At 71.2% G+C, this 54264-nt stretch carries 34 protein-coding genes; 10 read left to right on the top strand and 24 right to left on the bottom strand.

Translation table 11 applies throughout. The features are described from left to right. Both LL648_RS37120 and LL648_RS37115 read right to left on the bottom strand, forming a co-directional pair. Positions 1–568 (bottom strand): DUF222 domain-containing protein (locus LL648_RS37120; protein WP_232667548.1); only part of this gene is annotated, 568 nt, incomplete at its 3' end. An 816-nt stretch (positions 569–1384) separates the two neighbouring features. Next, a complete protein-coding gene (locus LL648_RS37115; protein WP_232667547.1) occupies positions 1385–1837 on the bottom strand; it encodes a MarR family winged helix-turn-helix transcriptional regulator in 453 nt (150 codons plus the stop codon). 55 nt (positions 1838–1892) lie between these two features. Between LL648_RS37115 and LL648_RS37110 the strand changes: the two genes are divergently transcribed. The 3 genes from LL648_RS37110 to LL648_RS37100 all read left to right on the top strand — a co-directional run bounded on the left by LL648_RS37110 (position 1893) and on the right by LL648_RS37100 (position 2940). Beyond that, a complete protein-coding gene (locus LL648_RS37110; protein WP_232667545.1) occupies positions 1893–2237 on the top strand; it encodes a VOC family protein in 345 nt (114 codons plus the stop codon). Continuing rightward, positions 2218–2664, top strand: coding sequence for a hypothetical protein (locus LL648_RS37105; protein ID WP_232667543.1), 447 nt, complete (start codon positions 2218–2220; stop codon positions 2662–2664). The genes LL648_RS37110 and LL648_RS37105 overlap by 20 nt, the downstream gene beginning before the upstream one ends. A 75-nt stretch (positions 2665–2739) precedes the next feature. Beyond that, positions 2740–2940 carry a hypothetical protein gene (locus LL648_RS37100; RefSeq protein ID WP_232667542.1) on the top strand — a complete coding sequence of 67 codons (201 nt, stop codon included), beginning with the start codon at positions 2740–2742 and terminating at the stop codon, positions 2938–2940. A 22-nt stretch (positions 2941–2962) separates the two neighbouring features. On the opposite strand, the gene LL648_RS37095 is transcribed toward LL648_RS37100, so the two are convergent. Both LL648_RS37095 and LL648_RS37090 read right to left on the bottom strand, forming a co-directional pair. Beyond that, complete coding sequence (locus LL648_RS37095; protein WP_232667541.1) at positions 2963–4546, bottom strand: amino acid permease; 1584 nt, start codon at positions 4544–4546, stop codon at positions 2963–2965. A gap of 38 nt (positions 4547–4584) precedes the next feature. Then, on the bottom strand, positions 4585–5214 hold the full coding sequence (locus LL648_RS37090; RefSeq protein WP_232667540.1) for a tetratricopeptide repeat protein: 630 nt from the start codon (positions 5212–5214) through the stop codon (positions 4585–4587). Positions 5215–5584: 370 nt separating this feature from the next. Here LL648_RS37090 and LL648_RS37085 point away from each other — a divergent pair, with 370 nt between their 5' ends. Together LL648_RS37085 and LL648_RS37080 are read left to right on the top strand one after the other, a co-directional pair. Next, on the top strand, positions 5585–6973 hold the full coding sequence (locus tag LL648_RS37085) for an APC family permease (RefSeq protein ID WP_232667539.1): 1389 nt from the start codon (positions 5585–5587) through the stop codon (positions 6971–6973). Then, positions 6970–7980: an acetamidase/formamidase family protein gene (locus tag LL648_RS37080; protein ID WP_232667538.1), complete on the top strand. Its 1011-nt coding sequence runs from the start codon at positions 6970–6972 to the stop codon at positions 7978–7980. Before LL648_RS37085 ends, LL648_RS37080 begins: the two co-directional genes overlap by 4 nt. Positions 7981–8022: 42 nt before the next feature. Here the strand turns inward: LL648_RS37080 and LL648_RS37075 are convergent, their stop codons facing one another. The 17 genes from LL648_RS37075 to LL648_RS36995 all read right to left on the bottom strand — a co-directional run bounded on the left by LL648_RS37075 (position 8023) and on the right by LL648_RS36995 (position 43531). Then, positions 8023–9006, bottom strand: a complete 984-nt coding sequence (locus tag LL648_RS37075) for a glutathione S-transferase family protein (RefSeq protein ID WP_232667536.1) — start codon at positions 9004–9006, stop codon at positions 8023–8025. Continuing rightward, positions 9003–10055 (bottom strand): LLM class flavin-dependent oxidoreductase, encoded by a 1053-nt coding sequence (locus LL648_RS37070; RefSeq protein WP_232667535.1) that lies wholly within the window; start codon positions 10053–10055, stop codon positions 9003–9005. The genes LL648_RS37075 and LL648_RS37070 overlap by 4 nt, the downstream gene beginning before the upstream one ends. An 84-nt stretch (positions 10056–10139) precedes the next feature. Then, positions 10140–10508 (bottom strand): PDGLE domain-containing protein, encoded by a 369-nt coding sequence (locus LL648_RS37065; RefSeq protein ID WP_232667533.1) that lies wholly within the window; start codon positions 10506–10508, stop codon positions 10140–10142. An 810-nt stretch (positions 10509–11318) separates the two neighbouring features. Continuing rightward, positions 11319–12635: an aquaporin gene (locus tag LL648_RS37060; RefSeq protein ID WP_232667532.1), complete on the bottom strand. Its 1317-nt coding sequence runs from the start codon at positions 12633–12635 to the stop codon at positions 11319–11321. Positions 12636–12657: 22 nt separating this feature from the next. Beyond that, positions 12658–13914, bottom strand: coding sequence for an MFS transporter (locus LL648_RS37055; RefSeq protein WP_232667531.1), 1257 nt, complete (start codon positions 13912–13914; stop codon positions 12658–12660). Positions 13915–13917: 3 nt separating this feature from the next. After that, positions 13918–14145, bottom strand: a complete 228-nt coding sequence (locus LL648_RS37050) for a hypothetical protein (protein WP_232667530.1) — start codon at positions 14143–14145, stop codon at positions 13918–13920. A gap of 10 nt (positions 14146–14155) precedes the next feature. Further along, positions 14156–14389 (bottom strand): MbtH family protein, encoded by a 234-nt coding sequence (locus LL648_RS37045; RefSeq protein ID WP_232667529.1) that lies wholly within the window; start codon positions 14387–14389, stop codon positions 14156–14158. Continuing rightward, a complete protein-coding gene (locus LL648_RS37040) occupies positions 14382–14759 on the bottom strand; it encodes a hypothetical protein (protein ID WP_232667528.1) in 378 nt (125 codons plus the stop codon). The genes LL648_RS37045 and LL648_RS37040 overlap by 8 nt, the downstream gene beginning before the upstream one ends. Continuing rightward, on the bottom strand, positions 14756–17395 hold the full coding sequence (locus LL648_RS37035; protein ID WP_232667527.1) for a penicillin acylase family protein: 2640 nt from the start codon (positions 17393–17395) through the stop codon (positions 14756–14758). The genes LL648_RS37040 and LL648_RS37035 overlap by 4 nt, the downstream gene beginning before the upstream one ends. Then, positions 17392–21744 (bottom strand): non-ribosomal peptide synthetase, encoded by a 4353-nt coding sequence (locus tag LL648_RS37030; protein WP_232667526.1) that lies wholly within the window; start codon positions 21742–21744, stop codon positions 17392–17394. Before LL648_RS37030 ends, LL648_RS37035 begins: the two co-directional genes overlap by 4 nt. After that, positions 21741–31268: a non-ribosomal peptide synthetase gene (locus LL648_RS37025; protein WP_232667525.1), complete on the bottom strand. Its 9528-nt coding sequence runs from the start codon at positions 31266–31268 to the stop codon at positions 21741–21743. The genes LL648_RS37030 and LL648_RS37025 overlap by 4 nt, the downstream gene beginning before the upstream one ends. Beyond that, positions 31265–36520, bottom strand: a complete 5256-nt coding sequence (locus LL648_RS37020; RefSeq protein ID WP_232667523.1) for a non-ribosomal peptide synthetase — start codon at positions 36518–36520, stop codon at positions 31265–31267. Before LL648_RS37020 ends, LL648_RS37025 begins: the two co-directional genes overlap by 4 nt. After that, complete coding sequence (locus LL648_RS37015) at positions 36517–37500, bottom strand: hypothetical protein (RefSeq protein WP_232667522.1); 984 nt, start codon at positions 37498–37500, stop codon at positions 36517–36519. Before LL648_RS37015 ends, LL648_RS37020 begins: the two co-directional genes overlap by 4 nt. Positions 37501–37530: 30 nt before the next feature. After that, positions 37531–40596 (bottom strand): non-ribosomal peptide synthetase family protein, encoded by a 3066-nt coding sequence (locus LL648_RS37010; RefSeq protein WP_232667520.1) that lies wholly within the window; start codon positions 40594–40596, stop codon positions 37531–37533. Positions 40597–40600: 4 nt separating this feature from the next. Further along, complete coding sequence (locus LL648_RS37005) at positions 40601–41404, bottom strand: YqcI/YcgG family protein (protein WP_232667519.1); 804 nt, start codon at positions 41402–41404, stop codon at positions 40601–40603. Next, positions 41401–42825, bottom strand: a complete 1425-nt coding sequence (locus tag LL648_RS37000) for a hypothetical protein (RefSeq protein WP_232667518.1) — start codon at positions 42823–42825, stop codon at positions 41401–41403. The genes LL648_RS37005 and LL648_RS37000 overlap by 4 nt, the downstream gene beginning before the upstream one ends. 196 nt (positions 42826–43021) lie before the next feature. Continuing rightward, on the bottom strand, positions 43022–43531 hold the full coding sequence (locus tag LL648_RS36995) for a pyridoxamine 5'-phosphate oxidase family protein (RefSeq protein WP_232667517.1): 510 nt from the start codon (positions 43529–43531) through the stop codon (positions 43022–43024). A gap of 194 nt (positions 43532–43725) precedes the next feature. Between LL648_RS36995 and LL648_RS36990 the strand changes: the two genes are divergently transcribed. From LL648_RS36990 to LL648_RS36980, 3 genes are read left to right on the top strand one after another with little or no spacing between them, the layout of a single operon-like run. Then, positions 43726–47313: an AfsR/SARP family transcriptional regulator gene (locus LL648_RS36990; RefSeq protein WP_232667516.1), complete on the top strand. Its 3588-nt coding sequence runs from the start codon at positions 43726–43728 to the stop codon at positions 47311–47313. Between the two features lie 8 nt (positions 47314–47321). After that, on the top strand, positions 47322–47549 hold the full coding sequence (locus LL648_RS36985; protein ID WP_232667515.1) for a hypothetical protein: 228 nt from the start codon (positions 47322–47324) through the stop codon (positions 47547–47549). 55 nt (positions 47550–47604) lie between these two features. Continuing rightward, complete coding sequence (locus tag LL648_RS36980) at positions 47605–48864, top strand: APC family permease (protein ID WP_232667514.1); 1260 nt, start codon at positions 47605–47607, stop codon at positions 48862–48864. 175 nt (positions 48865–49039) lie between these two features. Here LL648_RS36980 and LL648_RS36975 read toward each other — a convergent pair whose 3' ends face one another. Continuing rightward, positions 49040–49717: a hypothetical protein gene (locus LL648_RS36975; RefSeq protein WP_232667513.1), complete on the bottom strand. Its 678-nt coding sequence runs from the start codon at positions 49715–49717 to the stop codon at positions 49040–49042. A gap of 478 nt (positions 49718–50195) precedes the next feature. Between LL648_RS36975 and LL648_RS36970 the strand changes: the two genes are divergently transcribed. Then, on the top strand, positions 50196–51185 hold the full coding sequence (locus tag LL648_RS36970; RefSeq protein WP_232667512.1) for an LLM class flavin-dependent oxidoreductase: 990 nt from the start codon (positions 50196–50198) through the stop codon (positions 51183–51185). Positions 51186–51201: 16 nt separating this feature from the next. Here LL648_RS36970 and LL648_RS36965 read toward each other — a convergent pair whose 3' ends face one another. After that, positions 51202–51693, bottom strand: coding sequence for a MarR family winged helix-turn-helix transcriptional regulator (locus tag LL648_RS36965; RefSeq protein WP_232667511.1), 492 nt, complete (start codon positions 51691–51693; stop codon positions 51202–51204). A gap of 107 nt (positions 51694–51800) precedes the next feature. On the opposite strand from LL648_RS36965, the gene LL648_RS36960 reads away from it, so the two are divergent. Then, the gene (locus LL648_RS36960) at positions 51801–52898 is read left to right on the top strand and encodes an epoxide hydrolase family protein (protein ID WP_232667510.1); all 1098 of its coding nucleotides are present in this window, start codon (positions 51801–51803) and stop codon (positions 52896–52898) included. A gap of 502 nt (positions 52899–53400) precedes the next feature. Here LL648_RS36960 and LL648_RS36955 read toward each other — a convergent pair. Beyond that, positions 53401–54093 carry a hypothetical protein gene (locus tag LL648_RS36955; RefSeq protein WP_232667509.1) on the bottom strand — a complete coding sequence of 231 codons (693 nt, stop codon included), beginning with the start codon at positions 54091–54093 and terminating at the stop codon, positions 53401–53403. Positions 54094–54264 lie beyond the last annotated feature (171 nt).

The following is a 54264-nucleotide window of genomic DNA, read 5'->3' as shown; positions in this document are numbered from 1 at the left end:
CGTTGACCTCGGACTCCGGTCCGTCGTCGGGTTCGGGTCCGTCCTGGTCCAGACCGCGCACGACGTCCATCCCGAACTTGTGGACTTCTGTCGGCCGGTTGTGGAGGGCGTAGGCGACGGCCTGTTCCTCGACAAAGGCGCAGCCTGCGTCGGTGAGCCGGGACGCCTCCCCAGACTCCATCACTCGCCGGATCACATCGACGTGCCCCAGGCCGATCGACCCGGTAGCGAACGCCGCCGCACAGACCGGCATGCGGGGCTCCAGCACGGTGCCGTTCAACGCCACCTGCGGGCACAGGTTCTCCGCCGCCTTCACGTACCGCCGGGCGTCACACGGGTCGATGTTCCAGCAATCGGCGATGGCGTTGGTCGGCGATTTGTGCCCGAGCGACCCGAACCCGCCCTCGCGCAGAAAGGAGGCGATGAACTGAACCCGTGCGAGGTCGAGCTCCCGAACCACCCGTTCCATATCCCGGGACGCAAGAAGGCGATCGGAGAACGTTCCCGTGGCGGTCTCGACTTGTAACTCGGCGATACCGTCGAGTGTGGTGTCGAGACCCGGGGACATAACTCAATTCTAGGCGAGGTGAAGATCGTCGGCCAGTGAATGAGGGGCTGAGACGCGAAGAGTGTACTTATGTACACCCCCAAGTCTGGACAAAGGTGTCGCACCTGTAATGCCGTTTCCGACCGCGCAGACCTGGGTGCGACGTCGCAGACCGCACAACCTCTGCGAGAACACAACGGGCTCTGCGAGGTCCCGCCAAAGGCGTGCCGCCACCCACAGGTGGAGCTGAGAGTGCCATCCCGTCGACCTGGCAAAACCCCCACCACACGGCCGCCCGTGGGCGGCCCCTCAACAAACGGCAACACAACCGACGAAGCTCCGCCCACGGGCGGCCGTGTGGTATCCCCAAGGAGGTCGACGGGATGGCACGACCCAACCCATCCCGGAGACTTGCCCGCCCGGCGAGGGCGCCCTTAAAAAACGCGCGACCACCAAGACCAACAGAACCACCACCGCGAGACCATCCGCCACGAACCCACCCAACGAACCACGTCGAGAACCCACCCCACCCACCGAAACGCGCGACTCGCCGCTCCGAAACGCGGGACTCGCCCGCTGGGACGCGGGACTCGCCGTGCCGGAGGTCGACTCACCGAGCCGAGGAGCCCGAGCACCACCGCACAGACCCGGGTGTGACTGCACAGACCGCACAACCTCTGCGAGGACACAGCTGGCTCTGCGAGGTCGCGCCAACGGCGTGCCCGCCACCCACCGGTGAGGCAAGAGTGCCACCCCGGAGATCTGCCTCCCTGGCGAGGGCGCCCTTGAAACCGCGATAAGTGCCCCCTTGCGCGCAGACGAAGCGGCGCATCGGCACTACGCCTGCCGACTTGCGGCGAAGACGGTCGCGCACGCGGTGAGGTCCTCGTGCAGCCGGCGCTGCTGCTGCCGGGACAGCGGGGAGAGCAGCTCCTTCTCGACGGCGCGGACGGTGACGCTGGCCTCGCGCAGCACTGCCTGCCCGTCCTCGGTGAGCTCTGTCGGCAGCACCCGCCCGTGGGGTGCCCGCTCAGGTCGCGTGAGCAGGCCGCGTTCTTGCAGCCGTTGGACGACGAGATTCATGGATTGGCGGGTGACGAAGGCGCGGCGGGCGAGTTCGGAGTTGGACAGCCCGGGGTGCTGGCCGAGCAGCTCGAGGCATGCGTACTGGGGAACGGTCAGATCCAGCGGTCGCAGGACCTCGTCCATCGCGGCGCGCAAGGAGGCGTGCACCTGCTTGAGGACGTAACCCACAGACAGCTCCAGGTCACCGACCGTCTCTTGCTCCATGTCAGCAGTCTGACATATGCTGAGTGTCAGGACATTGACATAGAGAGGCATGGCCATGAACGGAAACATCACGTACTTCGAGGTTCCGAGCGGCGACATCGGAGCCACTCAGCGATTCTGGGGCTCTCTGTTCGGCTGGACGTTCCACAAGGGGAACTTCCCGGGCTACTCGATGATCCAGGGCCCCCAGCCGATGGGCGGCGCCCCGCACGACGATGCCTCGCGGCACCCGCGGATCTTCTTCGCCGTGGACGACATCGAGGGTGCCGTCGCCCGGGTTCGCGAACTCGGCGGTACGGCAGCGAATCCGGTCACCATCCCGTCCGGCGCCTACGCCCACTGCACCGATGATCAGGGTGTGGAGTTCAGCCTGTCCCAAGATGCCGGAAGCCACGCTTGAACCGCACGGTCTGCCTGCGATCGGCGGCGGCAAGATCTACTTCGTCGCCCGGACGATCACGGCCACCGCCTCGAACGTTGCTGTCGCGATCACACCCGAACAACGACGAGGCCGTTCGATGGCCTTGGTCATCGGTGGGTTGACCCTGTCCACCGCGCTGGGAATGCCGTTGGGCAACCTGATCGGCGCCGTCGATCGGCGCCTGACGCTGTGGGCCGTCGCCGGCCTGGGCATCCTCGCCGCGATCGGCATCTCGATGTCGTTTCCGCAGGTGACGCTGCCGACGACAACCCTGGCCGCCCGACTGGCGCCGTTGCGCCCGACCACGGTGCTCAGCATCTTGGTGGCGACGCTGCTGGTGATGGCCGGCCACTACACCGTGTACACCTACATCGGCGCCATTACCGCCGACGCCACGACCGGATAGTTCCCACAGGCCCTCACCACGATCCCGTTCACCTGGGGTGTCGGGGTCCTGGCCTCGGTGGTGCAACAACGACTGATGTTGATCGCCCCTGCCTCAGCACCATTGCTGTTCGGCCTGAACTCCTCCGCGATCTACCTCGGCGTCGCGGCCGGTGGCGTAATCGGCGGACTGTCGCAGGATTGGCTGTCGATCACCTTGCTCGGTGTTCCCGCCGCCATCGTGGCGCTGCTCGCAACCACGATCACGCGCGCCGAGACGGCAGCGACGCCGAAGTGAGGTCCGAGAACCGACAGGTCGATCAGATGCTCAGGCTCGATCTCGCGGATGCGAATGGAACGTCACGTTCGATGGAGGCGATCTCCTCGTCGACCTCGCGCACCGGCCCCTTGAACCAGTGCCGGGCGGAGACGAGGTACCAGCCGCCGAAGAGCACGAGCGCGCCGGCAACGGTGATAGGCGCGTAGTTCACCACCGTCCAGTCGAAATCCGGTGCACCCGGCACGCCCTTAGGGCTCACCGGCATCAGGAACAGCACGCACATGACGACGATCCAGGCCACGGACAGCGGCGTGATCCACTTGTAGTGCCAGCCGAGCGACCACACCCCTGGCTCGAAGCGGGCGCCCATCCTGATCCGCAATATCAGCGGCATCGCAATGGCGATGTAGAGCCCGATCACCGCGATCGAACTGCCCACCAGATAGCCGATCGCCCCGTTGGCGAGAGTGGGGACCATCAACGCCCAGGCCGCGGTCGACTCCGCGATCACCGCGTTCACCGGCACCCGGTTGTCCGACACCTTCCGCAGCACGCGCGAACCCGGAACCGTGCCGTCGCGCGAGAACGCGAACAGCATCCGCGACCCGGAGGTCACCGAGGCGATGCCCCAGAAGATCTGCGCGATCACGACGAGGAGCAGCAGGAACTCCGCCCACGCCTCGTTCATCGAGGCTTGCCAGATGTAGACGACCGCGTTCGCGCCGGCGTCCAGCGTGCCCTGGACATCCGGCACCGCAAAGGTGATGGCGACGAGCAGGACGAACCCGTAGACGACCGAGACCGCCACCGACATCACGAGGCCCCACGGCGTCATCCGGGCGGCGGATCGGGTCTCCTCGCTCAGGTGGGCCGAAGCGTCGTACCCGGTGAACGTGTACTGAGCCATCAGCAGCCCGAGGCCGAAGACGAACCAGAAGGCGATGCCATCGCCGCCGAACCCGGAGTTGTTGATCGTCTCGGTGAACACGAAGGAGACGGACTGCCGCTCCCGCGGCACCACCGTCAGCACCACCACGATCATCATCGTGGCGGCGAGGTGCCACCACGCGGAAACCGTGTTGAGCTTGGCCAGCAGGTTCACGTTCAGCATGTTCATGCCGAGGTAGAAGAGCATCAGCGCGGTGAACGTGACGAATATCGTCGTCGAATCGGTGCCGACCACACTCGGGAACCACAGATGCAACAATGCGGTCAGGAACGTGCCGGCCCCATAGGCACCCGCCGCGGTGGCACCGATCATTCCGATCAGGTTGAACCAGCCGGTGAACCAGCCCCAAGCGGGACCGCCGAGCTTGGCTGCCCAGTAGTACAAGGCACCGGCCGTCGGCATGGTCGAGGCGATCTCCCCCATCGCCATTGCGATGAGCACGCAGAACACGCCGACAAGCAGCCAACCCCACGTGATGGCGATCGGTCCGCCGTAGTGGAACGCCATGTAGTAGGACGTGAGCGAGGAAGCCAGCGCGGAGATGATGGTGAACGAGATGGCGAAGTTGGAGAATCCACCGAACTCGCGGTCGAGGCGCTGCGCATACCCGAGCCGGTGCAGCAACGCCTCGTCGTTGCGGGTCGTCGAACCGACGTCCCGAACCTTGACTCGCATGACTTCCTTTCAGGGTGGAATGACGTTCCGAGGCGGGGTCAACGACCGGGTGGGGTCAGCCCGATCACGCGGCCGCATTCGAACAAGGCAAGGGTGTGGGGATGGTGCGGGCCGAGCGCCTCTTCGGCGGCTTCGATGGCGGCCGAGAGCACGATGACGGCGGAGTCGAGTGCGCCGGCGGCGGCCTGCGCCCTGGCCAAACCCATCCGGGACGTCAGCGTGTCGGGATGATCGGCGCCGAGCACCCTCCGGCGCTGCGCGGTGACCATTCCCGACATCTCCACGGCCTCGTCCACCCGGCCGACCAGGCGAAATGCCACTGCGAGCGCATCACGGGCGGTGAGCGTGCGCGGATCCTCGTCGCCGAGCGCGCGCGAGCGGTCCGCCACGTTCCTGATCAGTAGGTTGACCCCCTCCCGCCGTCGCCCCGCCACGATGCACGCCACGGCGAGGTTGCCGGCGACGGTCAGCGTGCCGACGTGGTCGACGCCCAGAACCACCCGACATTCCGAGAGCGCCCCCGCCAGCAGCGGGATCGCCTCCGCGTGCCGATCGGCGGCGCACAGCGCGGCAGCCGTCTCGTTGACTTTGGACAGCTCGTGGGCATCAGCCGTCGAATAGCCATGCGTAGGCGGCCGCCGATTAGCCGGCCACGGCGTCCTGTCCATTCTCGCTTTCACCCACTGGCTCTAGACGCGCCCCGGCTGCCCGTGCGAGCCAGCATTTGATCAGACCACGTCCACACCCGTCAAGCAAGACTTTCGGACCACCCACCTTGTCAGATCTGCTGACCTGAGCCAATCAATGCGTCAGTACTCCTCGACACATCCGACTAGCTGGTGGCCGGCTTGACCGCCGACCAACTCCGGGCATCTCGGAAAGAGGAACATCGCCGCAGGTCAGTCGGTTTTCGGAGGATCGGAGGAGCAGCTGACCGGACATATCGGGACGGTTCATCCGACGTTTCCTGGCCCCTGCGCGCAGCACCGCCGGATCGACAGCTAGCTTGTCGCACGACAACGGGGTAGGGAGCTTCTGATGACGTCATCCTCCGAGGCCGCGCCAGGAATCGAACAGTTCGGCTACCGCCAGGAGCTCCAGCGCTCACTGACGTTCGCCGACCTCCTGATCTACGGCCTGGTCTTCATGGTGCCGATCGCGCCGTTCGGCATATTCGGCAGTGTGTTCCAGGCCTCGGGCGGCATGGTGGCGCTGGCCTACGTCATCGCGTTGGTGGCGATGGCCTTCACGGCGCTGTCGTACGCCCAGATGGCCAGGGCCTTCCCGATCGCCGGATCCGTCTACACCTATGCAGGACGCGGGATCGCCGCACCGGCCGGCTTCCTGGCCGGCTGGGTGATCCTCCTGGACTACATCCTCATCCCCGGGCTGCTCTACCTCATCGCGAGCGTCGCGATGAACTCGTTCGTGCCTGCCATCCCGGTGTGGGGGTGGATCATCCTGTTCGTCCTGCTCAACACTGCCATCAACTACCTCGGCATCGAGATGACCGCCCGCATCACCCGCATCATGCTCGTCGCCGAGCTTGTTGTGCTCGCCGTCTTCCTGGTCATCGGCATCATTGCGTTGGCCCAGGGCAAGGGCACGGCCGGCGCGTTCGACCCGCTCTTCACCGCCAGCACCTTCACGTGGCCGGTCGTGCTCGGGGCCGCGTCGGTGGCCGTGCTCTCGTTCCTGGGCTTCGACGCCATTTCCACGCTCGCCGAGGAGAGCCAGGAGTCGGCGCGCCGCCTCGGCCGGTCGATGATCGCCGCGTTGGTGGTGGCGGCGACGCTGTTCGTCGTGCAGACCTGGGTGGCGGCACTGCTCGTCCCGAACCGGGACGAGCTGCTCGCCAACGGCGACCCGTCCGGGAACGCCTTCTACGCCACCGCCACCTACGCCGGCGGCGCCTGGCTCGGCGTGCTCACCGCCATCGCCACCGCTGTCGCGTGGGGCTTCGCGAACTCCCTCGTCGCGCAGGCCGCGACGTCGCGCCTCCTCTACGCCATGGCCCGCGACCGCCGGCTGCCGGCGTTCCTCGCCACGATCGACCCCCGCCACAAGGTGCCCGTCAACGCGACGTTCGTCGTCGCCGGGATCTCGCTCGTGCTCGGCATCTACATGAGCACCCGCGCCGACGGGATCACCCAGCTCACCTCGCTCGTCAACTTCGGCGCGATGACCGCGTTCCTCCTGCTGCACGTCGCCGTCGTCGTGCACTACCTGGTCCGTCAGCGCAGCCGCAACTGGTGGGCCCACCTCGTCGCCCCCGCGCTCGGGTTCGGCGTGCTGCTGTTCGTCGTGATCAACGCCAACATCGCCGCCCAGGTGATCGGCTTCATCTGGATCGGCATCGGCCTGCTCATCGTCCTCGGGCTGCACCTCGCCGGCCGCCGCGCGGAGCTCCCCGAGGAGGCGCTGTGAACGTCCTGTCCTACCGGCCCGCCCCGGACGAGGTCAGCTACACCTTCGGTGGCCGCCCGGCGGTGCGGAAGGTGGCGCCGGGCACGATCCTGGAGATCTACACGGAGGACTGCTTCGGCGGACGGGTCCGCACGCTCGACGACCTGCCGTCCGCGGTCTGCCACCTGAGCAGCCTCAACCCCGTCACCGGGCCCTTCCACGTTGAGGGGGCCCAGCCCGGCGACACCATCGCGTTGCACTTCGTCTCCATCACCCCGGCCCGCGACTGGGCGGTCTCCACCACGTTCCCGCACTTCGGAGCCCTTACCCGGACGCAGAGCACGGCCTTGCTGCACCCACCCCTCGAAGAGCGCGTCTGGCGCTACGACATCGACCTCGCCCGCGGCGTCGCTGTCTTCGAGGCCCGGCGCAGCGAGTTCCGGATGGAGCTGCCGCTCGACCCGATGCACGGCACCGTCGGCGTCGCCCCGGCCGCGGGCGAGGCCCGGATGACGATCACCCCCGACGCGCACGGCGGGAACATGGACACCCCCGAGCTCCGCGCCGGCACCACCATCTACCTCGGCGTCAACGTCGAGGGCGGCCTGTTCGCCATCGGCGACGGACACGCCCGCCAAGGCCACGGTGAGGTCTGCGGGACCGCCGTCGAGTCGGCCATGAACACCGTCGTGGCGGTCGAGCTGATCAAGAACGTCGCCACCCCGTGGCCACGTCTGGAGAACGACCACTCGCTGATGTCGAGCGGCTCGGCCCGGCCGCTGGAGGACGCCTACCGCATCAGCCAGCACGACCTCGTCACGTGGTCGGCCACCCTCACCGGCCTGGACGAGCTCGACGCGTACCAGTTGGTGAGCCAGGCAGGCGTCGCACCCGTCGGCAACGTGTGCGACCCGAACTACACGATGGTCGCCGCCATCCCCAAGACCTACCTGAACTCACCGCAGGTGTACGAGGGAGCCCACGCCCGACTGCGGGCACTGGGGCAGCTGTACCTCGGATCGGCCTGATCCCGACCGTCCACGAACAGCGCCGCAGGCGCCGGAATCGCTTCACCCGATGTCGGGTCGGGCTCGGTCGGTCGGCGCGTCCCAATCGAGCTCAGGGCCGAGCGGCACCAGGTTGGACGGGTTGATCCAGGTGTGGGTCAAGAAGTAGTGCCGCTTGATCTGGTCGAAATCCGTGGTGGAGCGGAACTCCGGACGCGCGTACAGGTCCCGCGCGTATCCCCAGAGGTTCGGGTGGTCCACGAGCCGCCGGAGATTGGCCTTGAAGTGCGTGACGTACACCGAGTCGAACCGGGCCAGCGTCACCCACAGCCGGATGTCCGATTCGGTGAGGTGGTCGCCGTGGAGGTACCGGCGCGAGGCCAGCCGCTCCTCGATCTCGTCCAGCGCGGCGAACAGCGAACGCACCTCCCGTTCGTGATCCGCCTGCGACGGCGCGAACCCGCAACGGTAGGGCCCGTTGTGGATCCGATCGAACAGGAACTCGTTCAGCTCATCGATCTCCGCGCGCAACGATTGCGGATACAGGTCGACGTCATTCGTCGCCCATTGGTCGAAGGCGGTGCCGACATCGATGCTCATGTTGCGGAAGTCGTTGCTCGCGATGCGGTTCTCCGCCTTGTCCCACAGCACCGGCACCGACCAGTGCCCCTCGAAGCCCGGCTCCGTGGCCGTGTAGGCCTCGCTGAGCAACGCGAACCCGTTCACCTCGTCCAGGCCGTGCCCGTCACCCTCGCGGAACGCCCAACCGCGGCCGTCGCGCATCGGGTCCAGCACGGAGACGGAGATGACGTCCTCCAAACCCTTGAGCGCCCGGACGATCGTCACCCGCTGGCAGAACGGGCAGGCATTGCTCACGTAGAGGTGGTAGCGCCCCGCCTCGGCCCTGAACCCGCTCGACCCGTCGACGGTGATCCGGCCGGGGAACGCCGGACCTGGGCGCCCGGTCGCGCCCGGTTTCGGCTTCGGCGCGTACGGGCCGTACGCGGCGAGGTCCACCGGGCTGGCAGCGCGCGGCGTCGTGGTCATCCGAGTTCCCTTCGGTGGATGAGTTCGGCGATCACTGCCATCTCCTCGAGCGGGTCGACCACCGGCTGGATGAGGAGCTCGTCGACGCCGGCGCCGGCCAGGGCGGCGAGGCGGGCGCGGAGGTCGTCCGGGGTTCCGACCAGGGTCAGCGCATGCATCAGCGTCGGTGTGATCAGGTCGCGGTCCGCCGGTGTGATCGGTCCGAGGTAGTTGGAGTACAGCATCGTGTGCCGGTCCGGCGCGGTGGCCGTGGTACCGCGCCGGTCGAGCAGGCGGTGCAGGGCCGCGCGTTCCTCGGCTCCGAGCCCCGCGGCGACCGAGGGGATCTCGGCGGCGTAGGCCAGCAGGGCGAGCACGACGTGACCCACCGCATCGCGAGCCGCGTCGCCGTGCGGGTCCTCGCCTTCGTGCAGGACGTGCAACGCGGTGACCAGGTAGGACCCACCCGCGCCGGAAATGTCGGAGGCCCCCTGGCGGGCGGCGTGCAACGCCCGCCAGGCCACGGGATCCAGGAGCCCGAAGGACATGAGCCCCGCGTCGCGGCGCCCGGCCACGGCGGCGGCCTTCGGCCCCTGCGCGGCCACCACGAACTCGATCGGATCAGCTGTGTTCACCTGGTGGCCGGTGTGCAGGAACCGGATTTCGCGGTCCCGGTCACCCTCGTGGTAGCTGGTGCCGCGCCCCGCGCACAGCCCCTGCAGGGCGGCGGTGAACACCTCCAGCTCCGCCGTCGTCGTCGGCGCCGAACCCAGCGTGCGCCGGGCGGTGTTCCCGGTGCCGACACCGCAGACGATCCGGCCCGGGGCCAATGCGTTGAGGCTGGCGAACGCGCTCGCGGCGGCCGGCGCCGACCGCAACGCCGGCGACGTCACCCCGACTCCGAGCTTGATCCGGCTGGTCGCCCGCGCACATGAACTCAGCGCCACGAACGGATCACCGTGGACCATCGGCGTGTCGTACACCCAGAAGCTGTTGAAACCCAGTTCCTCCGCCTGCACCGCCAGCTCCGAAACACCGCTGTGGGCCGCGACCACGATGCCGGTACGCACAGCTACCTCCACACGGGAACATGCCAGCGGCGGTCAGGCAGGTGGCATCCCGATGTTAGTGGCGTCGAGATCGGCCGGGCGAGCTCACGACTCCGGATCCGCGTCGGCGCCGCGACGTCGGAGCAGCCAGAACAGCCCGCCCGCGACGACCAGCGTGACGAGCACCCCGATCACCCCGGCGAGCCCGACGGTGCCCTCACCGCCTCCGACCGCGTAGTCGGCCAACGGGCTCCCGGCGGTGGCGTGCTCGGTCGCGTGCTGCGCGATGCACGTGCCTTCGAGCTGCTCGCCCGCTACGGTCTCGATCACCTCGCAGCCGTCGAGCGCAACGGCGTCCAAGCCGTCGGGCGCCGAACTGGCCAGGTACGACAACCCGCCCGCGACGACGAGCGCGACCAGCAGGAACCCGAGGAAGAACGCAGCCGTCCGGCGGCCGACGGCAGGGGTGCTCACGCGGGACCTCCGACCACCACGACCACGGTCTCCATGCCGCACCTCCTTCGACCCGTTCGCTAGACGCAAGTCCAGCTCACTTGCCAAAGATGCGCAACAGTGTGAGTGCGCTCAGCTGCCCCAGCAGCTCACACCTGCTCCCACTGCATCTTGGCCACGTGCGGCCACCGCTCGCGCATGCCGAAGGCGTTCCGGGGATGGGTGAATCCGTCCTCGACGGGGATCTCCGGAAGGTATGGCACCACGTGCCAGGTAGCTCCGGCGGCCCCGCTCGACGTTCGTCTTGTTGCCGTCGACGAGCAACCCGGTCCAACCGTGGTGGAGGATGAGGTTCGAGCTGTTGCTCGCCTCGACGATCGCCGGTCCGAAGTCGATGAGCTGCTTACGGCCGGAGCCGACGACGCTGATGAGATAGAGCAGAATCCCGTCTTCATCTGCGTCGCAGAACAGTCCGAAACCGACATCGCGACAGCTCGGGAGCGAGTACGTCCCGGCCGCCAGCGCTCATCGCGCCGGACGGCCGCCCCGAGTCGCGGCTGCGGGCCGAGGCGGCGCTCGGGATCCTCACCACCATGCACCGCCGGATCGCCGGCGGGTCCGCGGAGCTGGGCGCCCACCTGCTGGTCGCGGCGTACGGCGCGTTGATGTACTCAGCAGACGACTGACAAGACAGCCGACACCGCTCCGGAACGCGCGACTCACCGTGCCGGAAGTGTCGACTCACCGTGCCGGAAGTGTCGACTCACCGTGCCGGAAGTGTCGACTCACCGTGCCGGAAGTGTCGACTCACCCACCCGAGGCGTCCGCAGCTCAGCGCCGGCGGGCGATCGTGATCCCGTCGGCGATCGGCAGCATGATCACATCGACCCGCTCGTCGGCGACGGCCTTCTCGTTGAACCCGCGGATCGCGACGACGTCTTCGTCGTCGCTGTCCGGGTCGAGCACCTGCCCGCCGAGCAGGACGTTGTCCAGGACGATCACCCCACCGGGCCGCATGCGCGGCACGATCTCGGCCCAGTAGGTCGGGTAGCCGTCACGGTCGGCGTCGATGAACGCAAGATCGAGGTGCGGGTCCGTTGGCAGCGACCGGAGCGACTCGGCCGCATCCCCGAGCCGCAGCTCGATCTGGTCGGTGACACCGGCCCGCTCCCAGTAGCGCCGTGCGACGGAGGTGAACCGGTCGGACAGATCCAGGCAGACCAGCCGCCCGTCCGGGCCCATCCCGTTCAGGATGGCGAGCGAGGACAACCCGGTGAACGTGCCGATCTCGAGGGCCGAGCGGGCGCCGACCATGCGGGCGATCATCGACAGGAGTCCCGCCTGGCCCGGGGTGATCTGCCAACGAGCCTGGTCGGGAAGGGACGCTTGCGTCTCGTGGACCAGATCCGCGATCAGCGGGTCGCCCGCCGTCGAGTGCTCCTGCACGTAGGTGTGGAGATCATCGGTGTCCGGCAGGGACTTCGGGCTCGACCCGCTGAGCGACGGATGGACGAGCCAGGCCAGCGCAGCGCCGACCAACGGCCCCACCAAGTAGACCCAGATCCCGCCCCCCGCGGGGGCGCCGGCGAACGTTGCGGTGAACTCCGCGCCCAGCGCGCGGGCGGGGTTCATCACTCCCCCACCGAGGCTCCCGGCGGCCAGGGCCCCGACGCCGTAGGCCAGCCCGTAGCCGAGCCCGTGGAGCGCACCGCTGCCCGCGAGCCGGTACACGGCCATCAGCAGCACGAACGTCACCAGCACTTCCGCGACCAGCGCCACGACGATCCCACCGCCGGCCGGAGGCCGGACGGCGGCGAAGGTCACCCGGTCGCCGACCAGTACCCAGGCCAGCACCGCACCACCGAACCCGCCGACGAGTTGAGCACCGATCTGGCCGGGAACCGCGGCCCAGCTGAACCGGCCGCGCAGCGCGAGACCGACGGTGACGACCGGGTTGAGGTGCCCACCGCCCGCACCGAACACCCAGACGGCGAGCACGAGCGCCGCCGCCCAGCCCGCGGCGGCCCCGACCCCGGTACCGCCCTCGACGCTGTCCCCGATACCGCCTGCCGCGCAGGCGCCGAGGAGGACGAAGAACAGCGTCCCGAGAGCTTCCGACCCGAGCCGGGTCACTGTCCCGTTGTTCATGTCGATCTCCTTGTCGGAGGGTTCAGGCGTCTCGTACCGCCCGCTGTGCAAGACCGATGACGGCGACGACCAGCACACCGATCCCGCCGGCGGTGAACGCCGCGGCAATGCCCCATTGCGCTGTCGCGAACGCGGCGAGCGCGACCGAGATCGGGTACGACCCGCTGTGCACGAAGGCGAACACGGCCATGACGCGGCCGAGGATCTCCCGCGGCGGGAGTTGCTGGAGCAGGGTCACCACGAGCACGCCCAGCGTGCCGTCGGCGAACCCGAGCAGGGCGATGAGCACCAGCAACAGCCAGAACCCGTGGATCGCCGGCAGGCTCATGATGATCACACCGTGCACGACGAGCAGCCCGATCGACAGCAATCCCCTGCGGTGCAGCCCGATCAACCCGCCGGCCGCCACGCTTCCGCCGAGCCGCCCGACCGCGCCGGCAGCGAGGAGGTACCCGAAGATCAGTGCGCCGTCCGGGAACCTCTCGTGGGCCAGCACCGGGAGGCCGAACGCGAACACCCCGGACGCGGTGACCGTCACCATCGCCGCCATCCCGATGATGACGTGGAACAGGCGCGATCCCCGCACGAAAGCCCAGAAGCTCGCCGGCGCCGGCTCGCCGACGCCGAGCTGGTCGAGCTGGTCGAGCTGGTCGAGCTGGTGGGACGGGTCGGCAGCGGGTGCGATCCCCGGCACCCGACCACTCATCGCGAGCAGGCTCGCCGCGGACAGCGCGAACGACACGACGTTGAGAACGATGACCACCGTCGCCCCGTACGTCGCGAGCAGCAGGCCCGCGGCGAGCTGCCCGCAGATCGCGGCGACGATGTTGGAGACCTCGCCGACCGAGTTGCCGGCCTGCAGCTGTCCGCTCGGCAGCACAGCAGGCGTGATCGCGCGGTAGGCCGGGAGGAAGAGGCCCTCGAACCCACCGAGCACCACGCCGACCAGCGTGAACGCCCACCATGGGACGGGGCCCGCAGCCGTCCAGACCGCCAGCCCGCCCAGCACGATCGCGCGCCCGCCGTCGGCGACCAGCATCGTCACACGGGGATGCACGCGGTCGGCGAGGATCCCCCCGAGCGGCGTCGCGGCAAGTCGGGCGATGCCAAGCAGGGCCAAGGTCAGCCCGAGCCCGCCGATCCCGGCACCCGAATCGAGCACGAGGAACGGGAACGCGACCAGGAACAGCAGGTCGCCGAACGTCGACAGGGTCTGCCCGCCGACCAGCAGCCGGAAGTCACGGCGGCGCAGTGGGTCCAGCAGGCCCTGCAGCACCACCGGTCAGCCCTGCCCGATCGGATCGGCAAGCAGCTGCCCGCAGATCGACCGCCACCGCGGCTCGTCCGAGGTGAACTCCGGACCGCACCCACGCAGTGGCAATGCGGTCACCGTGTTGTCGTCCCAGAGGTAGACGACATCGGGTCGCTTATCCCATGTGGACACGGCGCGGTCGAGCTCGCCGACCCCGACGAGGTCGGCGAGCGCGAACGCCCGGCAGTACCGGATCATCGCCCGGTCATCACTGCTGCGCCGCCGAGCCAGCCGCCAGGTCGGCCGCCATCGCCTCACGAAGGCTGCGCGGGCGCATGTCGGTCCAGGTGCGTTCGATGTGGTCGAGGCACGTCGCCTTGTCCCCCGGCTCGCCGACCTGGTGCCATCCCGAGGGGCGTTCGAGGTGGGTCGGCCAGATCGAGTACTGCTCCTCGTCGTTGATGACGACGACGTACCGGGTCGTGTCGAGTTCGTCAGACATGTTGGGTCTCCTTCTGCCGTTGAACCATTCGTCGTGCCGCTGCTGCGAGCCAGGCACCGGATCCGGCGAGCAGCAGCGCGTACCCGACCGTCGCGAGCGCGACCGCCCAGCCGAACGCCCGATCGGACACCGCGAGGCTCGCCACCACACCCGCCGCCGGCAGCACCCCGCCGCCGCTCTCCCAGACCATCCCGGCGATCCAGGCGACGGCCGTCCCCACGAGGAGCCCCGCCACCGCGCCGGGACGCGCGAACCAGCCGACGACCCCGCCGACCAGCAACGTCACCCACCAGAGGCCGGCGAGGTTGCCGGCGAAGACCGCCAGTCCACAAACGACAGCAACAACCACCGACGCGCGCAGGTGCCTCACGGGGTGAACCTCCATCGGATCGTGGCGACCTGCTCGGCCGCGTCGCCTTCGCGCAGCGGCAGCAGGCCGCCGTCGAGCCATTGCTCGACACCGGTCGCGTACCAGGGCGAACGCGGGTCCTCGCTGACCCCGCCCGGCATGACCGTCCCGGCCTGCCCGGTGCCCCAGTCGACGACGAGCCGCCATGTCGCACCTGCCGACGCGAACCCGCGGACCGGGTCGCCGTCGCGGACCAGCGCGCCGATACCGGTGTTGATGGTGCGGTCGCTCGCGAAGAATGGGTACGGCCCGACGTCGAGATCGGGCACGTCGAAGAGCGAGGCGAAGAGGACACCCCTGTGCAGCCCGGGCTCCCAGGCTGCGACGTCGTCGCCGTACTTGCTGATCATCGCGGCGATCGACTGGTGGAAGGCCTCCTGCAGCACGTCCGTCGCGTCCCGCTGCGGACCGCCCGGCGGGGTGAAGAACCGGTTTTCCGGATCGTGCTGGATCCACGCGAGCACGGTTCCGCGCATCACCTCCGCCGCGTACGAACCGGAGTCCGGGGCGAGCGTGAGGCTTGCGTCGGGATCGTCCTGGACCTCGTGGTGCTTCCACCACGGCCCGAACGTCACGTAGGTCAGCCGGTTGTAGAACAGCTTGAACCACAGACCGGGCCGGGCGTGGTGGTCCATCGTGAAGTCCCAGCCGCGCAGCATCTCGACGACCTCGCGCTCCTTGTCGGAGAGCTGCGCTCCCTCCAGGGCCTTCAGCAGCGGCGGCACGAGCCCCTTGGCCAGGACGTCGTGCTGGTCCATCTGCAGCGCGGCGGCGCTGTCGAAGGTCTGCGGGCCGGCCGCGGCCAGCGATTCGTTGATCATCTGCCCGCGCCAGCCGAGATCGGTGAAGTTGTAGGAGGTGGAGAACTGGTAGGGGTAGTCGGCCGTCACCTCGCGGTGGTTCGCCGAGACCAGGTACCCGCCGGGCGGGTCGGCGGCCTGCGGGAGCGCGTCGAACGGGATGGTCCCGCGGACGTCCGCCGACCCGTCGCCGGGCAGCGGGAGTGTGATGTCGTGGCCCTGCACCTGTGGCGCGACGCCCGGGGTGACGGCCCCGATCTCACCGTTGCGACCGGCGAACATGAACGTCATCGACGGTGCCACCCAGCCGCGCAGGCTCTCGCGGAACTCGGCGAAGGTGGTCGAGCGCAGCATCGTCAGGACGTCGCCCACGCTGTTCTGGGGCAGCACACCCGCCCACCACACCGCGGCGGTGACCCCTTGCTGCTGCACCACCGGGCCCTGTGCGGTGAAGCGGACCGTGTGCTCGGCGGGGTCCTGCCCGCGCACGGCGATCCGGTGCTGGTGCGTGGCCATCTCCCGCCACGCCCCGTTCCACAGGTACTGGTCGGGCCGGGACGGATCGGTGGTCTGCAGGTAGTAGAGCGTCGCAGGGTGCTGGGAGTTGGTCATACCCCAGGCGAAGTGGTCGGTCTTGCCCATGACCGGCACCGGTACGCCGGGGATCGTGATGCCCGAGTAGTGGTAGCCGGGACTGCGACCCTCCAGCGGGTACCACGGCGAAGGGATCGTCATCTGCAGGTGCGGGTCGAGCGCCAGCAGGGGCTCGCCGGAGGCGGTGCGACTGCCGGCCACCACCCAGCCGTTGCTGTTGCCGATCCGGCTGACCGCGCCGGCGGGCAGGCCGGCGAGCCGCTCCTGCAAGGGGCCGAGCGAGTCGATCCGGACGCCGGGCGTGGGGCTGGGCACCGCGGTGCCCGGGGTCTGGGGGACGGTGGCGAGCACCGGGGTCGACGCCGCTGCCGGGTCGGCCGCCACGGGCAGGGGTTCGAGAGGGAGGCTGCGGTACGGGCCGGGGTCGTAGGGGTACTGCTGGTTGGCCAGCACCGTCGGGAACCAGGCCTGGAACGTCTCCGGGGGCAGGGTCTGCGCCGGGTAGGAGAAGGTGAGCGCCCGGTCGGAGAAGCTCAGCGTCTGGGCCATGACGTGCTGGATCACCAGGCTGTCGACCGGTGTCCACTGCCGCGGCGCGTACCCCAGCATCGTGATGTACAGCGGCAGCCGTCGGTCGTCGACCATGGCGTCGATGGCGGTGTTGACGCCCTCGGCGTACGCGGTCAGCGCGACCCGGGCCGGATCGTCCGCGCCGAGGGCGGCCCAGTCGCGTTCGGCGGCCCGGCGCAGGCCGAGGTCCAGCTCGAACCGGTCGGACTCGAGTGCGGCCGCGCCGAGGATCTCGGAAAGCTCGCCGCTGCCGCGCCGGCGGGCGAGGTCCATCTGGAACAGCCGCTGACGGGCGTGGACGTAGCCGGTGAGCCGGAACAGGTCGGAGTCGGTGCCGGCCGTGATGTGGGTGGCCCCGTCCGGTTCGAACCCGATCGTGCCGGTCGTGTCCAGCACGCCCGCCTGGATCTCTTCCGGCTGGGCCGCGGTGGCTTCGGCCGGGGTGCGCCAGATCCCCGACCCCGGGCTCAGCAGCTGCCCCAACGGCGGCAGTGGGCCGGCACCGGCCAGGGACGGAACCACCAGCGACACCACGAGCACGGCAGCCCCCAGCAGGGCGACCATGCGCCGGACGGGGAGGCGGTGGACCGGGAGGCGGTGGACCGGGAGGCGCCGGACGGGTTGGTTGGTCATGGTTGTCCTCCGGGGGCCCAGAGATCGGTGCCGAGACGGGCGACGGCCCGCTCGAGGTACGAGGCGCTCAGGTCGTCGAACTCCACCGCCGCGCCGAGCAGATCGCCGGCGACGGACGTCGCGACGCGCGGCGGTTCCGCGGCCCGGGCCTCGGTGACCAGGCGGGCGAGCACCTTCTGCTCGTCGGGTACGGCCGAGCGCTCGACGGCGTCGACCCAGCGCGCCGGAGGGACCACGTCGATCGGGATGCCGAGGCCCCGCAGCAGGTCCACCACGTCACCGAGTCGGGCGTGCCGCGCGTGGTAGAGGTGGATCACGCGACCGGCGGCGCGCGGCGTCCGGGCCAGCCGCGCCAGTGCCTCGGCCACCTGGTCGACCGGCATGACGTGGATCAGCGCGTCCGGCGTGTCCGGGAGCAGCCGCGTCGCGAGCGCGGTGCGCAGCCCGAGCGCAAGCTGGTCGGCACGGCCCGTCGCCCCGGTTTCCCGGTGCGCAGTCACCAGCCACGGTCGCGTGATCGTCACCGGCAGCCCGCGCTCCCCGGCACGAGCAACGAGCGCCTCGCCGACGCCCTTCGAGGCGACGTAGCCCGACGTCCGGTCCGGATCCTGCGGGTACAGCCGCTCCTGCAGCACGCCATCGCCCGCCGCCCCGGGGTCGAGCGTCGAAATGAAGTGCAGCGCCTTCCCGGCCGCGTCGCCGGCGAACCGGACGACCTCGACGGTGCCGGTGACGTTGGCGGATCGCAGCGCGGTGTACGGCGCCACGAACGACACGTCGGCCGCGCAGTGGACGACGCTCGTCACACGTTCGCTCAGCTGTGCGTAGCGCCGTTGTGCCAGCCCGAAGCGGGCGGTGCCGACGTCGCCCGCGACGGCGTGGACGCGGCCGGTGAACCGGTCGAGCTCCAGCCCGTACGCCGCCACCGCCCGGCGCAACCGGGCGCCCGCCTGCTCGTCGTCAGCGGCTCGGACCAGGCAGGTCACCTCGGCGTCGGGGTCGGCGAGCAGGCGTTCGAGCAGCGCGTGGCCCAGGAAGCCGGTCGCGCCGGTGAGCAGCACCCGCCGGGCCGTCCACGCCTCCGGATGAGGTGCCGCCGGCTCGACGTCGCGCGGCAGCTCGGCATCGGACCGCACCGCCGCGAGAACGCTGCCGAAACCGCCGCTGGTACCGATCAGCGCGGCCACCCCGGCCGCGGTGGGCTCCCGGAACAGAGCGCGCAGCGGCAGCCGGCGACCGGTCGCGCCTTCGATCTCCGCGGCCAACCGGGCCGCCGACACCGAGCTGCCGCCGAGTTCGAAGAAGTCGTCGGTCATGTCCAGCTGCTCGACGCCGAGCACACGGCGGAAGCATCCGAGCACCGCAGCGTCGGCAGCGGTCCGGGGAGCGGCAGCGCCGCCCGTGACAGGGGCTGCGGCCGGGTCCGGCAGCGCGCCGTGGTCGATCTTGCCGTTCGGGGTCAGCGGGAACCGCTCCACCACGACCACCGCCGCGGGCACCATGTGTTCGGGCAACCGCGCCCGCGCGAAGCTGCGCAGCTCACCAGGGTCCAGCGCCGGCTCGACGCCCGCGCGCACCCACGCGACGAGCTGCTCGCCGCGCAGCGCCACCACGGCCTGGCGCACCGCCGGGTGCTCGACGAGGACGGTCTCCACCTCGCCCGGCTCCACCCGGACGCCACGCACCTTCACCTGCCGATCCACCCGGCCGGCGAACACCAACCGACCGGCGTGGTCCCACCGGCCCCGATCACCGGTCCGGTACCAGCGCCGACCACCGGGGCCAGGCACGAACCGTTCCGCGGTCAGACCCGGCCGGCCCCGGTACCCGTGCGCCACCCCCGCTCCCCCGATGAGCACCTCACCCACGGCGGCCGGCCGCAGATCGGCGTCCACCAGCACGATCTGCGTGTTCGCCACCGGCGTGCCGAGCCGGATCCGCGTGGTGTCGCGGACCCGCTCGCAGGTGGACCAGATCGTCGTCTCGGTCGGGCCGTAGAGGTTCCACACCTCGACGCACTCCCGCACGAGCGCGCCGGCTAGGTCGGGTGGCAGCGGTTCGCCTCCGCACCACGCCCGAAGTGGACGGCGGGCACGCCAGCCCGAGTCGATCAGCATCCGCCACGTCGACGGGGTCGCCTGCACCACCGTCGCGCCGGACGACTCCAGCAACCCGGCCAGGAGGTGCGGGTCGCGCGTCTGCTCGTCCGACGCGACGATCACCCTGCCGCCGGCCACGAGCGGCCCGAACAGCTCCAGCACCGCGATGTCGAACGACAGCGTCGTCACCGCGACCAGCCGGTCCCCCGCCGCCAACCCGGGGGTGCGCACCATCGAGCCGAGCAGGTTGACCAGGCTGTGGTGGGTGACCTCGACGCCTTTCGGCCGGCCCGTCGATCCGGACGTGTAGAGCACGTACGCCACGTCCCCGCCGGTCAAGGGCACCGCGCACAACTGCACCGCGTCCGACGGCACCGCGTCCGACGGCACCGCGTCGACGCTGGTCCGAGCTGGGTCGAGGCGCACCACCACGGCACCGGCCGGCACGGCGTCCGACGCTGCGGGGTCGGCCACCACGACGTCCGCGCCGGCGTCGCGGGCCATGAACTCCAACCGCTGCGCGGGGAACGCCGGGTCCAGCGGCACGAACGCGGCGCCCGCCAGCCACACACCGAGCAGCGCCGCCACGGCGTCGGCCGACCGCGGCAGCACCACCCCGACGCGGTCGCCGCGACGCACCCCGGCCGCGGCCAGCGCAGCCGCGATACCCGATGCCGAGGCCACCAGGTGCCCGTAGCTCAGCTGCCGGCCCGAAACCCCGTCGACCACCGCGACGGCGTGCGGGGTCGCCGCGGCGACGGCCCGCACGAGGTCCGCGACCGCCCCGTCCGCCACCGGCACCACGGGACCCGCTGCGGACGGCGCCGCCCGCCTCGCGATCGCGGACACCGGCGTTCCCGATGCGGCCGACCCCAGCCCCGCCAGCGCTTCGACGACCCCGTCGACCAGCGCCGCCGCGGACGCCGGCTCGAACAGGTCGGCGTCGTACTCCAGGTCGAGCATGATCTCGCCGTTGCGGCGTTCGGCGTTGAGCGTCAACTCGTACTTGGCCGCGCCGGACCCGAGTCGTTCCTCGGTCACCTCGAGCCCGGGCAGGTGCACCGGGGTGGTCGGGGTGTCCTGCAGCGCCAGCATCACCTGGAACAGCGGGGTCCGGACCGGGTCCCGCACCGGGCGGAGTCGCTCGACGATCAGCTCGAACGGCACGTCCTGGTGCGCGAACGCCTCCAGGCAGACCGCCTTCACCCGTTCCAGCAGCGCCCCGAGCGTCGGATCTCCGGACAGGTCCACCCGCACGGGCAGCACGTCGAGGAAGCATCCGATGAGCGGGCGGGTCTCCGGCCGGTGCCGCCCGGCGGCCGGGCTGCCGATCACCATGTCCTGCTGCCCGCAGGCCCGGGTGAGCGTGATGGCGTAGGCGGCCAGCAGCACCATGTAGAGGCTCGCCCCACATCGTCGTGCGAGGTCGTCGAGTTGTGCGGTGATGCGCCGGCCGGCGATGCGCTGCACGGATCCACCACGATGCGGGCCGTCCGCGGCGCGCGGGCGGTCGACGGGCAGCGCGAGCCCCGTCGGCGCGCCCGCCAACGCTCGCTCCCAGCGGCGCAGGTGCACGTCGAGCGTCTCCGGGGTGAGCCGCTCCCGCTGCCAGACGGCCACATCGGCGTACTGCACGGTCAACTCGGGAAGTTCAGGCAGCACGGGAAGCTCAGGCAGCACGGGAAGCTCAGGCAGCACGGGAAGCTCCGGCAGAACCGCCCGCCCGCCGGCGCAGGCCGCTCGGTAGGACGCCGCCAGTTCGGTGGCGAGAACGCCGACCGACCAGCCGTCGCAGGTGATGTGGTGCAGCGTCACGAGCAACACGTGCTCGTCCGCGCCGCAGCGCACCAGCAGCGCCCGCCACGGAGGTGCGGCCGACAGGTCGAACGTCGAGCGCACCGCGGCGTCCGCCGCCGCGGTCACGTGCGCGGTCCGCACCGGATCGGGCAGGCCGCACAGATCCGCGACCGTCAGGACGACGGGCACGTGATCGGCCACCACCTGCACCGGCTCCGGCCCGTCGAGGACGTACCGCGTGCGCAGGATCTCGTGCCGCTCGACGATCATCTGCAACGCCGTGTCGAGCGCGGTCACGTCGAGCGTTCCGCGCAGCCGCAGGGCGATCGGCATGTGGAACGCAGCGTCGTCCGGATCGAGCTGGGCCTGCAGCCACAGCCGTCGCTGCTGGTAGGAGACGGGGAACCGGTACTCGCCCCCGGTCAGGGTGTCGCTGCCGCGGGTCTCGGTCATGGCGAGCCCGCCTGATGGCTGATCCGGTAGCGCGCCCGGTCGACGCGGGTGATCGGGCGCGCAGGCACGTCCCGGACCTGTTCGACGGCCCGGGCGATCCCCGCGATCGTGGGCGCCTGGAAGATCTCCCGCACCGGCACGTCGAACCCGGTCCGCTCGGCGATCAGGGCCGCAACCTGCGGCACGTGCAGCGAGTGCCCGCCCAGCTCGAACAGGTCGTCGTCGCGGCCGGCCGAGGCGACGGCCAGCACGTCGCACACGATGGTGGCGACCGTCCGCTCGAGCGGGGTCACCGATGTGCTCGCGGATGCCGGTGGGCCCGGGTCCGGGGCGAGCTCGGCCAGACGAGCGCGGTCGACCTTGCCCGACGCGTTGAGCGGCAACGCCGGAACCACGACGAACCGCGCCGGGACCATGTAGTCCGGCAGAACGCCGGCCACGTGGGCCCGCAGGCCGGGTTCGGTCAGGACCCCGCCTTCGACCGGTGCGAGGTGGGCGACGAGCCGATCGGTGAGCCCTTCCGACGTGCGGGCCGCGACGACGGCGACCTGCGCCACGTCGGGATGCCGGGCCAGCACCGCCTCGATCTCACCCGGCTCGACGCGGAAGCCGCGGATCTTGACCTGGCCGTCCGATCGGCCGCCGAACTGCAGCAGCCCGTCCGGGCCCACCCGCACCACGTCGCCGGTGCGGTACAGCCGCGCACCCGCCTGCTCGCCGAACGGGTCCGGGACGAACGCGGTGGCTGTCTCGGCGGGCCGGCCGAGGTACCCGCGCCCGACCGCGGTGCCGCCGACGAACAGCTCGCCCCAGGCACCGCGGGGCACCGGTCGCAGCTGCGCGTCGAGCAGGTGCAGCTGGACGAGCGGCATCGGCACGCCGAGCGGCACCCGTTCCGGGACGTACCCGTGGGGACACGTCCAGCCGGTCACCGCGATCGCGGTCTCGGTGGGCCCGTACATGTGGAGCAGCTCGGCGCTCGTTGCCGCGAAGAAGCGGCGGAGGGTCGTGGCCGGCAGCGTCTCGGCGCCGCACATCACCTTCTCCAGGCTCGCCCCGAGCCCCACGCCGCGCCGCTCGGTGTGCGCGAGCATCGCCGCGAGCATCGAGGGCACGAAGTGGGCGACGGTGATCGTGTGCCGGTCGATCAGGTCGGCCAGGTACTGCGGGTCGCGCTGGCCGCCGGGCCGGGCGAGCACCACCGCCGCCCCGGCGAGCAGCGGCCAGAAGACCTCCTTGATCGCGACGTCGAACGCGATCGTGGTCTTCTGCAGCACCCGGTCATGGCCGTCCAGGGGCCAGTCCTGCTGCATCCAGAGCAGGTTGTTGCATATCGCGCGGTGCTCGACCAGCACACCCTTCGGCCTGCCGGTCGATCCCGAGGTGTAGATCGCGTACGCGAGACCGGCCGGCCGCGCCGGCTGCGTCCCTCGATCACCGGGTGCTGGTCGACGTGTCGCGCGCGGTACGTCGACCAGCACACGCGGGCGGCCGCCGGCGAGGTCGCGCAGCGCGGACGTCGTGACAACCGCCTCGGGGTGGGCGTCGGCCAGGATCGCTGCGATGCGTTCGGCCGGCTGTTCCGGGTCGAGCGGCAGCACCCCGGCGCCGGCGCGGAGCACCCCCGACAGCGCTACGACCATCGCGGCCGAGCGGGGCACGAGCACGGCGACCAGCTCATCGGAGCCGATGCCACAGCCGATGCCACCCAGCTCGGCCGCGATCTGATCGGCGCGCCGGCCCAGTTCGGCATAGGTCAACCGGTCGTCCGACCCGTCGTCGATCACCGCGAGCGCATCGGGGGTGGCCCGGATCTGCGCGTCGACGAGGTCGTGCAAGCAGGTCAGCGGGTCGTAGCCGGCGGGCAGGCCACGCGGGTCGTCCGCCGGCTCGTGCACCGGGAGCGCGCTGACCTGTTGCGCGCTGCCGCGGCCGAACGCGATGAGCACGCGGCGCAGCGCCGTGGTGAACGCGTTCGCGGTGCCGGGCTCGAAGAGCGCGCTGTTGTACTCGGCGACGCCGGTGATCCGCTCGGGCTCGTCGCGCAACGACAGCACGAGGTCGTACTTGGCGGTCGGGTTGTCCACCGGGTGGTGCTCGACGTCGAGGCCCGGCACGGCCAACCGGGGCGGCGGCTCGTGCTGCAGCGCGAGCATCACCTGGAAGATCGGGGTGCGCGACGGGTCGCGCTCCGGGCGCAGGTGCTCCACCAGACGCTCGAACGGCAGGTCCTGGTCGCCGTAGGCGTCGAGGCAGGCGGCCCTGACCCGGTCCAGCAGCTCGCCGAGCGTCGGGTCGCCGCCGAGGTCGACCCGGATGGCGAGGGTGTTCGCGAAGAACCCGACGAGGTCGGCGACCTCGGGCCGCGTTCGCCCTGCAACGGGTGTCCCGATCACCAGGTCGGGCTGGCCGGTGTAGCGGTGCAGCACGATCGCCAGCCCGGTGAGCAGCACCATGAACGGGGTCGCGTCCCGCTCCGCGGCGAGCGCCCGGACCGCCGCGGTCGTCGTCGGGTCCAGGTCGAACGGGTCGCTCGCCCCTTCGTGGCGGAACACCGCGGGGCGCGGGTGGTCGGTCGGCAGGTCGACGGCGGCGGGCGCACCCGCCAGCGCGCGCTCACGGCGGGCGAGCGAGCTGTCCATGCCCCGGTCGGTGTGCAGGGCCCGCTGCCAGCGGGCGACGTCGCTGTATCGCACGGGCAGCTCGGGCAGCTCGGGTACCGCGCCGTCGCGCAGTGCCGGGTACGCCGCGGCCAGCTCCGTCGCCATCAGCCCCGTCGACCATCCGTCAGCGGCGATGTGGTGCACCGTCACCAGCAGGACGTGTTCCCGCGCGCCCAGCCGGACCAGCGTGGCCCGCAGCGGCCGGTCGACAGCCAGGTCGAACGGCGCGTACCCGGCATCGTGGATCACCCGCCGGGCCAGGCCGGCGCGCGCCTCTTCCGGGACGTGGGACAGGTCCACCAGCGCCGTCGGCACGACGGGCGGAAGCAACCGCTGGCCCGGCCGGCCCTCGACCAGCTCGAACACCGTGCGCAGTGGCTCGTGCCGTTCGGTGATCAACGTCAATGCGCCGGTCAGGGCGTCGACGTCGAGGACGCCGGTGAGGCGCACCGCGAGCGGGACGTTGTACAACGCCGAGCCCGGGTCCATCCGGTGCAGGAACCACAGTCGTTGCTGGGCGAACGACAGGGGCGCCGGTCCGCCGTCCTCGCATCGGACCAGCGGGGGCGTGCTGACGTCGTCCGCTCCCGGCAGCGCCGCGGCGAGCCCGGCGACGGTGGGGTGGTCGAAGACGAGCCGCACGGGCACGCGGCGGCGGAGATCAGCGGCGAGCCGGCCGGCGACGAGCGTGGCGGCGAGCGAGTGCCCGCCGATCTCGAAGAAGTCGGCCTCCAGCCCGATGGTGGCGGCATCGCAGCCGAGGACGTCGGCCCAGACCTCCACGATCGCGCGCTCGAGGCCGGTCGGGACGGTGTCGGCCGCACCAGGTGGCACGGGATCGGGCAGGGCGCTGTAGTCGATCTTGCCGTTCGGGGTCAACGGGAGCTCGTCGACCACAACCGGGGTCGGCACCATGTACTCCGGCAACCGCTCACGCGCGATCCGGCGCAGGTCCGCCTCCCAGACTTCTCCGACGACCGCACCCACGACCCAGGCCACCAGCCGGCCGCGCCGCAGCGCCACCACTACCTGCCGCACCCCGGGGTGCGCGAGCAGGACCGCCTCCACCTCACCCGGCTCCACCCGGAAGCCGCGGACCTTGACCTGCCGGTCGACCCGACCGGCGAACCGCAACCTCCCCGCGTGGTCCCACCGGCCCCGATCACCCGTCCGGTACCACCGCTTGCCGTCCGGCCCCGGAACAAACCGTTCGGCCGTCAGCCCAGGCCGACCGCAGTACCCGTGCGCCACGCCGACCCCGCCGACGAGCACCTCACCGACCGCACCGACCGGGACCGGTCGCAAAGCCTTGTCCACGAGCACGATCTCGGTGTTGGCGACCGGCGCGCCGAGGTGGATGTCGGACGGTTCGGTGATGCGGGCGACCGTCGAGTACACGGTGGTCTCGGTCGGGCCGTACCCGTTCCAGACCTCGTGACCGGCACCCAGCAACGCGCGGGCCAGCGCCGGGGACAGCGGCTCCCCACCGGACCACACCCGCAAGGCGGACGTGGCACGCCAGCCCGACTCGACCAGCATCTGCCAGGTGGCCGGCGTCGCCTGCGCCACCGTCGCGCCGCACGACTCCAGCAACCCGGCCAGCAGGTGCGGGTCGCGCGCCTGCTCGTCCGACGCGACGATCACCCGACCGCCGACCACCAGCGGTCCGAACAGCTCCAACAACCCCATGTCGAACGACATGGTGGTGACGGCCACGAGCCGGTCGGCCGCGGTCAACCCGGGTCGCTCGGCAACGGCCGCGAGCAGGTTGGCCAGGCCGCGGTGCGTCACGCTCACACCCTTCGGGCGGCCGGTCGAGCCCGAGGTGTAAAGCACGTACGCGACGTCGTCGCCGGTCAGCTGCATCGGCCGCCCGCCCGGCCCCGGCCCGTCGGTGAGACGGACGACCGGGCATCCCGCCGGTGCCGCGACGGTCGGCTCGGCAACTGCGGGATCCGCGACGAGCGCCGAGATGCCGGCGTCACCGGCCATGAAGGCCAGACGGTCGGCGGGGAACGCCGGGTCGAGCGGCACGAACGCCGCTCCCACGAACCACACACCCAGCAGCGCCACCACCGCATCGGCCGAGCGGGGCAGCACCACCCCGACCCGATCACCGCGGACCACCCCGGCCGACTCCAGCGCCGAGGCCACCCCCGACGCCGCGGCCACCAGCTCGCCGAACCGCAGCGAACGGCCCGTCGCACCGTCCACCACGGCAACGTCGTCCGGGCCCACCGCCGCCCGCGCCAGCACCAGATCCGCGACCGCATCCTCGGCGACCGGCACCACCGGGCCCGCCATCACAGGGTCGGACGAGACGTCCAGCTGCGACAGTCGCGTGCCGGCCGCCGCCGACACGAGCCAGGCCAGCGCCGACGTCACCCGCTCGACGAGCACCGCCGCGGTGCCCGCCTCGAAGAGGTCGGTGTTGTACTCCAGGGCACCGGTGATCGGGTCGGACCGGTCCTGCACGAGCAGCGTCAGATCGCAGCGGGCGGTGGGGTTCTCCACCGGGTGCCCGGTCGCGGCGAGCCCGGGCAGCACGATCTCGGGCGGTCCGTCCTGCGCCGCGATCATGACCTGGAACACCGGGGTCCGGGCCGGGTCGCGCACCGGGCGGAGCCGCTCGACGATAAGCTCGAACGGCACGTCCTGATCGGCGAACGCCGACGAGCACGCCGTCTTCACCCGTTCCAGCAGCTCGCCGACCGTCGGGTCGCCGGACAGGTCCACCCGCAGGATCAGCGGATTGGTGAAACAACCGACCATGCCGTGCAGCTCCGACCGGGAACGCAACGTCGCCGGGGTGCCGATCAGCAGGTCGTCCTGCCCCGCCTGGCGGCCGAGCGCCAGCCCGAACCCGGCCAGCACGGCCATGAACGGCGTGACCCCGTGCGTGCGGGCGAGCCGGCGCAGCTTCGTGGTGACGTCCGCGTCGAGCCGGAAGGGCTCCTGCGCCCCCCGGTGGCGAAGCGACAGCGGTCGAGGTCGGTCGGTCGGCAGGTCGAGCACGAGCGGCGCACCGGCGAGGGCCTTCTCCCAGCGCCACAACCCGACGGACAGCCGTCCGTCCGCCGGTCCGCCGTCCGTGAGCGCAGCGCGCTGCCAGGTGGCGACGTCGGTGTAGCGCACCGGCAGCTCCGGCAGTTCCGGTGCATCTCCGCTGCGCAGAGCTGCGTACGCCGTGGAGAGCTCGGCGCAGAGCAGCGGGACCGACCAGCCGTCGCACGCGATGTGGTGCACGGTGAGCAGCAGCACGTGCTCGGTCGGGCCGAGCACGGCCACGACCGCCCGTACCGGCGGCTCGTGCTCCAGGTCGAACGGCGCCGAGGCGGCGTCCCGCAGCACCTGGTCGACCTGCTCGGGGCGACCGGTCAGATCGACCGTGGCGAACGGGATCGACTCCGCGGGCAGGACGTGCTGGTACACACCGTGCTGATCGGTGCCGTGCTGATCGGTCCCGTGCTGATCGGTGCGGAAGACGGTGCGCATGGGCTCGTGCCGCCGCGCCACCAGCCGCAGCGCCGCCTGCAGCGCGACGAGGTCGAGCTCGCCGGTGAGCCGCACCGCCCATGGGAGGTGGTAGAGCGGCGAGGACGGGTTGCGCTGGTGGTCGAGCCAGAGCTGTTGCTGGGGAGCCGAGAGCGGCGGGCGGGCCGCGTCGGTGATCCTGAGGAGCGGGGGCCCCGCCGGGACGGGCTCCGTCCCGCAGAGGGCTTCGGCGAGTGCCGCGGGGCTCGGGTGGTCGAACAGCAGCTGCAACGGCACCGGCCGGTCGAGCCGGTCGGCGAGCCGCGCCGTCACGCGGGTCGCGAGCAGGGAGTGGCCGCCGAGGTCGAAGAAGTCGGCCTCGACGGACACGTCGGCGGGATCGAGCTCCATCACGTGCGCCCAGACCTCGACGACCGTCCGCTCCAGCGGGGTCCGCGGCGGCACTCGCCGTCCCGTGGTCGTGGGTGGTGCCGGAGCGGGCAGCGCCCGGTGATCGATCTTGTTGTTGGGGGTCAGCGGGAGCCGGTCGAGCGTGACGACGGCCGCGGGGACCATGAAGTCGGGCAGGCGTGCGGCGAGGAACCGCCGGACGTCGGCGATCGTCGGTGGTTCACCGGCCGGCACGATGTACGCCACCAGCCGGGTGGTCGCCCCTGTGCCGTCCGGGGTCACGGCGCAGGTGGCGACCTGCGGGTGCGCATCGAGATGGGCCTCCACCTCGGCCGGCTCGACCCGGAACCCGCGGATCTTGATCTGCCGGTCCCGCCGCCCGAGTGGGGTGATCGATCCGCCGCCGTCCCAGCGGGCCAGGTCGCCGCTGCGGTAGAGCCGGGCACCGCTGGTGAAGGGCGACGGGACGAACCGTTCCGCGGTCGTACCCGGCCGCCCGACGAACCCGATCGCCACGCCGGGCCCGCCGATGTACACCTCGCCGACCGCGCCGGGCGGCACCGGCCGCATCCGGGAGTCCAGGACGTAGGCGTCGGTGCCGGCCACCGCGGAACCCACCGGCACCGCGCCCACACCGGCGGGGATCTCGTCGAACACGTGCGCCGTGGCGAGCACCGAGCACTCCGCCGGACCGTAGACGTTGATCAGCCGCGTGTCGGGCAGGTGCAGCCCGGCCTTCCGCAGGTGCTGCGGCGACTGCGCCTCGCCGCCGACGAGCAGCTCCGCGAGTGGCCGGAACGCGTGCGGGTCCTCGTCGACGACGGTGTTGAACAGCTGCGTCGTCAGCAGTGCCGTCGTCACCCCGTGATCACTGATCAGCGCGCCGAGCGCCTCGGCCGTGTAGCCGTAGCGCGGGACGACCACCCCCCGCCCGCCGGTGAGGAGCGTCGCCCAGATCTCGAACGTCGACGAGTCGAACGTGACCGCGTTCGCGATCAGGAAGGTTCGCCGGTCGCGGCGCGGCAGCAGGCGCGGATCCCCCAGCAGCCGCGCGATGCCGCGCTGGGTGATCGCGTAACCCTTGGGCTGCCCCGTGGAACCGGACGTGTAGCCGATCATCGCGAGCCGGTCGGGATGCCCCGGCCGCACATCGTGCAGCGGCGCGGGCCCGGGTCCACCAACCGCGTCGGTCAGGAGCGTCTCCACCCCGTGCGGCGTGACGTGGGCGGTGGTCGTGATCATGACCTGCACACCTGCGTCGGACAGCATGAACTCGTTGCGCGCCACCGGATGGGTCGGGTCGAGCGGCAGGTAGTGCCCGCCGGCCATGAGCACGGCCAGGCACGCCGTGACCTGCTCGATCCCCCGCGTCAGGTACACCGCGACCGGCCGGTCCAGGTCCGCACCGCCGGTCCGCAGCCGGGCGGCGATCCCGGCCGCCGCCGCGACCAGTTCCCCGTACGTGCGCTCGCGGCCGCCCTCGACCAGCGCGATGCGGCTCGGATCGGCCGCCGCGATGTCGGCGACAACCGCGGCGAATCCGCGGCCGGCCAGCACATCGGTGCCCCGCCGGCCCCGGCCCGCGGCCACCAGCTGCGTGTGCTCGACGCCGTCGACGAGCGGGATCGCGTCGATCCCGTCCTCCGGTGCCTCGACGACGTGCGCCAAGATGCGGCACAGGTTCCTCGCGACCTGCTCGACCGTGTCGCCGGCGAGCAGCTTCCGGTCGTACTCGCAGGTCACCGACCCACGTCGAAGATCGAGGCGGACCGACAACGGGAACTTCGGCGAACGCGGCGGCACCGGCACCTGCTCCACCGCGCAGCAGCCGAGCCCGGCCGGGGCACCCGGGGTGTCGTCCAGCGCGAAGACTACGTCCAGCAGCTGTGTGCGCCCGGCGACACGGGAGCCGTTGTGGTGCTGGACGACGCGGTCGAGCGGCACGTCGTCGTGGGCGAGGACGGTGCGCATCGCGGCGCCGGTCGCTGCGACCACCTCGACGAACGGGGTCGTCGGACCGGCCCAGGCGATCCGCACCGGCAGCGTGGTGGCCAGCAGGCCGACGGTCCGAGCGACGGCCCGCTCGCCGCGACGAGCGCTGGTCACCCCGATCACCACGTCGAGCTGCCCGGTCATCCGGTGGCACGCCGCGGCGAACGCCGCCAGACCGACGGTGTGCTCCGTGGTGCGCAGGCGGAGGGCGGTCCGCCGCACCCCACCCGGCACCGCCGCGGGCAGCTCCAGCCGCACCACCCCGCACGCCGGGGCCAGGTCCGCTACCCGGGCCGGGTCGGGATGCTGCGGCAGCGCGGGCGGCACCGCGTCCGCGAGGTGATCCGCCCACGCCTGCGTCGTGTCAGGAGGCGGCGCGTGCAGCGCCAGGTCGGCGGGCTGCGCAGCGGATCCGGTGTCGACCGGCGGTTCCTGCCCGTCGAGCAGCGCGGCGAGCTCCTCGAACAGGATCCCGAGCGACCAGCCGTCGGCCATGACGTGGTGCACGACGACGAGCAGCAGGTGCTCGTCGGTGGCGATGGTCCACAGCTGGGTGCGCAGCAGCGGCCCGGCCGCGAGATCGAACGGCACGTGGGCCGCGTCGGTGACCTCGGCCAGCACCTCGTCGGCGGGGCGGCCCGTCGCATCCACGACGCCGAGGGTGTGCCGCCGCCGGGCCCTGACCAGCTGCAACGGCTGCCCGTCGACCGCCACGAGCGTGGTTCGCAGTGCCTCGTGCCGGTCGACGAGCCCCTGGAACGCCTTGCCCAGCGCGGCCACGTCCACGCGGCCGCGCAACCGCAGGATCGCCGGCATGTGATAGGCGCTGCCACCAGGGGCGAGCTGGTCGAGGAACCACAGCCCGCGTTGCGCGGGAGTCGCCGGGAACAGGCCCTCCCTGCTGCCCGGCGCCGCGGACATCCGCGCCAGCAGCGCCGCCCTCGCGGTGTCCCGGCGAGCCTTCTGATCCGTCAGGTCCGTCACCGCGCGTCCCCTCCCCCGGCTTCCGCGGTGAGGAACCGTTCGACGACGTCGTCCGGCAGGGCGGCGACGTGGTCGACGAGCGCCTGCGCGGCGACCGTCCGATCCGGGCAGCCGGGTGCGAGCCCGCCGGCCCGGGCCTGCTCGACGGCGATCGCGAGGTCGCGCACCGTGGGATTGGCCAGGACGTGCGCGGGCTCCAGCGCCGTGCCGAGCTGTTCGGCGAGCGCGGCCACCATCCTCGCGGCCAGCAGCGAGTCGCCGCCGAGCTCGAAGAAGTCGTCACCGCGCCCGATCCGCGCCTCGCCGAGCAGCGTCGACCACGCATGCGCGATCGCCGTCTCGACCGGTCCGACCGGCGGTTCGTGGTCGCGATCGGCCGGCCCCGCACCCGGCAGCCGGGTTCGATCGATCTTGCCGTTGACCGTCGTCGGCCACTCGTCGAGCAGCAGGACGCGGCGGGGCACCATAGGTCCGGGCAGCCGGTCGCGGACGTGGCGCACGATGTCGCCGGCGAGCGCGCGGTCACCGACCCGGTCGGGGGCGACCGTGGCGTAGCCGACCAGCCGGCGGCCGCTCGACGTCGTCTCGGCCAGCACGAGCGCGGTCGACACCTCCGGGTGCCCGGCGATCACGGCCTCGACCTCCCCCGGCTCGACCCGCATCCCGCGGACCTTGAGCTGGTCGTCGAGCCGGCCGACGAAGACGAGCTGCCCGGCACGGTCGTACCGCGCGAGGTCGCCGGTCCGGTAGAGCCGCTCCCCGCGGCCGAACGGGGACGGCACGAACGCCTGCGCCGTCAACCCCGGCTGACCGTGGTAGCCGTGGGCGAGCCCGACCCCACCGATGCACACCTCGCCGGCCACCCCGGGCGGGACGAGCCGCAGATCGGCGTCCAGCAGGTGGTGCGGGCAGTTGCGCACCCCGCGGCCCATCGGGGTGATGCCGTCCCCCTCGCCCTGCCCGTCGACGGCGTGCAGCGTCGAGAAGATCGTCGCCTCGGTCGGCCCGTACCCGTTGAGCACCGTCAGGCCCGGTACCAGGCCCATGATCCGCCGCAGCAGCGGCTGCGGGACCGGCTCCACGCTGACCACCAGCAGGCGCAACCGGGTCCGCCCCGGATGCCGTTGCAGCCATTCGGGCAGGCCCGCGAGCAGGTGCGGCGGCACGTACGCCGCGGTGACACCGCGGCGGGTCGCCCACTCCATGAACGCGTCGGTCCCGTAGCGGCTCGCCGGTGGGCACACCTCGACGCACGCACCGGCGGTCAAGGCGCTGAAGATCTCGAACACCGACACGTCGAACCCGGCGCTGGTCCACCACGCGCAACGATCACCCGGACCTAGGACGTGCCGCCGGCGCAGGTCGGCGAGCAGGTTGAGCACTCCGCGGTGGCCGCACACGACACCTTTCGGTGCCCCGGAGGAGCCGGACGTGTACATCAGGTACGCCGGGACGTCGGGATGTCCCGGCGCCACCGGCAGCGGACCGGGATCGGAATCACCGTCGATCATGACGGTCGGGCACCGGCCTGCGGGAGCCCGCGACCGCAACGCCGCGTCCGTCACCACAACGGCGAGGCCCGCGTCGTCCGCGATCCGGGACAGCCGCGGGTCGGGGTGGGCCGGGTCGAGCGGGACGTACGGGGCGCCGACGCGGAGCGCGGCGAGCATGCCGACGAGCAGCCCGGTCGACCTTTCCAGCAACAGCCCGACCGGCCGGCCGGGCCCGGCGCCGTGACCGGCGAGCGCGGCGGCCAGCGCGGCGCTGCGCCGGTCGAGATCGCGGTAGGTGATCGAGCCGCCCTCGTCGTGGGCCGCGACGGCGTGACCGTGCCGCGCCGCCGTCGCGAGCACCGCCTCGTGCACCGTCACGGGCTCGCCGCCGCTCGGGGCGACAACCGGGGCGTTCCAGTCGAGCAGCAGCCGCCGGCGTTCCTCGGCGGTGAGCAGGTCCACGTCGGCGGGGCGGGCCGCCGTCTCCTCGACGACCTGTTCCAGCAAGCGACCCCAGTGCCGGGCCGCTGCGGCCACGTCCGGTTCCGCCAAGGCGTCGGCGTCGAAGGTGAACTCGCAGGCCAACCCGTCCGGTTCGGTGGCGAGCTCGATCGTGAGCTCGAACGGGGCGTTGCGCTGCTCGACCGACCGGACCGTGAGCCGGTGCGCTCCCCCACCGGGCCGCAGCATCGCGAGCGCGTCCCCGGTCGGTGCCTGCCGGTGCAGCACGAGCACCCGCACCAGCGGTTCGCCACCACCCGGCCCGTACCGCTCGGCCAGCAGCCGGTGCGGGTGGTCCTGGTGCGCCAGCACGCCGGCCAGCCGGTCCCGGACCCGTTCGAGGTGCCAGCGGAAATCGCGGCCGGGGGCGACCTCGCAGACCAGCGGCAGCACGTTGACGAAGTAGCCGACAGCCCGCGCCGAGTCGGGCGCGAGCCGGCCGGGCGCCGGAACCCCGAGCACGAACCTGCGCTCGCCCGTGTAGGCGTGCACCAGCCACGCAACCGCCGTGACCAGCACGTCGTACCGGGTCGCACCGGCTGCGGCGGCGACGGCGGTGACCCGATCGGCGACCGGAGCGGGCAGCCGCATCTCGACGCGGCCCGCCGGTGCGTTGGTCCGGCGTCGGCGGGCCTGCGGCAACCCACCCGGCCCGGGGAGCTCGCTGAGCTGCTCCTGCCAGAACGCGGCGAGTTCGCGACCGCGGTCGCCGGCCAACATCGCGATCTGCTGCGCGGCGAGCCGGCCCGGATCCCCTGCCGGTTGCCACCGCGGCACCCGGCCGTCGCGCAGCGCCGCGTAGGCCTCGCCGAACTCGTGCGCCAGCACGTCGAGCGACCACAGGTCGCACACCATGTGATGGGCGAAGAACGCGAGGACGTCGCTGCCGGGCGCGCGACGCAGCAGCACGACCCGCCACGGCGCACCGGCGGTCGGGTCGATGCCCTCGCCCGCCATCTCGCGCACACGCTCGTCGACGGCACGGTCGCCGGCGGGCCCGAGGTCGAGCACTTCCAGCGCGGAGCCCGCGGGCCAGGGCCGGCGCCGCGGTTCGCCGCCCACCTCGGGGAAGCAGGTCCGCAGCGCCGGGTGCCGGTCGGTGAGCAGCCGCAGCGTCGCGCCGAGCAGCTCGACGTCCAACCGGCCGTCCACGTCGAGCGCGACGGCAAGCACGTAGTGGGCAGGATCGCCGGCCAGCCGTCCCGCCAGCCACAGCTCGCGCTCGCCGGCGCTCACGGCTTCGCCGGTCCCGTGCGGCCCTGCAGCGGATGTCAGGGCATCGGGCCGCAGGGCATCGGACGTCAGGGCCGTGCAGGCCAGCGTGGTGCAGTCCGCCCCGGACAGCAGGTCGCGCAACGACAGCGCAACCCCGTGGCGCTGCCGCACCAGGTGGGTCAGCTCGACCGCGTGCAGCGAATCCAGCCCGAGCGACGTCAGCGGCACACCGGCTGGGACCGGGCAGTCGAGCACCTCGGTCGCGAGGTCGGCCACCTGCTCGCCGGACAGCCGCACGGCGGCCGCACCGATCAGGTCCAGCTCACCTTCGCGGTAGCGGCGCCGGCATTCGGCCCGCCGGACCTTCCCGCTCGGGGTCTTCGCGATCGCACCGGACCGGGCCAGCAGCACCCGATCGGCGGTGATCCCGAGGTGCGCGACGAGCGCCGTCCGGACCGCGGACGTCACCTCGTCGACGATCCCAGCGGCGATCCCAGCGGCGCTCCCAGCGGCGCTCGCGTCGGGGCCGGCGCCCGCGGCAAGTTCGGCGAGGACGACCAGCTCCTCGCCGGCCACCCCGTCGCAGCCGAACGCTGCCAACCGGCCCGGCCGGATCGCCGGATGGCACCCCGCAACAACCCGCTCGACGTCCTCCGCCGCGACGTTGCGGCCGCGCACGATGATCAGGTCCTTGAGCCGGCCGGTCACGAACAGCTCGCCGACGCTGCGTCGGCCGAGGTCGCCGGTGCGCAGCCGACGCCGCCCGCCCGGCGCCGGTACGAACGCCTGCGCCGTCCCGACCGGGTCGGCCCAGTACCCGCCGGTGACGCTCGGCCCGTCGATGCAGATCTCGCCGACCACCCCGTCAGGGAGCGGATCCGGTTCGCCCGGCGCGCAGAGCGAGACCTGGTGTCCCGGCGCCGGTCGCCCGCAGGACACCGACACCTGCCCGTCGACGTCGAGGATCCGCAGGTCCGATCCGCGATCCACAGCCGTGGTGATGAGCGTCGACTCGGCCAGCCCGTAGCAGGGGTGGAGTGCGTCGCGGCGGAACCCGTGCAGCTCGAACGCGTCGGCGAACCGCCGCAACGCCGCTGCACGGACGGGCTCCGACCCGCAGAACGCCAGCGACCACGACCGGAGGTCCAGCCCCGCACGTTGCTCGGGGGTCACCTTGCGCACGCAGAGGTCGAAGGCGAAGCTCGGGCCGCCGCAGACGGTCCCACCGTGCTCGGAGATCGCGCGCAGCCACGACGCCGGCTCCGCCAGGAAGTCCAGCGGCGACATCAGGACCACCGGGAACCCGACGTGCAGCGGGTGGAGGATCCCGCCGATGAGCCCCATGTCGTGGTACGGCGGCAACCACAGGACCGCCGTCGACTCCGGGCCCGTCCCGAACAGGCTGCGGATCGCGGCCGAGTTGTCGAAGAGGTTGGCGTGGCTGACGATCACCCCCTTCGGATCGCTCGTCGAACCGGACGTGTACTGGAGGAAGGCGATCCCGTCGCGGCCACCGACCGGGGTGACGGGCGCTCCCCCGCCCGTCGGTGCGGCGTCGACGCTGATCCAGATCGGATCCCCGACACCGGCCCCCGCACCGACCAGCGCCGCTCGGAGCCCGTCGTCCACGGGAGCCGCGGTCAGCACGACGCGAGGGCGCGCGTCGGCGATCATCGCCGCGATCCGCGGCAGGTGGTGCTCGCCCAGCGGCGGGTGCGCGGGCACGGCGATCAACCCGGCGTGCAGGCAGCCGAGGAACCCCGCCACGTAGTCGAGACCCGGAGGCATCAGCAGCACAACCCGATCGCCCGGCGCCGCTGCCGCGCTCAACAGCTCGGCGACGGCGCTGACCGCGCGGTACAGCGAGCCGTACGTGTGCCGCCCGGCCGGCTCCGACAGGTAGGTCACCGCCGTCCGGTCCGGGGTCAGCTGGGCCCGCTCCCACAGCACGTGCGCGAAGGTCGGCGGGCCCACGGCCCCGCCGTTCATGCGCGCCCCGCCGTTCATGCGCGCCCCGCCCTTCACGCGCGCCCCGCCCTTCACGTGCGCACCGCCCGGGTGCGGGCCAGCTTGAGCCGGTCGATCACCTCGACCGCGCAGACGTCGGTCGTGTCGCTCATGCGCAGGCTCGCGCTGCGGTCACCACCGAACCGGCCGCACACGTACTTGTGCGACTCGTACGTCGTCTCCAACGCCCGGGTGAGGCTCCGGTGCTCCTCCGACAGCCCCGCTGGCAGCTCCCGCAGCACGGGCCTCAGCCGCGCGAACATGCGCACGAGGTGCTGGTGGTCGGGCGAGAGCAGCCCGCTGAACCCGGCCGGCACCGACGGCGGTTCCATCGAGGGCCGCACGCGGTGCTGGTACTGGGTCGAGCTGAACTCGGCGGTGAACACGAACGCCGCTGCCGAGGCGTCGAGCAGCCGGGCGGCCAAGCGCAGCGCCGACCGCCCTTCCTCCGGCCGTCCCATGTCACAGGCGCTGCTGAGCCCGTTCAGCGCCACGATCAAGCTCTGGGTCAACACGAAGAAGACGTGGTGGCCCACCCGCCAGCGCCGGTCCGGGTCCAGGTGCCAGCGCAGCAGTCGCGGCTCGGGGATCGGGAGCGAGCCCGCGCCGTCGCCGATCGGGTCGGCGAGCATGGTCTGCAGCGCGGTGCACAAGGACGACCACTCCGCCCAGCTCAGCCGGGTGCCGTAGGAGAACCCCTCTTCCAGCAGCGATCGGTAGGCCACGAGCACGCTGTGCTGGAAGACCCCCTGGCCCGTCGACGTCCTGCTCACGCCGAAGAACCGGTCGTATGCGGCGCCGCCGGGGTCGGCGGCGCCGAACGTCATGCCCTCCGGCGCCGCCGGGAGCCGACGCAGCCGGTCGAGCACCTGCGCGGCAGCGCCGGGCTGGTCCAGGTGCCGGATCTGGGCCAGGTGCCGGATCATCGCCCGGTGCCCGGGCCCCGGTCGGGCGGTCCGGTCCGGGTCGGCCGGACCGCTCGGCAAAGCGGTGGGGTGCAGCAGCACGAGGCTCATGGGTGATCTCCGTCCGGCACCTGCCGTTGGCTACGCGGACACGGCGGACTGCTCGCGCACCTTGGCCCGCTGCTGCGCGGGCTCGGGGAAGAATCCGACGTCGACCAGGTACTGGAAGCAGCGGTGCGTGAGGTCCTCGCTCATCGGCGGGCACTCGATACCGCTGCCTTCCAGCGCGGCGATGGTGTTGCGGCACTCGGCCGCCAGATCCGTCTGCGCCATGACCTCGGGCTCGAACGAGTCCGGCATCAACCGGTGCTCCTCGTCGAGGAACAGCGGCAGCAGCGGGAAGATCGGATTGCTCGGATCGACCGTGACCAGGTGCTGGATCACCGTCTCGAACGGCACCGCGTCGATCGAGTACCCGAACGACCGGATCCAGTCGTAGATCGTCTCCACCCGCACCGGGTGCAGGTTCCACAGGTGGTAGGTCCCGCCGAGGCAGCCTTCCTTCAACGAGATGTGCGCGACGGCCTGGGCGGAGAAGTCGATCGGGGTGGCGTCGAACATGTAGTGCACGTCAGGCACCACACCGAACTCCAGCAGGCCGGCGATCTCGATCAGCAGGTAGTCGTTGAGCTGTGTGGCGCCGGTTTCGGTGTGGCTGATCATCATGCCCGGCCGGTAGATCGAGCAGGGCACCCCGCGGTCGCGGGCCTCCCGCACGAACGCCTCGGCCAGCCACTTGCTGCGCGCGTACCCCTCGGGCACGTCTTCGGCGACCATCTCCATGTCTTCCAGGTACGGCCGGTCGATGTCGGTCTCCAGGAACATGTCGATCGTCGAGATGTAGTGCACCGCCTTGACCGTCGTGGTCGTGGCCATCCGCAGGACCTCGGCGGTGCCGTCCACGTTGGGCGGCTTCATCTCGCCGTAGGGGAACAGGAAGTTGACCAGCGCGCCGGAGTGGTAGATGACATCGACGTGCGCGGCGAGCTCGGCGTAGGTCGCGTCGGTCAGGCCGAACCGCGGTTTGCCGAGGTCGCCCACGACCATCTCGAGCCGGTCGGCCAGAGCGTCGTCCCAGATCAGGTAGCGCTTCATCGCCGCGCACACGCGGTCGAACGCCTCCTGCGGCGAGCCGGCCCGCACCAGGCACCGGATCGTCGCGTCGGTCCGCTCGACGAGCTCCTTGATCAGGAACGCGCCGAGGTAGCCGGTCGCGCCGGTCAGGAGGATGTCCCGCGGTCGCGACCATTCGCTGTGCGGCAGCCCGTCGGTGACGATGTCCGGGGCGAGCCGGGCCGCCTCCTCCAGCTGTTCCATCGTCCAGGTCTCCAGCGCGTTGGGGTCGTTCGTCCGCCGCACCGCCTCGATGATCTGCGCGAGCCCGGCCACGGTCGGTACCTGGAACAGCTGGTGGATCGGGATCGCGACCTGGAAGCGGCTCCACGTGCCGAGCAGCAGCTTCGACACGTGCAGCGACGTCGCGCCGAGGTCGAAGAAGCTGGTGTGGCGGCCGATCCCGCCGATGCCCAGCACCTCCTCGGCCAGCTCCGCCACCTCGACCTCCAGCGGCGTCGCCGGGTCGGCACCGGTTGCGACCGGCTGCACCGGGTCGGGCAGCTGGGCCCGGTCGACCTTGCCGGCGACGTTCCGCGGTATCCCGTCGACGACGGCGATGTGGCTGGGCACCATGTGGTCGGGCAGCCGGGCCGCGAGGTGATCCCGGATCGCGTCGGAACTCAGCGTCGAATCCGGCCGGGCGCCCACCCACGCGACGAGCGTGTCGGTGCCACCGAGGCTGCGGACGTCCACAACGGTCTCCACGACCTCGTGGTGCGCGGCGATGGCCTGCTCGACCTCGCCGAGCTCGATCCGGAACCCGCGCACCTTCACCTGGTGGTCGACCCGGCCGAGGAACTCCAGCGTGCCGTCGGCCGAAGTGCGCGCCCGGTCACCGGTGCGGTACATCCGCGCGCCGGGACCGTCCGCCTGCGGGTCGGGGAGGAAGCGATCCGCGGTGAGGGCCGGACGACCGTGATAGCCGCGGGCCACACCCGCGCCGCCGATGAACAGCTCCCCGCTCCCGACCGGTTGCAGGTCGTCGTCCAGCACGTACGTGCGCACGCCGGGAATCGCGGTGCCGATCGGCACGGGCGCATCCGGCGGCAGCGGGGCCAGCGCGGCCGTCGTCGCCCAGACCGTGGTCTCGGTCGGCCCGTAGTTGTTGAACAGCTGGCACCCGGGCAACGCCGCGTGATGGCGCTCCACCAGGTCCGCGGGGCACGCTTCGCCACCGACGATCGCGCAGCGCAGCGTGGCCAGCGGCCCGGGATCGTCGCCGAGGATCAGCGAGTACAGCGCCGGCGTGCAGTCCAGGTGGGTCACCCGGTGGCGAGCCGCCAGCGCACGTACCGCACACGGGTCGCGCAGCTCCTCGGGCGTGGGGATCACCACCGTCCCGCCGGTGGCCAGCGTCCAGTACAGACCCACCGCGCAGGCGTCGAAGGAGAAGGAGATCAGCAGCAGGAACGCGGCGGGGTCGGGCCGTTCGTAGGCGCGGTTGGCATGCGTGGCGGCGACGATCTGGCGGTGCGGGACCACCACGCCCTTCGGTTCCCCGGTCGAGCCGGAGGTGTAGATGACGTAAGCGGCGTTGTCGGGCCGAACCACGGCGTCGGGCCGGGCGGTCGGCTCCCCGTCGAGATCGTCGGCTGGGACGTCGGCATCGCACCGCACTGTGGTGAACGCGCCGCCGTCGGCCGGGACGGGCGCATCCCCGGCTGCGACGAGCAGCCGCGCGCCGCAGTCGCGCACGACGTGGTGGAAGCGGCGCGGCGGGTTGGCCGGGTCGACCGGGACGTACGCGCTGCCGGCCTTCAACACCGCGAGCAACGACACGACGGTCTCGATCCGCCGCTGCGCCACCACCGCGACCGGCCGGTCGGGGCCCGCGCCGGCGCGGATCAGTCGGTGCGCGAGCCGGTTGGCCCACGTGTCCAACGCCGCGTAGGAGATCTCCGCATCCCGGCACACGACCGCGATCGCGTCGGGCGAGATGTCGACCTGCCGCTCGATGAGGCGGTGCAGCAGATCGGCGCCCGCGGCTGCGTCGACGGTGTCAGCTGGGCTCGTCGTCGGGTCAGCGTTCATCAGCTCACTCGCCTCGCTCGTCTGGGTCGGGTCGGGACTGGGTGCGCAGCGGGCATGTCGGGTAGAGCCGTGGGCCCTCGTCGCTGACGAAGTACTGCGCCCACTCGCGGTTGGCGGGGTCGCCGTAGACGCCGAGATCGGGGTGCGGTGCGACGGTGTCCCACCTGGTCAGACGCTCGCGGATGGCCGTGCGGGCCCGGTTGCCGCGTGGGGTGTCGGCCTCGATGCCGCGGAACACGTTGCGCGGCTGGAACATCAGCACCAGCCCGGCGCCGAGGTTGCGGCTGGCGCGGCGCTGGTAGGAGGGCGCGCCGGCGAAGACGAACATGGGCACGCCGTGGAAGGCGAACTCCCACTCGGGATGATCCGGATCCTCGGGCAGTCCGGCCGGCCACTCGTCGGGGTCCAGGGCGCGCAACCCACGCAGGATCGTCCAGAACCGGTCGGCGTTGGCCCGCTCGTCGCGGGCGTCCGCGTCGGGCGCCACGAACGCGGCGATGACCATGCGCTGGTCGAGGTGCTGGCGCGACAGGTCGAGGAACTCCACGAGCACGGCCGCGAGCGGTTCGACCCCGCCTTCGACGAAGGTCCCGTAGACCCCGTCGCGGGCCAGCGTCGCGTGCCCGAAGAAGCACGGGTACCCGGGCCGGCTCACCCGTTCCCGGAAGGCGCGGACGGACTCCACCCACCATCGCTGTGGTGTGGTTCCGGGCGTGACGAGCACCGGCAGGCCCTCGACCCGTATCGCCTCGACTCGCATCGTCTCGACCCGCAGCGTCACCGTCTCGCGTTCGCGCTGGCCGGTCACCCGAACCGTCGCAGCAGCTCAGGAGTGATGACCGGCTGGTGGTAGACGCACTCACCGCTCAACACGACCGATCCGTGCAGGCGATGGCGGGGGATGAAGGTCATGTCGCCGGGCCCGAACGTGTGCTGCTCGCCGAAGCAGTTCCAGAAGTCCATCTCGCCGCTCTCGATGATGAGCAGGCGGTCGTCGTCGTGGACGTGGGTGGTGGAGCACTCCTCCCACGATTCGACGAAGGTGTCCAGCTCCACCTCGATCTCGTGCTCGCGGATGCCGTCCTGCAGGCGGCGGGCGGACTGCTCGTAGGCGGGCATCGAGTCGATCCAGGTGAGCTGCCGCACGAGGTCCTCGTGGTGCAGGTCGAGCAGCACCGCGTAGCTGTGCAGCCCCCGGCCGAACTCACGCAAGGCGAAATCTCCGCCCAGCGCCTCCGCCTTGTCGACGACGGCCCGGATCGGCGGCACAACGTCCACCACGTCGGCGGGTGGGTCGCCGGCGGGCAACATCGGCGCGAGCGTCGCCGATCGTCGGATCTCCGCGGCAGCGTGCTCGTCCACCGTCCGCGCTGCGAGGAGTCCGGCCAGCGCGAAGTGCTGGCCGGGATCGCGGGCTGCCCCGTTGAGGGCGTTCATCAGCGCGAGGGTCGACGGGAGGTAGTACTGGTAGTAGCTGTGCGGCTCGAACCTGAGGTCCTGCCGCGGCTGCTGCACCGGCCGGTCCGGCGCACCGAATGGATCGGGCAGGGCTTGATCGGACAGGGCGAGCAGCCGGCGCCGCCCCGACGATTCGAGGTGGCCCGCGTTGAGCGCGATCGCGTCGGCTTGGATGGCGAGCATCACCAACATCTCGGCACGGTGCGCGGACCGGTCGACGAGGTCGTGCAGCTCGCCGTTCTGCCGGCGGCGCTGCCGCGCCAGGTCGTCGATCCGGCCCATCGCCTCCGACGCCGACCGGACCGGGTGCTGTGCCGCCGCGAGCTCGCGCACGAACCCGAACAAGTGGTCCTCGAGGTGGGGCCGGATCAACTCCCCCAGTTGCCGGTTGGTCGAGTCGTAGAACCTCCGGTGGTCGTCCCACTTCTGCGGGGTGGTCCGTCGAGGCAGCAGCAGCTTGTCCGCGTCGTGGACGTTGAGCAGCATCCGATGCCCCATCAGGGCGCTGAGCTGCGCGAAGTCGGCGCGGGCCAGCGGTGTGGCGAAGTCGACCAACCCGATGTCGTCGGGCCGGACCGGCCGGCGATAGGGGTTGTCGTCGATGACCAGCTCGTCGAACCGGGCCGCGCAGAACAGCGGGTTGGCCAGGTAACGCCGCACCGCTTCGTCAAGCACCGCCTCGTCCAGCACCGCCCCGTCCAGCACGGCCCGGTCGATCCCGGCCACCTCGAGACCGGTTCGCACGTCGAGCCCGTTGCGCAGTGATGCCACCACATCCCCCTTGCACCGCTCGAGACGCCGTCCGGCTGCTCGCCGAGGGAAAGGATGGTCCGGTGACCTTGAACAAAGCCGTCACAAATCTTGAGCACCGACGATCGGCTGCGCCGCCGCGCCGACCTCCCGCAACGCAAGGTTCTGGAACTCCGTTGCCGGTTCGATCGCCGGTCGAGTTGCCGGGTAATGCGACTCAGGCGTCCGGGAAATCGACGGCGTCCATGGCGTAACCCACCATCCAGTGCGGGTGCACGCGTACGAAAACGGGGGTGGGGCCCCACTCGCGGGGCGAGGACCCGTAATGATCGACGTAGTGCGCGTCCAACGGGGCGAATGCCGGGTCGGCCGGGACGATGTACTCGGCGTGGCCGTGCACGAAGACCGCCATCCGCTCGCCGTCCGCGTGCGTGACACTGACCGCTGGCCGAGCCCGCAGGTGCCGCGCCTTCACGGCGCGCTCCGAGGTGCAGAAGATCCACCGGCCGTTGCGGAAGTGACCGTCGACGCAGCTGGTCCGCGGCTCGCCGCGGGCGGTTCCGGTCGCGACGACGAGCACCTTCATCCCGGTCAGCGCGGTCACGAGCTGCCGCGCCGAAAGCCGCCGACGCGGCGAGACGATGCGGTTCACGTGGTGTCCGGACGAGTTGATCGAATCGTCGAGCAGCCTCTGCAGGGCCGCGAGCTCCTCAGCCGTCTCCATCATGCGGCGATACTGGCACAGTGGCCGTTCCGGCCCGCGATCCAAGATTCTTCGAGCGGTACCCAAACTGACCACCCCTCAAGAATTGCGCCTGCAATCACCTGGACGACCGCTCGATTCCTTGACCGCTCCACCGGTTGCTGGTTTGCTCTGCGGCGGTCGAACTCCCCGAGTTCTCCGTCGATTGCGAGGCGATCATGGAGTTTCGAATTCTCGGCGACTTCGAGCTGGAAGCAGACGGGCGAGGGGTGGCGCTCGGACCTGCGAAGCAACGGATCCTGCTCGCGGCGTTGCTCGTCGATCTCGGTCGCACGGTGAGCTCCGATGCGCTGATCGACTGCATCTGGGACGGGGAGGCGCTCCCCGGTGACCCGCGGAACGTCCTGCACACCTACGTCGCCCGAGTGCGGCGCCTCCTGCAGGTGGCGCACAGCCGTGACGAAGATCAGGTGCTGCTCCGCCACAACGCCAGCGGATACCAGCTCGTGGTCGATCCGGATCGGGTTGATCTCCACCGGTTCCACGACCTGGTCGACCGGGCGCGCGCCGGGCAGAGCGGCGTGGAAGGTCGCGCCGCTGCCCTCGACGAAGCGCTCCACCTGTGGCGGGGCGAACCGCTCGCCGGCCTGCCCGGGACCTGGGCCGATCGCGTGCGCGAACGGCTCCGCCAGCAACGGCTCGGCGTACTCACCGAATGGGCCGACACCGCACTGACGCTCGGCAGGCACCACGTGGTCATCGAATGGCTCAGCGAGACCGTCGATTTGCACCCGCTCTCGGAAGTCCTGGCAGCACGCCTCATCCGGGCCCTGTCGGTGGCCGGTCGCACCGCGGAAGCGCTCGACACCTACGCCCGCACCCGCCGGCGGATCGTCGACGAGCTCGGCACCGAACCGGGTGCCGAGCTCAACACCGCGCACCTCGACGTTCTCCGCACCACGTCCGACCTGCACCACACCCCTGGTGGGCTCGTCCCGATCCCGGCACCCCGTCCCGCCGCCGTCCGTCCTGCCCCCGTCCGTCCTGCCCCCGTCCGTCCTGCACTGGCGGGCGAACCGCAGGCAGCGTCGACGATCGAGGCCGGGCAGCTGCACGTCACCGTGCAACGGGCGGGCGCTGGGTCGGGGACGGAGGATTTTGCCGTCGTCCTGTTGCGCCTGCGCACCAGGGCCCGGCTGACCCAGGAACAGCTCGCCGAGCGCGCGGCGTTGAGCGTCCGCACCATTCGCGATCTGGAACGCGGGCGGATCCGCTCCCCGCGCCCCGACTCGCTGCGCCAGCTCGCCGAGGTCCTCGGGATCACCGGCGCCGACCTCGTCGAGTTCGAGGCCCTGGGCCGACGCGGGTACTGGACGAGCCGCTGCGACGCGACGACCTCGCAACCCGCTCCCGCCCGCATCCCCGTTCCGGCCCAGCTCCCTGCCGATGTCATCGCCTTCACCGGACGCGAGTCGCACCTGCGGGCACTCGACGCCCTTCTGGAGCGCGCCCTCGGCGATGCCGGAACCGCACCTCGTACGGCCGTGCTCGTCGGCGCGCCCGGGGTCGGGAAGACCGCGCTGGCGCTGCACTGGAGCCACCGATCACGTCGACACTTCCCCGACGGGCAGCTCTACGTGAACCTGGCGAGCTACTCCACAGCAGCTCCCGTCTCAACTGCGGACGCGCTCGCGTGTCTGCTGCGCGCGCTCGATGTCACCCCGGACAGAGTGCCCTCCGACGTCGCCGAGGGTGCCGCGCTGCTGCGGTCGATCCTGGCGGAGACCAGGACGCTCATCGTCCTCGACGACGTCCGGCACGCGAGCCAGGTGCAGTCGCTCATGCCCGGTGCGCCGGGGTGTTTCGTGCTCGTCACGAGCCGCTCCTCCCAGCGCGCGCTGGTGGCCCGCACCGGAGCGCACCAGCGGCGACTGCTTCCACTGGATCCCGACGAGTCGCACGAGCTGCTGTCGCGCGTCCTGGGATTCGCGTCGACCACAGCCGAACCGGCTGCAGCCGTCGAGCTCGCCGAACTCTGTGGTCAGCTCCCGCTGGCTCTGCGGATCGCTGCGGCGAACCTGCTCGACCGACCAGGAGACCGTCCGCTGGGCACCTACGTGCAACTCCTGCGACGCGACGACCGGCTCTCCGCGCTGTCGACCAGCCCCGGCTCCGACACAGCGGTCAGGACCGCGTTCGACCTCTCCTACCGCGCTCTGCCCGCTCCGGCGAAGCGGCTCTTCCGGCTCCTGTCCCTCACCCCGGGCCGGGATGCCACCACCGCGACCGCGGAAGCGCTGCTGGGCACGGATGCCGAAGCCGCCGAGCTCCTCGACATGCTGGTGTCGGCGCACCTCGTCGAGCAGACCGCTCCCGACCGCTACGCACAACCCGACCTGCTGCGTCTCTACGCCGGCGAGCGCTCGATCCGCGAAGACACCCGCGCCGAACGGGATGCGGCGTGGGAGCGGCTGCTCGCCGGCTACCTCGACGTGCTCGACGACGCCGCGGCCCTGCTGTACCCGGACACGTTGCGGCTGGTCAGGCACTCCCGAAACGGGCAGAACCGGTTCGCTGATCATCGGGACGCGCTGGAATGGATCGACACCGAGCTCCCGGCGCTGCAAGCCGCCGTCCTCGCCGCCGGCGGCACCGGGCCGCACGCCGCGGCGTGGCTGCTCGCCGACGCCTTGCGCGGCTACTTCCAGCTGCGGGGGACAACAGGTCCATGGCACGTCATCGCCGGCGCCGCGCTCTCGGCAGCTGAGGCGGATTCCGATGCCGGGGCGCAGGCCGTCTCGCACCTCGGCCTCGCCGGCGCGTTCTCCGGCCAGCATCGCTACGAGCAGGCCAGGCATCACGGCGAGCAGGCGCTGCACCTGGCCCGATCCGCTCATTGGAACGCCGGCGAGGTCGCCGCGCACCGCGCGCTCGGCAACGTCCGCCGGGTGTCCGGGCGCCCGTCCGACGCCGTTGCGCACTTCCGCAAGGCGCTGATGATCGCACCGCTCGGGCACCAAGCCGGACGCGCGGCGCTGCTCGAACAGATCGCCACCACGCACCACGAGCTCGGCAGACTCGCCGACGCCGCCGCGCACTACGAGAAGGCGCTCGACCTGCATCGCAAGCTCGGCTCGGCAGCGTGCGCAGCGCAGATCATGACCGGCCTCGGCGACGTCCTGCACGAGCTGGATCGGCCTGACGAGGCGTTGCGGTTCCTGCACGAGGCCCGCGCCGTGCACAGCGAGCTCGCCGACCGCGGACGTGAGGCCTACAACCTCCGCTGCCAAGCCGAAGTCCACCGCGACGCCGGGCGGCTGGAGCAGGCGCGCCGGCTCGCGCACGAGTCGCTCGACCTGGCCCGCCAGAACGACGAACCGCGGATCCAGGCCCAGGCGACCGAGACGATCGGCTCGATCCACCTGAGGGCCGGGCGGTACTCCGCGGCGCTGCCCCTGCTCGACGCGGCGCTCGACATGGCGACGTCGACCAGCAACCCCTACACCCGCGCCCAGACGATGATCGGCATCTCCACCGCCCACCTCCACACCGGGGACCACTCCGGGGCGGTGGAACATGCTGGTGCGGCCGTCGAGCTCGCCCGCAGCGGCAGCTACACGCTGCTCATCGGGCAGGCCTTGACCGCGCTGGCACGAGCCGAGCTGAAGATCGGCATGGTCGAGGAAGCCGTCGGCCACAGCCGAGCCGCCGTCGACGCGCACGACGTGACGGGATGCGCACTCGGCCGGACGGACGCCGAGCACGTGCTGCTCGAAGCTGTGAAGCGGCTGTCCGATGCGGTCTAATCACGAGCATGACCGCATGGGAACGTGCGCGACCCCAGCCCGATGCACTCACGCCCGGTGCACCCCGGCCCGCTGCAGCAGAACGCCTGGCGCTGATCGGCGCCGCGGTGGCCCTGCTGCTCGCTCCGATCGCCGCGCTGCCGGCCTCGGCCGGCGACGCTCTGACAACGGTCGCCTCCGACCCCGGCAGCGACTGCTGCATCCACGGGAACACGGTCGACCCGCCCGGGAAGTAGCCAGGGCGCACCGATGTGGAGGCATCGTGCTCCGCTGTCCGGCCGAAGAGCGCGCATGACCGACCAACCGGCATTGGCGCGTCGACTGGGCATCGTCGATGCGGTGGTGATCGGGCTGGGCTCGATGATCGGCGCCGGGATCTTCTCGGCGTTCGCCCCGGCCGCGGCGGCCGCCGGCGCCGGGATGCTCGTCGGGCTGGCGATCGCCGCGGTCGTCGCCTACTGCAACGCCACCGCCTCGGCCCAACTGGCTGCGCAGTACCCGAAGTCGGGCGGGACCTACGTCTACGGGCGTGAGCGGCTCGGTGACTGGTGGGGGTTCCTCGCGGGCTGGGGATTCGTGATCGGCAAGACCGCGAGCTGCGCGGCCATGGCCCTCACGTTCGCCGCTTACGCCGTACCGTCGGCGTGGCAGCGTCCGGTCGCGGTCGCCGCGGTCCTCGCGCTCGCCGCGGTGAACTACCGCGGGGTGACCCGGACCGCCGGGCTCACCCGGGTCATCGTCTCGGCCGTCCTCATCGCGCTCGCCGTCGTCGTCACCGCGTGCCTCGTCGGCGGACGCCCCGACCCTGCCTTCCTGTCCGGCCCCTGGCTCGGCGAGCAAGGCGTCTACGGGCTGCTCCAGTCGGCGGGCCTGCTGTTCTTCGCCTTCGCCGGCTACGCCCGCATCGCCACGATGGGCGAGGAGGTACGCGACCCGCAACGAACGATCCCGCGCGCGATCGTGCTCTCGCTCGGCATCGCGGTCGCCGTCTACGCGGTCGTCGGTGTGACCGCGCTGCTCACCCTCGGCCCGGCGCGACTCGCGACCTCGGCCGCACCACTCGCGGACGCCGTGGCCGGTGGGAGCTGGGGGTGGGCCGTTCCGCTCGTCGCGGCGGGCGGCGCCATGGCCGCGCTCGGGGCACTGCTTGCGCTCATCGCCGGCATCGGACGCACCACCCTGGCCATGGCCCGCGAAGCCGACCTGCCGCGGTGGCTGGCGGCCGTGCACCCACGTCACCAGGTCCCGCACCGTGCCGAGATCGCGCTCGCCGTCGTCGTCTCCCTGCTCGTGCTCACCGTCGACCTGCGCTCGGCGATCGGCTTCTCGTCGTTCGGCGTGCTGCTCTACTACCTCGTCGCGAACCTCGCCGCCTTCACCCAACCCACCGAGCACCGCCGCTTCCCCCGCTGGCTCCAGGTCCTCGGCGCCGCCGGCTGCCTCCTGCTCGTCGCCACGCTGCCGTGGCAGGCGGTCGTCGCCGGGACCGGCATGTTCGCGCTCGGCATCGGCTACCGGGTCATCCGACTGCACCTACAACGAACTCACTGATGACTGGTGCAGTGCTTCCACGGCCCGACGACGGGTTCGCCGTTGGACCGGGCACGCGCATCGGCGCAGCACATCGCCCCTCGGTTCCGTCCACCTTCGGCGTCACCCGAAGGGAAATCCTCCTACTACAAATGGACGCCCGAAACCTATCCATGCGAAGGCTGAGAGTCCGCGGTCATCCTCGGCTCGAACGAGCCCGCAGGAGCAGAGCGAATCCGACGATCGCCACCCAGATCGTCGCAACACCGTTGAACGGCAGCAGGAGCTCGAAAGACGCACCCGACACCTGCAGGAACAATGCCGATCCGCTGGCGAACCAGCCGAAGGCGGAGACCACACCGACCCAGGCCAGCACTGCCGGGAACTGGCGACCGAGCAGGATCGCCACGGCGTAGCCGGTGAGCCCGAAACCGACAAGGACGTGCGCGAGCATCGTCGTACCGCCGACCAGCCCCTCGACGACCCGGTACGCGGCCTCGGCTTCGGCGGGGTCGAGACCACCACCGACCGCCTGTCGCGCCAGTACCGCCGTGGTCACACCGTCGTGGGCGTAGTCGACGACGAATGCTGCGACACCGACAATCATGACCGGATCCACCATCCGAGCGACCGCCCGACCGAGCCGATCGTCGAGTGCGCGACCCGCGGTGGACAAGGCGACCGCCCAGCACACCATGCCGATGATCGCCATATAGGCAGCGGCGAACCAGGGGCGGTCGTGCACGTAGGCGAGGACCTCCAGCGGGTTCCCACGGGGGATGTCCTGGCGCCATTGCAGTAGACCCGCACCGACGACCAGCACGCTGCCGACGATCGCGAGAACTCCGGCAGCGAACATTCGAACCTGACGCACTTGTTGCTCGTCCGCCGACCGACGCCGGCTCGCTGCAGCAATCTCCGACACTGCCCTACCCTTCTCCATACCCATCTATCACTGATAGAGAGGAGCCTATCAGTGATAGAGACGCGCTCGTCGTTGCGTGACGGCCGTCACGGCATCGACCACCGCGACACCGTCGAATCGGCCGAGCTGACAGTGCCGTCCAGGTAGGTCGACAGCAGGAGGGCCAACAGGACGTCCACCCGCGCCACTGAGGCCCGAGCAAGGTGTTGGCGTTATGCACAGGACGATCGGATTCATCGGGAGCGGCATGCTCGGCGGAGCTGGTGCCCGGTCGGCGAAGATCACGGCACTGATCCGCTCGACCGTTCGCCAACCATGACGACTGCTGGCGCGAGTTAAGGTGAAATGCGATTGCCGAGCCAGGCAGCTTGCAGCTCCCGTCCCCTCACGATTACCTCCCGCCGAGCGCTGTGGAACGATTCTGCCGGTGATCCGTCTTTCCGTGCTGGACACCTCGCCGATCGTTGAGGGATCTACTCCGCGTCAAGCCCTGCAAAACACGGTCGACCTGGCGGTCCTGGCCGACGAGCTGGGCTACTACCGCTACTGGGTGCCTGAGCACCACAGCATGCGTGGGGTCGCCAGCACGTCGCCCGCTGTGCTCGTCGGCCACCTCGCCAACGCCACTCGCCGCCTTCGCGTCGGTTCGGGCGGGGTGCAGCTGCCCAACCACGCGCCGATCGTGGTGGCCGAGCAATTCGGGACCCTGACGGCGCTGCACCCGGGAAGGATCGATCTGGGACTCGGCCGTGCGCCTGGCGGGTCGCAGGCAGCGGTGGAGAACGTTCGTCCCGCAGCGCAACGGAACTCGAAATCGTTCCGACAGCAGCTCGCCGAGCTGTCGATGTGGCTGAACCCGATCGACGAAGCACCGGTGAAGGCGATTCCGGTGCTCGGCGGCAATATCCCTCAGGTATGGCTGCTCGGTTCGTCCGCCACCAGTGCCGAACTCGCTGCCGAACTCGGCATGCGATATGCCTTCGCGCATCACCTGAACCCGAGTACCGCTGCCGAAGCGGCTCGCGTCTACCGAGAGCACTTCCGCCCTTCAGACGATGTCCGAGCGCCGACGCTGCTGGTGAGCGCGTCCGTCATCGCCGCAGACAGCGACAGCCACGCCGAATGGTTGGCAGGCTCCACCCGGCTGAAGGTGCTCAGCCGCCTTCGCGGCAATCGCATTCGGTTGCCGAGTCCGGAAGACGCTGCCGCGTATCCATACACCGACGACGATCGTCTGGAGATCGCCGTCCGGTCCCGCAGCGTTGTGGTCGGCGGCCCGGAAACGGTGGCGGCGGGACTGAGTGAACTGCTCGAGGCGACAGGCGCCGAGGAGTTGATGGTGACGACGCCGGTGTATGAGCACGCGGATCGCCGCTGCTCGTACGAGCTGATCGCCTCTCTCGTCGACCGTCTCTGACAAGGCGCCGGCGCGTTCAGCGCGATGTCGATCCCCAAGGCTCGTCGAGGATGCCGGTTTGCCGGTCGTGGTGGTGCAGCAGCCTGGAAAGCAGTTCGGTCAGCCGCTGTCGCTCCTCGGGCGAGAGCGGGGCGAGCAAGTTGTCCTGGGATTGCGCCAGCTGCTCCTCCAACAGTCGCAGCTGCCGCTTGCCCGCCGCGGTCAGCGAGATGATGTTGCGCCGCCGATCCGACGGGTCCGATGCACGCTCGACCAGTTGGCGCTCGGCCAGCTCGTTGATCGTCGCGACCATGTCGCTGAGGTGGATGCCGCTGCGGCGGCCCAACGTGGCCTGGCTGGCGGCGCCGTGCTCCTCCAGCGTCGCCAGCAGTCGGTAGTGATAGCCGCGGCCCCCGACGGCGGAGAACCCGTCGGCCACCAGACGGTGCGCATGGCCGGCGGTCTGAGTGAGCAGCCAGCTGGGCAGGTCCGCCCACCTGGCCGGAGTCGTCTCGGACGGGTTCGCCATGTGACGAGCCTAACGAATCGTTTGGGCGGCGAACGATCGTAGTACCGTTCGCCCGACAAACGTTTATGCCCCGAACGTTTGGACCGGCGAGCATTGGAGCCTGGATCATGATCACCCCGTTCCGCATCGAGATCCCGCAGGCCGACCTCGACGACCTGACCGACCGCCTCTCCCGCACCCGCTGGCCCAACGAGGTGGACGACGCCGGGTGGGACTACGGCTTCCCGATGGCCCGGCTCAAAGAGCTGGTCGAGCACTGGCGCACGAGCTACGACTGGCGCGCGCACGAGGCGGAACTCAACGAGCTCCCGCACTTCACCACCGAGATCGACGGCCAGAACGTCCACTTCGTCCACGTGCGGTCGACGAAACCGGACGCGCTCGCGCTGGTCCTCACCCACGGCTGGCCCGGTTCGTTCCTGGAGTTCCTCGACGTCGTCGAGCCGCTGTCGCGCGACTTCCACCTGGTGATCCCGTCGATCCCCGGGTACGGCTTCTCCGGGCCGACCCACGAGCGCGGCTGGGACATGGTCCGGGTTGCACGGGCGTGGGCCGAGCTGATGCGCCGTCTCGGGTACGAGCGCTACGGCGCGCAGGGTGGTGATTTCGGCTCGGGCATCTCACTTGCGCTCGGCGCGGTGGCACCCGAGCAGGTTGTCGGGGTGCACGTCAACTACTTGCCCACCCGACCGGTCGCGGACGCCGACATCGAGCTGTCCGAAACTGATGAGGCCCGGCTGTCCAAGGTCAGGCAGCTGATGGCGAATCGTCCGCCGTACCAGGCCCTGCAGGCCACGACCCCGCAGACCATCGGCTACGCGCTGACCGACTCGCCGGTGGGCCAGCTGGCTTGGATCGCCGAGCGCTTCGCACAGTGGACGGATCCGCGTTCCACGATCAGCGACGACCAGATGCTCACGGGCATCTCGTTGTACTGGCTGACCTCCACCGCGGCCTCGTCGGCACGGCTGCATCGTGAGACCCCGCGACGGACCGAGCCGTGCCCGGTGCCGGTCGGAGTGGCGGTGTTCGCCCACGACATTACGCAATCGGTGCGCCCGCTGGCCGAGCGGCAGTACGACATCAGGCACTGGTCGGAGTTCGAGCGCGGCGGCCACTTCGCCGCGATGGAGGTGCCGGACCTGCTCGCCGAGGACATCCGGGAGTTCTTCCTCGACCGGACGACATCGCTTCGCAGCCGATGAAGGCGGGGCGGCGGGAGTGGTTGGGGCTCGCCGTGCTCGCGCGGACAACACGACTGAACGAACGGCACTTTCGCCCAATAGGTTTGGGCGAAAGTGCCGTTCGTTCACCCCTCCCCGGCCTGCTCGGGAGCGCGCGCTCGGCGTTCATCGACGACTTCTCCGCGGTCGGCGTGCTCGGCTCGTCGACCGCAGTAAAGATCGATGACAGAGATTTGACAGCACGTCAGACGTATCTTGAGCCCAACCCTATCGAGGAGAGAGAGAATATGGCATCGCTTGCGGAAAGGGTCGCGGACCGACTGCTGGCCGTGGTCGTCCCGAGGGTCGAGGCAGTGGCGTGCCAATGTGGCACAGAATGCACCGGGATCAGGTGTGACACCGGTCCGGGCGGTAGGATCCGTTACGTGCGCCAGTTCTGGGACTGCCACTGCACTCGCGTCATCAGGTCCGAGTGCGGCTGCCTGACGTAAGGGCGCCACTTCAGCGCGCCGAGTCGGCAACGCTAGGCGCTTCTGCTCACCGTGAGCACGTAGCGCGCCTCGGTCGCGAACTCACCACTGCTCCCGCTGATCACCAACGTGTGCTCACCCGGCGACAAAGGCGGAAGGCGAAACCACAGACCGCATCCGAAGCCCCGGTACCGGCCGTCTACAGCGTCGTAGGTGATCTCGGTCGGCTCGATCGACTCCACTGCTTCGGGCGCACCGTCGAGCACAACGTCACCGCGGGCACCGGCCAGAAAGCTTGTGCACGCTTCCGCGTCGGGCGTGACGGCGTTGACCGCTGGACCCGCGATCGACACACCCGCAGGCACTTGGCAACGCCGCTCCGCTCGACCTCCGAAGGTGCCGGCGACGAGCCAGACCTCGGTCGGCTGATTGTCCGCGCAAACCGCTCCCGTTGTGTCCTCGACAGGGCTCCGACCAGGCGGCGCGGAGGACGCCCAGCTCCACCAGAGCGACTGCAGCCGCGCCGGCGTGATCGCCGCTGCAGTATCGGCGGGAGTGTCCGTCGGAGCAGCCGGCGAGGGCGCCGGCGGCGCGCCAGAGCAGCTGGCCAGCAGCACGGTCACCGCACCGAGCAGGGCTCCGCGCATCACCCGGTTCAGTACCAACGTTCCCCCAGATTCGCATTGGCGCCGGCCCTCGTCCGACGTCGACTCATCGATCGGCAAGGTAGCGACACCGGCTGACATTCGACTGTCATACGGACGTCGTCGAGGCCGTACTACCTTATCGATCACCACGACGCCCAGATCCGGGCCGGTGGCAGGCTTTACGGAGTTCCCCTAGCCCGGGCTCTTCATGTCGGGCTGAGCGGTAGGTGACCCCCGATAGCAGAAAGTGCCTCGTGACCAGGTAAGACA

The organism is Pseudonocardia sp. TRM90224 (assembly GCF_021245725.1).
Classification (GTDB): domain Bacteria; phylum Actinomycetota; class Actinomycetes; order Mycobacteriales; family Pseudonocardiaceae; genus Pseudonocardia.
Note: the sequence above shows the minus strand (reverse complement) of the source record. Positions and strands in the feature narration are given on the sequence as shown.

Coding starts and splice junctions, on each gene's coding strand:
- LL648_RS37010 (WP_232667520.1), bottom strand. CDS start 40,596: ATGAACGCTGACCCGACGACGAGCCCAGCTGACACCGTCGACGCAGCC.
- LL648_RS36995 (WP_232667517.1), bottom strand. CDS start 43,531: ATGATGGAGACGGCTGAGGAGCTCGCGGCCCTGCAGAGGCTGCTCGAC.
- LL648_RS37110 (WP_232667545.1), top strand. CDS start 1,893: ATGAACGGAAACATCACGTACTTCGAGGTTCCGAGCGGCGACATCGGA.
- LL648_RS37075 (WP_232667536.1), bottom strand. CDS start 9,006: ATGACCACGACGCCGCGCGCTGCCAGCCCGGTGGACCTCGCCGCGTAC.
- LL648_RS37035 (WP_232667527.1), bottom strand. CDS start 17,395: ATGACCAACCAACCCGTCCGGCGCCTCCCGGTCCACCGCCTCCCGGTC.
- LL648_RS36965 (WP_232667511.1), bottom strand. CDS start 51,693: ATGGCGAACCCGTCCGAGACGACTCCGGCCAGGTGGGCGGACCTGCCC.
- LL648_RS36990 (WP_232667516.1), top strand. CDS start 43,726: ATGGAGTTTCGAATTCTCGGCGACTTCGAGCTGGAAGCAGACGGGCGA.
- LL648_RS37095 (WP_232667541.1), bottom strand. CDS start 4,546: ATGCGAGTCAAGGTTCGGGACGTCGGTTCGACGACCCGCAACGACGAG.
- LL648_RS36985 (WP_232667515.1), top strand. CDS start 47,322: ATGACCGCATGGGAACGTGCGCGACCCCAGCCCGATGCACTCACGCCC.
- LL648_RS37090 (WP_232667540.1), bottom strand. CDS start 5,214: ATGGACAGGACGCCGTGGCCGGCTAATCGGCGGCCGCCTACGCATGGC.
- LL648_RS37105 (WP_232667543.1), top strand. CDS start 2,218: ATGCCGGAAGCCACGCTTGAACCGCACGGTCTGCCTGCGATCGGCGGC.
- LL648_RS37060 (WP_232667532.1), bottom strand. CDS start 12,635: ATGAACAACGGGACAGTGACCCGGCTCGGGTCGGAAGCTCTCGGGACG.
- LL648_RS37030 (WP_232667526.1), bottom strand. CDS start 21,744: ATGACCGAGACCCGCGGCAGCGACACCCTGACCGGGGGCGAGTACCGG.
- LL648_RS36960 (WP_232667510.1), top strand. CDS start 51,801: ATGATCACCCCGTTCCGCATCGAGATCCCGCAGGCCGACCTCGACGAC.
- LL648_RS37045 (WP_232667529.1), bottom strand. CDS start 14,389: ATGTCTGACGAACTCGACACGACCCGGTACGTCGTCGTCATCAACGAC.
- LL648_RS36980 (WP_232667514.1), top strand. CDS start 47,605: ATGACCGACCAACCGGCATTGGCGCGTCGACTGGGCATCGTCGATGCG.
- LL648_RS37085 (WP_232667539.1), top strand. CDS start 5,585: ATGACGTCATCCTCCGAGGCCGCGCCAGGAATCGAACAGTTCGGCTAC.
- LL648_RS37050 (WP_232667530.1), bottom strand. CDS start 14,145: ATGATCCGGTACTGCCGGGCGTTCGCGCTCGCCGACCTCGTCGGGGTC.
- LL648_RS36955 (WP_232667509.1), bottom strand. CDS start 54,093: ATGTCAGCCGGTGTCGCTACCTTGCCGATCGATGAGTCGACGTCGGAC.
- LL648_RS37100 (WP_232667542.1), top strand. CDS start 2,740: ATGTTGATCGCCCCTGCCTCAGCACCATTGCTGTTCGGCCTGAACTCC.
- LL648_RS37115 (WP_232667547.1), bottom strand. CDS start 1,837: ATGGAGCAAGAGACGGTCGGTGACCTGGAGCTGTCTGTGGGTTACGTC.
- LL648_RS37015 (WP_232667522.1), bottom strand. CDS start 37,500: ATGAGCCTCGTGCTGCTGCACCCCACCGCTTTGCCGAGCGGTCCGGCC.